Origin of the sequence: Streptomyces sp. NPDC005899 (assembly GCF_040629645.1) — a bacterium.
Lineage (GTDB): Bacteria > Actinomycetota > Actinomycetes > Streptomycetales > Streptomycetaceae > Streptomyces.
The window spans coordinates 1-51,606 of sequence record NZ_JBEXWB010000013.1 but is presented as its reverse complement, the minus strand read 5'-3'; the positions used below and the strand labels follow the sequence as shown (position 1 = coordinate 51,606).

Genomic DNA, 51,606 nt, shown 5'->3' with positions numbered 1-51,606 from the left:
GCCACGGGACAGCCCGGGCGGGAGGCTGGCCACGGTCGCCGACCCGGAGGGTGCGGTGTTCACCGTCCAGCGGTCTGCTGTGAGCTGAGCGCAGATGCGCGCCCTGCTGCACCTGGGCGCCAAGGACGTGGCGGTCCTCCGCGCCGGCCCCGACGGCGCGGAGGCCGAGGTGCGGATACCGGTCGCCCTGCTCGCCGTCGGCGACCGCTTCGTCGTACGGCCGGGCGAGAAGATCGCCACGGACGGCACGGTCCTGGACGGGTCCTCGGCCGTCGACGTCTCCATGCTGACCGGCGAGTCCGTGCCCGTGGACGCTGGCGTGGGCGACCCGGTCACCGGGGCCACCCTCAACGTGTCCGGCCGGCTGGTCGTCGAGGCCACCCACGTCGGCGGCGACACCCAGCTGGCCCGGATGGCGGAGCTCGTCGAGAACGCCCAGAACGGGAAGGCGGCGGCCCAGCGCCTCGCGGACCGGATCTCGGCGGTCTTCGTCCCCGTCGTCCTGCTCATCGCCCTGGCCACCCTGGTCGCGTGGCTGCTCGCCACCGACGACATCACCGCCTCCTTCACCGCCGCGGTGGCCGTCCTGATCATCGCGTGCCCCTGCGCCCTGGGGCTCGCCACTCCCACCGCCCTCATGGTGGGCACCGGGCGCGGGGCCCAGCTGGGCATCCTCATCAAGGGGCCGGAGGTGCTGGAGACGACCCGCGCGGCCGACACGATCCTCCTCGACAAGACCGGGACCGTCACCACCGGCCACATGACCCTCGGACGTGTCCACACCGCGGCCGGAACGGCCGAGGACGACGTCCTGCGCCTCGCGGGGGCCTTGGAACACGCGTCCGAGCACCCCGTCGCCCGGGCGGTCGCCACCGGAGCCGCCGCCCGCACCCCGGCGGGCCTCCCCTCCGCCACGTCCTTCACCAACGTCCCCGGACTCGGGGTCCGCGGACGCGTGGAGGGGCACGAGGTGCTCGCGGGCCGCCCCAAGCTCCTCGCGGACTCGGACATCACCCTTCCGCCCGCCCTGGCCGAGGCCGTGGCGGACGCCGCTCGGCACGGCCGTACGGCCATCGCCGTCGCCTGGGACGGCGAGGCCCGGGGGGTGCTGGAGGTCGCCGACGCGGTGAAGGAGACCAGCGCCGCCGCCGTCGCGGAGCTCCGCGCGCTGGGCCTCCGGCCCATCCTGCTGACCGGTGACAACCGGGCGGTGGCCGACGCGGTGGCCGAGGCCGTGGGGATCGACGAGGTCTACGCGGAGGTCATGCCCGTGGACAAGGTGGACGTCGTCCGGCGCCTGCAGTCCGAGGGGCGCTCCGTCGCCATGGTCGGCGACGGCGTCAACGACGCGGCGGCCCTGGCGGTCGCGGACCTGGGCCTTTCCATGGGCACGGGTACGGACGCGGCGATCGAGGCCGGGGACCTCACACTGGTTCGTGGAGATCTCAAGGTGGCGGCTGACGCCATCCGGCTGTCGAGGCGTACTCTGTCGACCATCAGGGGCAACCTCTTCTGGGCCTTCGGCTACAACGTGGCCGCCCTGCCTCTCGCCGCGTCCGGGCTGCTCAGCCCCATGATCGCGGGAGCGGCGATGGCGTTCTCGTCGGTGTTCGTCGTGGCGAACAGCCTGCGGTTGCGCTCCTTCACCTGATGTACACAAAGAGACTTAGATCACACCGGTTCGAGGGTAACCTTCTGAAGGGTCGGTGAGTCTAAGAGTGCGATGCCGAGGATGTCTTGGGGGACGTCCGACGGAGTGTCTTGGGGGACGCTCCGGGCAAGCGTTGGCCGGGGCACGTGCACCGGGAAGCTTTGAGCGGCCCTCCCGCGCGTACGTACCCCGGCAAGCCCGCACGGCAGGACCCGAGTGAACAGCACCACCGCAAGGACAACGGGAGCCCCGGCTCCCGGCAGACGCCCGGCCGGATCCCGTGGGGGGAATCCGCTCCGGGATATGGGAAGCGCCCTGTCCGTCGACCCGTGGGGGGATCGACGGCGGGGCGCTTCTCGCGTTCCCGGCATCCCCCGGACCGCCCGCCGGACGTTCTCCCCGCTGGGGGCCGCCCGGCCGGGGGCGGGGCCCCGGCCCCACCCGCGTCCCCGTCCCCTCCCCCGAAACGCCGAATCGCCCCGGACGCCGCACCCTGAGGGACAGGGGCGGCACGCGGGGCGAAGGCGGTCGGCCGTGCGGGCCGGGTACTACGGCCGCTCGGGGACCGGGTGTCAGCGGCTCTCGGCCGGGACGAAGTCGCGCAGGACCTCGCCGGTGTAGATCTGGCGCGGGCGCCCGATGCGGGATCCCGGCTCCTTGATCATCTCGTGCCACTGGGCGATCCAGCCCGGCAGCCGGCCGAGGGCGAACAGCACGGTGAACATCTCGGTCGGGAAGCCCATGGCGCGGTAGATCAGACCGGTGTAGAAGTCCACGTTGGGGTAGAGGTTGCGCGAGACGAAGTAGTCGTCGGACAGCGCGTGCTCCTCCAGCTTGAGCGCGATGTCGAGCAGCTCGTCCGACTTGCCGAGCGAGGCCAGCACGTCGTGGGCGGCAGCCTTGATGATCTTGGCGCGCGGGTCGAAGGACTTGTACACCCGGTGGCCGAAGCCCATCAGGCGGACGCCGTCCTCCTTGTTCTTCACCTTCTGGATGAAGGAGTCGACGTCGCCGCCGTTGGCCTGGATGCCCTCGAGCATCTCCAGCACCGACTGGTTGGCACCGCCGTGCAGCGGGCCCCACAGCGCCGAGATACCGGCGGAGATGGAGGCGAACATGTTGGCCTGCGAGGAGCCGACCAGGCGCACGGTGGAGGTGGAGCAGTTCTGCTCGTGGTCCGCGTGCAGGATGAGCAGCTTCTCCAGCGCCGCGACGACGACCGGGTCCGGCACGTACTCCTGGGCGGGGACCGAGAAGGTCATGCGCAGGAAGTTCTCGACGTAGCCGAGGTCGTTGCGCGGGTAGACGAACGGGTGACCGATCGACTTCTTGTACGCGTACGCGGCGATCGTCGGGAGCTTGGCCAGCAGACGGATCGTCGAGAGGTGGCGCTGCTCCTCGTCGAACGGGTTGTGGCTGTCCTGGTAGAAGGTGGACAGCGCGCTGACGACCGAGGAGAGCATGGCCATCGGGTGGGCGTCGCGCGGGAAGCCGTCGAAGAAGCGCTTGACGTCCTCGTGCAGCAGCGTGTGCTGGGTGATCTCGTTCTTGAAGGCCGACAGCTCGTCGACCTTGGGGAGGTCGCCGTTGATCAGCGTGTAGGCGACCTCGAGGAACGTCGAGCTCTCGGCGAGCTGCTCGATGGGGTAACCGCGGTAGCGCAGGATGCCCTGCTCGCCGTCGAGGTAGGTGATGGCGGATTTGTACGCGGCTGTGTTGCCGTATCCGCTGTCCAGCGTGACCAGGCCCGTATTGGCCCGGAGCTTCCCGATGTCGAAGCCCTTGTCGCCGACGGTGCTGTCGATCACCGGGTAGGTGTACTCGTCATCGCCGTACCGCAGTACTACAGCGTTGTTGGTGTGCTCGCTCACGTCATCCCTCACCGACGTAGTGCCTCTTCTTCGAGGTGCCCTGACTGTCTCCACCCTCCCCCATTTGGCTCAGGAGAGTGCACTCGGGGTCGTCCATTGGACCTACTGGCGGCACTCAGTGCCGCCAACTTACTCATCCTGCCCCCTGCGATCCGGTTCCGGAAGGGCTCAGTGATGTTTCCCACCGTTTTGATCGATCATTTTTCCGGGAAGTCTTCCACCGGCCCTCCCCGCAGCCGGAAATCCAGCGCCGTACAGCGCCTGCCTGCGGAAACCGTGCGGACCGCCTGCCCGATGGCCCTGCGCGAGCCGACCAGCACGACGAGCTTCTTCGCCCTGGTCACGGCCGTGTAGAGCAGGTTTCGCTGGAGCATCATCCAGGCGCTGGTGGTCACGGGGATGACGACCGCCGGGTACTCGCTGCCCTGGGAGCGGTGGATCGTCATGGCATAGGCGTGGGCCAGCTCGTCCAGCTCGTCGAAGTCGTAGCCGATCTCCTCGTCCTCGTCCGTACGGACCGTCAGGCGCTGTTCGTCCGCGTCGAGGGCGGTGACGACGCCGACCGTGCCGTTGAAGACGCCGTTCTCTCCCTTGTCGTAGTTGTTGCGGACCTGGGTGACCTTGTCGCCGACCCGGAAGACCCGGCCGCCGAAGCGCTTCTCCGGCAGATCGGGGCGGCCGGGCGTGACGGCCTGCTGGAGCAGGCCGTTGAGGTGTCCGGCGCCCGCCGGGCCCCGGTGCATCGGCGCGAGGACTTGCACGTCACGGCGGGCGTCGAGGCCGAATCTGGCGGGGATGCGGCGGGCCGCGACGTCCACGGCGAGTACTCCGGCGTCCTCCGTCTCGTCCTCCACGAAGAGGAAGAAGTCGTCCAGCCCCTGGGTGAGCGGCACCAGACCGGAGTTGATCCGGTGGGCGTTGGTGACGACCCCGGACCGCTGGGCCTGGCGGAAGATCGTCGTCAGCCGGACCGCCGGCAAGGGGCCGCCGTCGGCGAGCAGGTCCCGCAGCACCTCGCCGGCACCCACCGAGGGGAGCTGGTCGACGTCACCGACCAGGAGGAGGTGGGCACCGGGTGCCACCGCCTTGACGAGCTTGTTGGCGAGCAGCAGGTCGAGCATCGACGCCTCGTCCACGACCACGAGGTCGGCGTCCAGCGGCCGGTCCCGGTCGTAGGCCGCGTCACCACCGGGTTTCAGCTCCAGCAGCCGGTGCACGGTGGACGCCTCGGCACCGGTGAGCTCCGAGAGCCGCTTCGCGGCCCGCCCGGTCGGGGCGGCCAGGACCACCTTCGCGCCCTTGGCCCGCGCCAGCTCGACGACGGACCGCACGGTGAAAGACTTGCCGCAGCCCGGACCACCCGTGAGGACGGCCACCTTGCGACTGAGCGCGAGCCGGACGGCGGCCTCCTGCCCGGGCGCCAGCTTCGCCCCCGTGCGCCCCGCGAGCCAGCCCAGGGCCTTGTCCCAGTCGACGTCCTGGAAGGCCGGCATCCGGTCCTGCGGCGTACGCAGCAGGCGCTGCACCTGGGCGGCCAGGGAGATCTCGGCCCGGTGGAAGGGCACCAGGTACACGGCGGTGACGGGCTGCCCGTCCTCCGGGCCCGGCACCTTCTCCCGCACGACGCCCTCCGGGTCCTCCGCGAGCTCGGCCAGGCACTCGATGACGAGCCCCGTGTCCACCTGGAGCAGCTTCACCCCGTCCGCGATCAGCCGTTCCTCGGGCAGGAAGCAGTGGCCCTGGTCGGTGGACTGCGACAGGGCGTACTGCAGTCCGGCCTTGACCCGCTCGGGGCTGTCGTGCGGAATGCCCACGGCCTGGGCGATGCGGTCGGCGGTCAGGAACCCGATGCCCCAGACGTCGGCGGCCAGCCGGTAGGGCTGGTTCCGCACGACGGAGATCGAGGCGTCCCCGTACTTCTTGTAGATGCGCACGGCGATGGAGGTGGAGACCCCGACGCTCTGAAGGAAGACCATCACCTCCTTGATGGCCTTCTGCTCCTCCCAGGCCGCGGCGATCATCTTCGTGCGCTTCGGGCCGAGCCCGGGGACCTCGACGAGCCGCCCGGGGTGCTGCTCGATGATGTCCAGGGTGCCGACGCCGAAGTGCGTGGTGATGCGGTCGGCCATGACCGGGCCGATGCCCTTGATCAGGCCGGAGCCCAGATAGCGGCGGATGCCCTGGATGGTGGCGGGCAGGACCGTCGTGTAGTTGTCGACCTGGAACTGCTTGCCGAACTGCGGGTGCGAGGCCCAACGCCCCTCCATCCGCAGGGACTCACCGGGCTGCGCGCCCAGGAGCGACCCGACGACGGTGAGCAGGTCGCCGCTCCCCCTCCCGGTGTCGACGCGGGCGACGGTGTACCCGTTCTCCTCGTTGGCGTAGGTGATCCGCTCCAGGACGCCTTCGAGCACGGCGGTGTTGGACATGTGCCGACGGTATCCGCTGCGACCGACAGCCCGCCGGGACCCCGCCCGCACCGGTACCCGGGAGGGCCGGGACGGAGCCGGGACCGGAACGGGAACAGCGGGATCCATGGTGTCTCCAGACCGAGTCACCCGACCCGAGAGGCCAGCACCGTGATCTCCACTCTTGCTCCGCCCCACGCAGCGGACGCGTACGCCGGCCTGCGGACCGGCCTCGACCAGCTGAAGGCGGAAGGCCTCTACCGTGACTTCGTCGCCTGCTCCTACCTCGCGGAGGACCGGGGGCACGCGCTGCACCAGGGACGCCGCATCCAGGTGTGGTGCACCAACGACTACCTGGGCATGAGCCAGCACCCCGACGTGATGCAGGCCCAGATCGCCTCCGTCCTGCGGCACGGCACCGGCAACGGGGGCTCCCGGAACATCGCGGGCACCAGCGAGGCGCACGTGGAGCTGGAGGCACTGCTCGCCCTCTGGCACGGCAAGGAGCGGGCGCTGGTCTTCACCAGCGGTTACGTCGCCAACGTGGAGACCCTGACCACCCTCCTGCGGGCCGAACCGGAGACCATGGTCTTCTCGGACGCGCTCAACCACCGCTCCCTCATAGAGGGCGTGCGGACCTCGGGCAACGCCAAGTACATCTTCCCCCACAACGACCTGACGGACCTGGAACTCGCGCTCGCCGCCCAGCCCCTGGACCGCCCGAAGCTCATCGTCTTCGAGTCGGTGTACTCGATGGACGGCGACATCGCGCCCATCCGCGAGATCTGCGACCTGGCCGAGCGCTACAACGCGCAGACCTACCTGGACGAGACCCACGCGATCGGCGTCTCCGGGCCGACCGGAGCCGGTATCTGCGAGGCGATCGGCGAGACCCGGGCGACCTTCGTCCAGGGGGTGTTCGGCAAGGCCGTGGGCAGCACCGGCGGTTACGTCGCCGGTCCCGACGTGCCGCTGGACTACGTGCGGTCCCACGCCCCGGGGTTCATCTTCACCACGACCATCCCGCGGGCCTCCCTGGACGCCGTCCTGGCGAGCCTCTCCGTGATCCGGGGCCCCGAGGGCGTCGCCATGCGGGCCGAACTGGCCGCCAACGCCGACCTGATGCGCCGCCGGCTCACGGAGGCGGGCATCACCCACGTCCCCGCGCCCACCCACCTGGTCCCGGTCCTGGTACCGGGCGGCGAGCGGGTCAAGCGCATCTCCCGCCGGCTGCTGGAGGAGTTCTCCGTCTACGTGCAGCCCATCAACTTCCCGTCGGTGCCGAAGGGCGGCGAGCGCTTCCGCGTGACCGTGGCGCCCTTCCGCACCGAGGAGCAGATCGACCGGTTCGTCGAGGCGCTCGCGCAGTGCCTGGCGGACGACCCCAGCTGAAGCGGTTCCCCTTTTTCCACGCAAGGAGACAAGACGACATGACCATGACCGAGACCGAGAGCGCTGTCCGGATCAACGACCTCACGCCCTTCATCGGGGCGGAGATGACCGGGGCGACGTACGAGGACCTCCTGGACCCGGTGCTCTGGGACAAGGTGACCACGCTGCTGCACGAGCGGGAGCTCGTCGTCATCCGCTCCCTGGACATCACCCCGCAGCAGCAGATCGAGCTGGCGAGCCGCATCGGCCGGCCCAAGCCCTTCCTGATGGCCAAGTACCGCCACCCGGAGCACGAGGAGATCATGATCTCCTCGAACGCGAAGAAGAACAACATGGCGATCGGTGTCGCCCGGGTCGGCAACTTCTGGCACCAGGACTCCTCCTACCAGCAGGAGGCGCCGCCCTACACGATGCTGCACGGGGTCGACGTCCCGGGCACCAGCGGCCACACCCTCTACGCCAACGCGGCCGACGTCTACGACCGCCTGCCCCAGGAGTGGAAGGAGAAGGTCGAGGGCCGCATCGCGGTGCACACCGTCTCCAAGCGCCAGCGGATCTCGTCCGAGCACGCGGGCCTGTCCATCGCCGAGTTCAAGGCACTGGTGGAGGAGCAGCACCCGCCCGTCCAGCACCCGCTGGTCAAGACGGACCCCACCACCGGCCGCCGCTACGTGTACGGCGCCCCGGAGTACATGGAGCGGGTGATCGGCTTCGACGCGAACGAGAACGAGGAGTTCTTCGCCCTGCTCGACCAGCTGATCCAGGACCCCGCCCACGTGTACGAGCACCGGTGGACCCCGCGTGACCTGGTGGTCTGGAAGTGCGAGCTCACCTACCACGCGGCCACCGCGGTCGCGCCCGGTGTGGACCGCACCGTGCACCGCGTGAGCATCGAGGCGAGGGAACCGTGGGCGGCATAGTCGATTTCGACGTCTGCTTCCCGTCCGCGACGGCGGACATCCGGGACATGCACCTGGTCTCGGGCGTGCCCGTCGCGGATCTCGCGGCCATCACCCACACCGAGTCGTTCCCGGTCCTCGCGGAAGGGGAGGCGTCCTCGGCCCTGGCCGCGCGGGCGGCCTCCCGGCTGCTGGACCGGCTCGGTACCGACCGGTCGGCCATCCGGGAGGTGATCTACGCGGGCTCCGGCGAGTGGGACGTGCCGTTCTGGTCGCCGGCCGCCAAGGTGGCCGATGAACTCGACATCAGGAACGCGCACTGCTACGAGATCGGCAACTTCTGCAACGCGGGCCTGACGGCGATCCGGCTGGCGGCCGACTCGTCCCGGCCGGGCGCGTACACGCTGGTCCTCCTCGGGGACCGGCTGAGCAGGATGGTGGACTACGGTGACCCGGATTCCAAGGCGCTCTTCAATTTCGGTGATGCGGGCGCGGCGGTACTGCTGGCGGATGACGGCTGTTCTTTCAGGGTCCTCCACTCGGCGATGCGCACCGATCCCCGCTGGTCCGACTACTACCACGGCGAGTGGCGCGACGGCCGTGTCGTCATCCGCCGGGGCGAGCACCGGCGGGGTCTCGCGACCGCCTACGTGGAGAACTTCACCCGCCTTGTCGGCGAGACCCTGACGGTGACGGGGCGCGAGATCGACGAGATCGCCTGGTTCCTGATCAACCAGGGCGACAAGGGGATGCACGAACGTCTGCTGAAGACCCTCGGCATCCCCGCGGAACGCAGCGTTTTCAACTACGGAAGGCTCGGCCACATGGGCGGAGCCGACACCTTGATCGCCCTGGACGACCTCATGGGGGAGAAGAAGCTCCGTGAGGGGGATCTGATCCTGCTGGCCACCAGTGCCATGGGATTCAGCTGGGGCGTCACAGCCTTGGAGTACTCCGGATGAAGATCCTCGTTGTCCACCAGGTCCCCTACCGCAAGATCTCCTACCACCTCGGCATCGACCACGACGCGCACGACGTGACGTACGTCGGCCGTCCCGCGTCGCTGCGGCAGATCCCCGGCGATCTGCGCTGCTCGCGCCTCCCGCTGGGTGAGGACGACGACCTGGTCGAGGGCGTGACGGCCCGCGTGCAACCGTCGGACGGCTACGAGAAGGTGCTGTCGCTCTCGGAGTTCGGGATCCTCGAGGCGGTGCACATCCGCCGCCACCTGGGGCTGCCCGGCCCCTCGGCGGCCCGCGTCGAGCTGGTGCGGGACAAGGTCCGGATGAAGGAGGCCCTCGCGGGGTCGGGGATCCGCCACCCCCGCTTCGTGGGCGTGCCGCCCGCCTGCGGGCCGCTGCCGTGGAGCGGGAAGACCGTGCTCAAGCCGCGTGCCGGCGCCTCCAGCGAGGGCGTCATGGTGCTGGAGACGGCCCGTGAGGCGCTCAGCGCCTACCGCAAGCTGCCCGCCCCGGGGGACTACCAGCTCGAGGAGCACATCGAGGGCGACATCCTGCACATCGACGGCCTGATGCGGGACGGCGATTTCCTGGAGCTGGCGACCAGCCGGTACGTCAACAAGCCGGTGGAGTTCGCGGGCGGGCTGCCGCTCGGCTCGCACCAGATCCCGCTGACCGAGGCGCACCGCGACCTCGCGCGGGAGGTCGCGGTCGCCCTCGGCATCGAGGACGGTTGCGTCCACCTGGAGGCCTTCCACACGGCCTCCGACGAACTGGTCTTCCTGGAGGTCGCCAACCGGGTCGGCGGGGCCGGCGTGGTCACCGCGCACGAGCGGCGCTACGGCGTCCACCTGCCGTCCCACGAGATCGCCGTACGGCTGGGGCTGGAGCGTCCGCCGTCGGCGCCGCCCAGCGGCCGCTACCACGGCTGGCTGGCCTTCCCCGGCCACCACCTCCCCGCCGGCACGGCCGAGGTCGTGCTCCCCGCGGGCCTCGCCGACCACCCGTGTGTGGACCGGCTGTACGTCCTGCCCTCCGACCGGCCGCTGCCCGGCCACATCACCTACCAGGAATGGGAGTGCCCTGTGTTCATCGAGGCCTCGCACACCGACGCCGAGGAGCTGGGGCGGTTCCTGCGCGCCTGCGCCGACGGCATCGCCGTCTCCTCCCGTTCCGGTGTCCCCGCCGAGTTGGGGAGCGCGGCATGACACGCCACTACCCGACCGACCTGCTGCTGGCCGTGGGCCGTGTCCAGCGCGACCTGGCCTCCGACACGGGGTCCGCGGTCGCCCGCCTCCTGAAGGAGAACGACCTCCTCGACCTGGGCTGCCTGTTCGACATGGAGGCGCTGGCGCAGGCGCTCGACGAGTCACTCGGCGGTCTGAGCCAGTTCCCCTACCGCCCGCTGACCGACACCGGGGACGTCTGGGAGCAGACGCCGGTGGGCCACGTCCTCCTCGACGACACCAGGGCCGGCAACACCCTCCGCGGTCTGCTGCTGGCCTGGGCCATGGGCAACCCGGTCACCGTCCGCACCTCCCGCCCCGGTCTGTGGCGCGCGGTGTTCGACGTGCTGCGCGAGCCCGGTTTCCCGCTGCCCGCCGCGGACACCGCCGAGCCCGGGGAGCCGGCCGAGGGCGTCCTGGTCACCGTTCCGGACCTCGTGGTGCTCGCCGGCGACTCGGCGACCGCCTCGGGCGAGCTGTTCGCGGGCTCCGGTCGCCCGGGGGTGCCCTCCGTCCGTATCCGGCCCAGGCCCGGCGCGGACGGCCCGCAGGCCCCCGTCGCGGACCTCGACTGCCGCTCGCCGTGGTTCCGCGAGCTGTTCACCTCCGTCTACCTGGCCGGCACCTCGCTGGACGCCGCGCGCCACGGCGACCCCGACAGGGCCGCGCGCATGGACGCCCGCATCCGCTACCTCGTCGGAATGGCCCGCCGCACGGCTCACTACGCCGACCTGCCGCGGGTCGACGGGATGGCCGACCTGGCCCGGCTGCCCGTCCTGGAGAAGGAGGCGCTGGAAGCCGGTTCGCTGCCCCGCGCCCGGGCCATGTCCAGCGGTGACGTCCCGAGCGGCGAGGTGCTGCGCAGCGGGGCCTCCGGCGGGGAGCCGCGGTACATCGTGTACTCGCGGACCGACTGGGAGAACATGGTCCGCGAGGCCATCCCCCTGCTGCGGGCACTGGGCATCCACAACGGTGACCGGGTCCTCAACGCGCTGGTCGGGGGCAGCCTCTACGGCGGACTGATGACGACGTCGAGCGAGCTGACCCGGATGCGGGTGGAGGCATTCTCGGCCGGCCAGCAGGTCACCGCGGACATGATGCTGATGCTGACCCGCGACTTCTCGGTGAACGTCCTGCTGGGCCAGCCCGCCGTGGTCCTGCCGCTGCTCCGCGAGGCGAGGCGGAGGGACCCCGGGCTGCGCCTGGAGAAGGTCGTCTACGGCGGCACCCCCATGACCGAGTCCGACAAGCAGTGGCTGCGCGACGAACTCGGCACGCGCTCCATCACGAGCATCCTGGCCGCCAACGACGGCGCGCAGATCGGTTACCAGTGCGACCGGCTCGGCGGCACGCTGCACCACGTCAACGACGACTACAACCTCGTCGAGGTCGTCGGTGAGGACGACCTGCCCCTGCCGGACGGGGAGACCGGGCACCTGCTGATCACCTCGATGCAGAAGTTCGAGGGACCGCTGATCCGCTACCGCATCGGTGACATGGGCCGGGTGGACGTCCGTGACTGCCCCTGCGGGGTGTCCGGACGCGTGCTGGAGTACCTCGGGCGCAGCGACGGCCTGCTGAAGTTCAAGTCGGCGACCGTGCTCTACGGAGACATCTTCGCGGTGCTGGAACCCTTCCGGGTGTCCCAGCTCCAGGCGGAACTGATGACGCGGGAGGGCACCGAGACGCTCGTGCTGCGCACCGAGTCGCGCGACGACCTGGACCCCGAGGTCCTGCGGGCCGCGCTCACCGAGGCCATCGCCCCCCTGGGTGACACCACCCTCTACGGCGGGGGACTGCGGATGTTCGAACTCGTCGTCGAGTGCCACCCCGAGGGGGCGCTGGAGCGGAACGCGGTCAGCGGCAAGATCCGGACCGTCATCGACCGCCGGCTGGGGTGACGGCTCCACCGGCACGGCCCACCCCCCACCGCCCCTCTCCGCCCTTCCCACCCGCACATTCCTGGAGTCCCCTGATGTCACAGACGGCACGCTTCGTCCAGCAGGTGAGCCGGCCCGACGGCCGGCCGACCGGCGCCGAGTTCCGGTTCACCCAGGAGCCGGTGCCGGTCCCGGAGCCGGGCACCGCGCTGGTCGAGAACGTCCTGCTCTCCGTCGACCCGTACATGCGCGAGAACATGGACGGGGACTGGGAGCTGTCCACCCCGCTGGAGGGCCGCTCCATCGGCCGCGTGACCGACTCCAGGACGGGCGGACTGGCCGAGGGGGACCTGGTGTTCCACCGCCAGGGGTGGCGCACCCACGCCGTGGTGCGGCCCGAGGACGTACGCGTCCTGCCGCAGGTGCCCGGCGTACCGCCCGAGACGTACCTGGGCATCTTCGGCGGCACGGGGCTCACCGCCTACGTCGCCCTCGCCCGGATCGCCCGGCTCGTCCCCGGTGAGACGGTGTACGTCTCCGCGGCGGCCGGGGGCGTGGGCAGCGCGGCGGGGCAGCTGGCACGCCTCATGGGTGCCGGGCGGGTCGTCGGCAGCGCGGGTTCCCCGGCCAAGGTCCGCCTGCTGACGGAGGAGCTGGGCTTCGACGCCGCGTTCGACCACCGGGCCGGGCGGCTCCCCGAGCAGTTGGCGAAGGCGGCGCCCGACGGGATCGACGTGTACGTCGACAACGTGGGCGGCGGGCACCTGGAGGCCGCGATCGGCGCGATGCGCGAGTACGGGCGGATCGCCTGGTGCGGCGCCATCGCCCAGTACGACTCGGCCGAGCCCCCGGCCGCGCCCCGCAACCTGTTCGACCTGGTCGAGAAGAGCGTCAGGCTGGAGGGCTTCCTCGTCCGCAACCACCGTGACGCGCAGGAGGAGCTGGAGCGGTTCCTGCTTCCGGCTCTCGCCGCCGGCACGGTCACCGACCGGCACACGGTCACCGAGGGCTTCGACGGGATCGTCGACGCCTTCCTGGGGATGCTCGACGGTGGCAACACCGGCAAGGCGATGGTCCGGGTGACGTCATGATCCTGCGGGACACCACGGCGCGCACCATGCTCGGCTCGATGCTCGTCTCCAGCATCGGCATGGGCCTGTACACGCTGGCACTCGGCCAGACACTGTTCCAGCAGACCGGCGACGCCCAGGCGTTCGCCATGATCTTCGCCCTCCAGGGTCTGGGGGCGGTGGCGGTGCTCCCCTTCTCGGGGCCGCTCGTCGACGCCTTCGACTCCAGGATCGTCTACGTCCTGTGCAGTCTCCTGCGCGCGCTGACGGTGGGTGTCATCGTGGTGGCGCTCTCCACCGGCGACGGTGGGGTGGTGGGCGTGGTGGGGACGGCCGCCGTGTTCCTGGCGGTCTTCGACAACGTGCAGCGCACCGCCTTCTTCAAGTTCACCGCGCACCACATCGCGGGGGACCGCGCCGTGGCCTTCAACAGCCTCATCGGCATCGCGATCCAGGCCGGCAGCCTGATCGGCATGGCGGCGCTCGGCCTGGTCCTCATGATCGGCACGGCCACCCAGGCGCTCCTGGTCGACGTGGTGGTCTCCCTGGTGGCGGCCCTGGTGGTCTCGCGGCTGCGGGCACCGCGTCAGGAGTCGGCGGGACGGCTGCGCGAGAGCACCCTGCGCTCGGCGCTGCCCGAGATGCTCCGGGACTGGGCGGGACTCTTCAGCAGGCACCGCCACGAGGTGGTCGTGTTCGCCATGGTGGTGATGTGCGCGGGCGACTTCGTGTACTCCTACGGCCTCTCCACCCTCGTGGTGCCCCTGGTCGACGCCTGGCACGGCGGGCAGTCGTGGGCCGTGTCGGCCCTGGAGGGCACACTGGGCGCCGGGATGATCGCCGCGACCGCCTTCACCCGCTGGACGGTGCGCCTGCCGCTGCTGCCGGTCTGGGTGTCGCTCCAGGCGCTGATCGCGGCGGGGCTGGCCTACACCACCACCCCGGCCCTGCACTACGCGGGGTTCTTCCTGGCCGGCTTCGCCAACCTGAACGCCATCACGCTGCTCCTGACCCTCCTCCAGCAGCACGCCGGTCCCGTGGACAAGGCCAAGATGGCATCGCTGCGGCTGCTGGCGATCGGTGTCGGCACGGCCGCCCTGATGCCCGTGGTCGGCCTCGCCGCACGCCAGTCGCTCACCGCCGCCTTCCTCACCATCGCCGCCCTGCTGGTGCCGTTCGCGGCCTGCGGCCTGTGGGGCGCGCTGCGCTTCCGCCCCCGGACCGCGGACAAGGCCGCGGACGAGGCCCAGCGGCAGCCGGAGCTGACGCCCGCCGCCTGAGCCGCCGCGCCCCGACCGCGCACTCCCCCGCCTTCGCCCGAGCCACCAGGAGACGTCATGCTCTCGTTCCAGCCGTCCTCGCCCCCGGATACGGTGCCCTCCCCGCCGCTGCTCTTCGCCGACCGGACGCACCGGATGGTGCCCTCCGAGACCAGGGCGCTGTTCTCGATGGCCGCCCGGGAGGACGTCGTCTCCCTCGCCGGGGGGATGCCCAGCCCGGAGGCGCTGCCCGCGGAGGCGCTGGGCGCCGTCCTTCAGGAGGTGCTCGCCGCCGAGGGGCCGAGCGTCCTCCAGTACGGCTCCGCGCAGGGCGACCTGGCGCTGCGGGAGCGGATGTGCGAGGTCATGGCGGCCGAGGGTGTCGAGGCGACACCGGACGAGGTGCTGGTCACGGTCGGCTCGCAGCAGGCGCTGGACCTGGTGACCCGTGTCTTCGTGAACCCCGGGGACAGCGTGGTGACCGAGGGCCCCACCTACGTCACCGCGCTCAGCACCTTCGCGGCCCACCAGGCGCGGGTCGTCGAGGTCTCCATGGACCGCGACGGGGTGGTCCCCCAGGCCCTGGCCGACACCTTCGCCCTGCTCGCCGCCGAGGGGCGCCCGGCCAAGTTCTTCTACACGGTGCCGACCTTCCAGAACCCCACCGGCCTGGTGCTGGGCGCGGACCGGCGCACGGAGGTCCTGGAGGTCTGCCGGCGGGCCGGCGTCCTGGTCGTCGAGGACAACCCGTACGGCCTGCTGCACTTCGGCGAGCGTCCGCACCGGGCCCTGTGCGCCGACGCCCCCGACGGGGTGATCTACCTGGGCTCGTTCTCCAAGACCCTGGCGCCCGGACTGCGCGTGGGCTGGGTCCGTGCCCCTCGCACCGTGACCGGGAAGCTGGTCCTCGCCGCGGAGAGCGCGATGCTCTCCCACTCCCGGCTCACCCAGCGGACGGTGAGCCGCTTCCTGGAGACCAGGTCCTGGCAGGGGCACCTCGCCCTGGCGCGGAACCTCTACCGCGACCGCCGGGACGCCATGCTCGGCGAGCTGGCCGCCACCATGCCGGAGGGGGTGTCCTGGACGGTGCCCGCCGGGGGGTTCTTCGTCTGGCTGACCCTGCCGGGGAACCTCGACGCGCGGGCGATGCTGCCCCGGGCGATCGACGGCGGGGTGGCCTACGTGCCGGGCACCGGGTTCCACACCCGGGGCGGCGAGCGGAATCTTCGGCTCTCCTACTCCTACCCCTCCGTGAGCCAGGTCCGCGAGGGCGTGCGGCGGCTGGCCGACGTCATCCACGCCGAGCCGGAGAGCCGCGGCGCGGCCCGCCTGCGGGAAGTGGTGGCGCGATGAGCGGGCGGTGTCCCACCGACGGACTGCTGGACGACGCGCGAGAGGTCCAGGGCGACCTGGTCCGGCTGCGGCGGACCCTGCACGCCAGGCCCGAGGTGGGTCTGGACCTGCCGCACACCCAGGAGGCGGTGCTCCGGGCACTGGACGGGCTGGGGCTGGAGATCACCACGGGGCGGCGGCTGAGCTCCGTGACCGCCGTGCTGCGCGGTGCCCGGCCCGGCCCGACGGTGCTCCTGCGGGGCGACATGGACGCGTTACCGGTGACCGAACGCACCGGACTGGACTTCGCGGCGGGCAACGGCGCCATGCACGCCTGCGGGCACGACCTGCACACCGCCATGCTGGCCGGCGCCGCCCGGCTGCTCTCCCACCACCGGGGCCGTCTCGCCGGTGACGTCGTCCTGATGTTCCAGCCCGGCGAGGAGGGCCACGACGGGGCGCACCACATGTTGGAGGAAGGGATCCTGGACGCGTCGGGGACCCGGCCGGTGGCGGCCTACGCCCTGCACGTCACCGCGTCCGGGCGGCCGTCGGGCCGGTTCAGCGCCCGGGGCGGCCCGACCATGGCCGCCGTCGACAACCTGACCGTCACCGTCCGCGGGGCCGGCGGGCACGGGGCCATGCCGCACTCGGCGAAGGACCCGGTGCCAGCCGCGTGCGAGATGGTCGTGGCGATGCAGACCAGGGTCACCCGCGCGTTCGACGTCTTCGATCCGGTCGTGGTGACGACCGGCTCCTTCCACGCGGGGACCCAGAACAACATCATCCCGGACACCGCGGTCTTCGAGACGACCGTCCGCACCTTCTCCCCCGAGGCCCGGGAGCGGGCCGGGCGGGTCCTGGCGGAGGTGTGCCACGGCGTGGCCGCCGCGCACGGGATCGAGGCGGAGGTGCGGTGGCAGCCCCTGTACCCGGTCACCGTCAACGACCCGGCCGCGGTGGACACCGTCGCCCGTACCGTCTCCGAGCTCTTCGGTGAGGACGGTTACGAGACCCTGCGCCGGCCGATGACGGGGTCGGAGGACTTCTCCCGCATCGTGGACGAGATACCCGGCGCGATGGTCTTCCTCGGTGCCACGGCTCCCGGCGCCGACCCGGCGACGGCGCCCGACAACCACTCCCCGCTCGCCGACTTCGACGAGTCCGTGCTCGGCCCGGGAGCCGCCCTGTACGCGGCGCTGGCCGCCGGACACCTGCACGACACCACCACCGGCGGCCCGGGCCCGTCCGGCGGAGCCGGCCCACGAACGAGGCGGTCATGATGCGTCATCCCCGCAGAGTCCTGCTGCTGACCCCCGACGCCGGCCTGGTCCGTGCCGTATCGGACACCGGGCTGGAGGCCTGGGCGCTCCACCGCTCCGGCGGCACCCCGTCCGGGGCCGACCACGGTGTGCCGCCGGAGCGGACGCTGACCGACGAGGACCCGGCCCGGACCCTGAGGGAGCTGGCCGCCGACGTCGGCGCCGAGCACGGCATCGACTTCGTCCTGTGCGGCGGCGACGCCGAGCCGGCCGTGCTCGACTTCGTCCGGGGCCTCGTCCCCCCGCGGGCGGACACGGGCACCTGGCTCCCGGACAGGGCCGAACTGCGGCAGCTCCTCGACGACTCCCCGGCGCCGCCCACCGCGACGGGCGACGACGGCCCGGCACCGGTGTGCCACGTCGACACGGTGTCCGTGGACGGCATGCACCTCCTGCTGGACATCTCCTGGCCCGACTCGGTCGCGCCCTTCGGGGCGCCGGAGCGGGGCGGCGTCCGCGAGATGGTGCGCAGTGTGCTGGACCTGATCGGCCACGAATCGGGAGGTATGCGGACGAGCATGGCGCTGACGGCGGACGGTCCCCGCCCCGTGGAGATGACCAGGACACCGTTCCTGGTCGCTTCCCTGACGGCGGGAACGACGCGGTAACCGCTCAGGAACGGCTCCGGGCACCTTGGGATCCATCGAGAGCGGGCCGGAAGCCCGAACCGCTCATCCCGTACCGCAGACCTCCCAGGAGCGCGAACATGAGCGAGACCTCGAACACGAACCCGGTCCGGACCGCACGCGGCGTCGCCGGTGTGATCGCGGCCCTGATGATGACCGGGCTCGCGCTCACCGTGGTCACCGCCAACGACGTGCCCGGCAGCGGAGCGACCGGCGCCACGGTGGTGCTCGCCAACAACGCCGGCCCCGCCACCCCGCCCGTCTCCCCCTGAACGCGCCCGCCCGCTCAGGCCGACACGGCCCGCGGGTTCCGGACACCCATGAGCGCGTACAGACGGCCGGCCTCGGCCAGACGCTCCTCGGCCGCCTCCGCGTCGCCGAGCAGCTCCAGGGACCGGGCGAGACCGGTGAGAGCGGACGCCTCCTCCGAGCGGAAGCCCATGTCCACCGCGGCACGGTGGGCGTGTCGGTGCAGCTCCAGGGCCGACGCGTGATCACCCAGCGCGCCCCGCAGGTGGCCGATGATGTTCTCCACCTCCGCCAGCCGCACCGGAGTGGCACCGGTGCGTGACAGTTCCAGCGCCCGCACCGCGAAGCCCTCGGCGTCGGCGGTCCTGCCCCGGGCGTGTGCCACGTGGGCGGACAGCGCCAGCACCAGACCGACATCCCCCGGAGCCGTGCGCATCTCGCTCAGCCGTCGCGCCTCCTCCAGGCTCGCGTCGGCCTCCTCCAGCTCGCCGAGGCCCACCTGGGCGAAGGCGAGGTCCGTCAGCGCCATGACCAGGTTCCCGTGGTAGCCGAGCTCGCGGCTGATCTCCAGGGACCGGCGGGCGGTCTGCGCGGCCTCGGCGTACCGGCCCCACTTCTCGTACAGCGTGCTCAGCGTGGACAGCCCCTCGGCCTCCGCGCGGGTGGCACCCAGCTTCTCGGACCTGGCCACGGCCTCGCTCAGCAGCGTGAGGGCCTCCTCGTAGCGGCCGAGCATCGACGCCAGCAGTCCGATGGTCGACTCGCTGTGGGCCTGGATGCGCCGGTCACCGAGGGACAGGGCGACCTCCCTGGCCTCCTGCGCGGCTTCCAGCCCGCTCTCGAACCGGCCCACCTTCCAGCAGGCCACCCCGACGTTCGACAGGGTGACGCAGAGGAGATGCGCGTCGCCCAGCCCGCGGGCGGCGGTCAGCGCGGTCCGGCAGACGTCCCACATCTCGTCGAACTGGCCGCGCGCGTTCAGATGGAAGCTGAGGTTGCGGGTGAGGCAGACGGTGTGCCGGTGCAGCCCGTTCAGCTCCGCCAGGGAGACGGCCGCCAGCAGCCCGCTGTGCTCACGGTCGAACCAGGCGCGCGCCGCCTCGGCGTCCGCGAGGGGCGGCAGGCTCCCCTCGTACGGCGGGATGCCGGTGTCGCGCTGCTCCCGGCCCGGGAAGAGGGTCCGGCAGGCGACGTCCGTCGCCGTGAGGTAGTAGCCGAGCAGCCGTTCCACCGCCGCCGAGTCCTGGTCGGCCGTCCCGGGCCCGAACAGGCTCCGGGCGAAGCTGCGGACCAGGTCGTGCAGGGTGTAGACGCCGACCCCCGGCTGCTGCACCAGCCGCATGTCCAGCAGGATCTCCAGGGTCGACTCGGCGTCGTGGACGTCGGTGCCGAGCACGGCGGCCGCCGAATACACGTCGATCCCGGTGCTCGGGTGGAGTCCCAGGGTGCGGAACGCGGCCCGCTGCCGCACGTTGAGCGCCATGTAGGACAGGTGCAGCGTCGCCGCGACACTGCGCTGCGGGGAGCGCAGCTCGTCGAGCCTGCGGGTCTCGTCCCGGAGGCGTTCGGCGAGGTAGCGCAGCGTCCACGAGGAGCGGTTGCGCAGCCGGGCGGTGGCGATCCGCAGGGCCAGGGGCAGGTGTCCGCAGAGCTCGGCCAGCTCGGCCGCCGACTCGGGTTCGGCCTCGACCCGGTCCGCCCCGAGCGTCGCCGCGACCAGGGCGGCACTGTCCTGAGGCGTCATCAGGCCGACGGAGACCCAGTTGACCCCGTCGAGGTCGAGCAGCCGGGAGCGGCTGGTGATCAGGATGAGGCAGCCCGGGGAGGCGGTGAGCACCGGGATGACCTGTTCGGCGTGGGCCGCGTTGTCCAGGAGCAGCAGCAGTCTGCGGCCGGCGACGGTGGCCCGCCACAGGTGTGCCCTGGCCTGGGGGTCACCGGGGATGCGGTCGTCGCTGACGCCGAAGGAGCGCAGCAGGTGGTCGAGCGCCGCGCCGGGCGGCACCGGGGGCTGTTCGCCCGGTGTGAAGCCCCGCAGGTCCACGTAGAGCTGGCCGTCGGGGAACCGGTCGGCGAGCTGGTGGGCCGCCCACACCGCGAGCGAGGTCTTCCCCGAGCCGCCCATGCCGTCGACGGCCACGACGACGGTGGAGCGGTCGCCGGCGTCGGACGCGCGGGCGTAGCCCAGCAGCTCGGTCAGTTCCCGCTGGCGGCCGGTGAAGTCGGGCAGGGGCTCGGGCAGGGTGCAGACCGCGAGCGGCTGGGCCGGGGGTCTCTCCTGGGCGGGCGGTGGCGGCTGCGCCAGGAGCAGTCCGGGCTCGTCCCGCAGGATGTCCTCGTAGAGCTTGGCCAGCGGGGGGCCCGGGTCCACGCCCAGCTCGTCGGCGAGGATCTCGCGGACCCGGGCGTACTCGTTCAGCGCCTCGGCCTTCCGCCCCGTGCGGTACAGGGCAAGCATGAGGTGACCGTGGAAGGTCTCGCGGAGCGGGTGCGCGGCGACGAGGGTCCTGAGGTCGGCGACGAGCTCGCCGCTCTGGCCGAGTGCCAGCCGCAGGTCGAAGAGGTCCTCCGTGGCCACCAGCCGGCGCTCCTCCAGCACGGTGGCGGCCGACTCGATGACCGCTCCGCCCTGGCCGGAGAGGACCGCCCCGTGCCACAGCGCGAGCGCGGCCTCCAGTTCGGCGGCCGCCTCGGGCCGCCGGTCCTCGCGCAGGGCCTCCTCGGCGGCCCTGACGCGGTCGTTGAACTCCAGCAGGTCGAGCTGCGCGGCGGTCACGGTGATGCGGTAGCCGCTGCCCTCGGTGGAGATGACCCCGTCACCGGGGATGCGGCGCCGCAGGTCGGAGACCGCCTTGCGCACCTGGTGCGAGGCGGTCGCCGGCGGGTCGTTCTCCCAGGCCGCCTCGACGAGGCGGGGCATGGGCACCACCCGGCCGGGCTCCAGGAGCAGGACGGACAGCACCCGCTCCTGGACCGCCCCGCCCAACGAGAGCCTCGTCCCGCCGGCCGACGCCTCCAGCGGCCCGAGGATCCCGAAGCGCAGGTCCTCAGCCCCGGGTATCGCCTCTGGTGATTTCGTTCCTTCTGTATGCATGTCTCGCCCCCGTGTCCGCCGGACAGGCCCCTTGTGGGGGCACCGCCCGGTCGATGATATTGGCTCGCCCGTCCGGACAGGTAGGAATCAGGGCGCCCCCGGATGCGCGGGCGTGCCCCGCGGCGTGGGCCCGCGCGGGCCGTGCCGTGGCGCCGGGACGGGACCGGCCTCGCCGCTCGTGACGGCGGCGCCCCTCGACCGGGGGCGGAAGGGCGTTCCGGGCCGGACATCGCCGGCACCGGACGCCGGGTGGTCCTACCCGCGGCCGCGGACGGCCGAGACCACCTCGTCGATCAGCAGGGTGTTCTCCTCGTCCGCGCTGTCCCCGAGGGCGAACCGGCTCCGGACGTAGGCGTAGCTCAGGCTCATACAGGGGCTCGCGAACGCCATCGCACCGGCCGCGCCCCCGTGGCCGAAGGCGTCCGCGCCCAGCGCCGGGTGACGCTCGCCGAGGGGCTGGAACCCCAGGGCGAAGCTGCTCTCGCCGCCGCCCACCAGGTCGGTCCCCTCCGAGTGGATCCGGGTGAACGTCTCGATGGTGTCCGGGGCGAGCAGCGCGGCTGCGCCGTCCAGGGCGCCGATGGTCGCGGCGTAGGCGGCCGCCACCCCCCGGGCGGAGGCCACGCCGCCCGCCGAACCCTGACCGAGGGCCCTGGTGAGCCGGAAGTTCGGGAAGGGCGAGAGGTCCGGGAGGTGAACCGTGCTGAAGGCGATCTCGCCGAGCCTTCGCGACTCCTGCGCGGGCTCCTCGGCACCCGGCTCGGGCACCGCGGGGGTCACCGGCAGGTAGCGGGGCTCCAGTTCCTCGGGGAGTCCCAGGAAGAAGTCGGCGCCGCTGGGCCGCCGGACACGCGTCTCCCACCAGTCCTGCAGGCTCCGCCCGGTGACCCTGCGGACGACCTCGCCCAGGAGGGCGGCGATGACGAGCCCGTGGTAGCCGAAGGCCGTTCCGGGTGTCCAGTACGGGGCCTGCGCGGCGAGGCGTCCGGCCATGAGCCGGTCGTCGGCCAGCTCCTCGATCGTGAACACCTCGTCGACACCGACCACACCCGCCTGGTGGGCGAGCACCTGCCGCAGCGTGATCCGCTCCTTGCCGGCCTGGCCGAACTCCGGCCAGTACGCGGAGACCGCCCGGTCCAGGTCGAGCACGCCGTCCTGGACGAGCAGGGCCACGACGATGTACGCGGCCCCCTTGCTCACCGAGAACACGCCGGTCAGGGTGTCCCCGTCGACCCCGGGGCCTGCCCAGAGGTCCACGAGGCGCACCCCGTCGCGGTGGACCGCCAGTTGCAGCCCGGTCGGCCGGGGCTGCTCCCGCACCACGTGCGCGAATGCCTCGCGCACACCCTCGAAGCCGGCGTGCACCTGCCCGTGCACCTGCGCCCGCCCGTGCGGTAGCGCCTCGTAGGTCCCCTGATGCCTCGTCAACATGCCTCCCTGTCGTTCCCATGCGGATGCGGTCGCTCAGTTCTGCCCGGATGGTCGCGGAGGCATGCCGACGTGCCTACGCGTGCGCATCGTCGGTCCCGCTGGGCGGGGACGCTAGCAGGTAACCGGCCTGGAAGCGGCTCTGGGCCCCCAACTCCTCCATCACGTCGGCGATGTGCCGGCGGCAGGTGCGCACCGACATCCCCAGGCGCGATGCGATGGAGGCGTCCGTCATGCCCTCGACGAGGAGGCGGACGATGGCCTGCCGGACGTCGCCGGCGACCCCGGCCCGCGCGGCGGGGGCGCCCGTGCAGGGGTCGGCCGAGAGCCACAGCCGCTCGTAGGTCTCCACGATGAAGGCGACCGTGTGCGGCTCGCGCACCACCACCGCTCCCAGGGGGTTGGCGGCCAGGGAGATGACGGCCGTCTCCGCGTCGAAGACGAGCAGGCGGCTGAAGTGGTCGTCCAGGGTCCGCACCTGCGCCCCCAGTTCCAGCATGTGATCGATGTGGGCCGCCGTGCAGGAGCTGAAGCGGGCGGTGTGCTGGTAGAGGACGCGCATCCGCACACCCCGGTCCAGGACCTCACGGTCCCGGGGCTCCGCCTCCCTGAGGCTTCCCTCGTCGCGGCCTCCTCCCGGTTGGGCCGTGAGTATCTCGGTGCGGGACCGCGCGGCCAGGTCGGTGATGACCTCGCGGACCTGGCCGAGGTCCTCCAGCACCTCGAACCTGCTCTCCCGCTCCCGGGAGTACTGGCTCGACTGGAAGACCGGCAGGAAGGCCATGATCGACTCCCGCTTCCGCTCCGCGAGAGCGCGGCGGGTGCGGATGTCGCGGTCGAGGGGGCCGACCACCCCGGCCACGGCCTCCTCCGGGGCCACCGCCCGGAGTTCGTCCCCGGGGCCTCCCCGCAGCAGTCCCAGGCCGATGAGTTCCCGCACGGCCTCATTCACCTGAGTGGTGGGCCAACCCGTACGCGCACTGATGGAATTGGCCGAAAGTGTATGTTCGGCGGCGCATTGCAGCGCATATTCATACACCGCCCGTAGTGTCTCTTCCGGTGTTCCGCTTATGTCCGCATTGGCGATTTTCCCCATCATTCCCCCCAGTCCGTGCCATGGCAGCATGCTGCCATGCAGCTTGCTGCTCCATTCTGCCCACACATGCCTCTGCGAGCTCTGGCATGGTGATTCATCCCGCCGTTCCGTCGCACAAGGGGGTGCGCACGACGGGCGGGTGAACAGGAATCAATCAGCACACGTCCGAAGAAGGCATTTCGATGCGCGCTTTATGTGAGGTGTCCGTCATGGGCGGCGTCACGGCCGGCAGCCACGGCGGGGAGTACGCGTTCACGGGCCGCGTCCCGGACACCGGCTGGGGCTGACACGCCTTCGGCCGGCGTCCGCGCCGGCCCCTCCGGATCCCTCCCAGACCATCCGCCGAGAACGAGCAACGGGACGACCCATGATTCTGACCGGTTCCGAGATCGAGCGAGAACGGACGAACGGCCGCATCACCATAGAGCCGTTCACTCCGGAGCAGGTCAACCCGAACAGCTACAACTTCCGTCTCGGCAGGACCCTGCGGACCTACCGGGACACACCGCTGGACGCCCGGCGCACGAACGAATTCGAAGAGATCACGATCCCGGACGACGGGTTCGTCCTGGAACCCGGCCGCCTCTACCTCGCGCACACCGTCGAGGTGCTGGGCAGCGAGCACTACGCGCCGACGTTCGCGGCCCGCTCCTCGGTCGCCCGGCTCGGGCTCTTCATCAACCTGTCCGCCAGCCTGGGCGACATCGGCTACACGGGTCAGTGGACGCTGCAGCTCTACACCATGAACCGGGTCCGGGTGTATCCCGGCATCAACATCGGCCAGATGATGTGGTGGCGCCCGCAGGGTGAGATCGTCCTGTACGACGGCAAGTACCAGGGTTCCGTCGGGCCCCGTTCCAGCGACATCCACGTCGACTTCGACAAGCAGTTCGCCCGCCAGCGCTTCCCCGGGCTGGGCGCCAGCGCCGACGGGGCCGAGGTGGGGCCGAAGTTCGCCCAGCTGTCCGCGTCCAGTCACGACTTCCGGGTGCCGGCCGCCTTCTGCGTACCCGCCGGTGAGTTCACCGACGCGCTGACCGCCGAGCAGAACACCGCGCTCGCCGACGCCTTCGGCGACCTGAAGGCCACCGTCGGCGCCTTCTTCACCGACTCCGTCGCGAAGATCCAGAAGATCGGGGCCGAGATCCGGCTCCCCGAGGCCGCCCGCGCCCTGCTGACCGTCCGGCTGAACGAGATGTTCCCCGCCCTGGAGGGCACGGAGACCGAACTGGCCGTGCGGTCCTCCGGCCTGGACGAGGACACCGAGGGCTCCAGTCTCGCCGGCATCCACCAGTCCGTCCTCGGCGTCACCGGGGTCGAGGCCGTCGTCGACGCCGTCGAGCAGTGCTGGCGCTCGTACTACGAGGCACCGGCCGTCGCCGCGCGCGTCCGGGCCGGTCTCTTCTCGCCCACCCCCCGCCTCGCCGTGATCGTGCAGAGGCTGGTGCGCCCGGCCTACGCGGGTGTCGCGTTCACCGGCCTCGACGGCGACCGGGACCTCGTGTCCGTCGAGTACGTCGAGGGCCTCGCCGACGAGCTCGTGGCCGGGGTGGCCGTACCCCGGCGCACCGACTCGGCCGAGCTGACGGCAGGAGGGCCGGAGCGCGAACCGGCCGAGCACGACGTCCTCGTCGAGGTCGTCGGCCTGGCCCGGCGCCTGCGCGAGAAGCGCGGCCACGACGTGGACGTCGAGTGGGCGGCCGACGCGGACGGCGTCCACCTCGTCCAGGTGCGCCCGCTGACCGCCTCCCGCGACGTCTCCCGGACTTCCGCCGAACCGGTCGTCGAGGCGCACCCGCTGTACACCGCCGACCTCCCCGCCGGCTTCGGCCTCGGCGCGGTGGCCGCCGTCTACAGCGGATACACCGCCAAGCGCGGGCCCGCCCACCGGCTGGCGCACGCGCACGGGGTGTCCACCGGCGCGGGCTGGGTCCTGCGCTTCAACGGGCTCGGCCTGCACGGCGCCGAAGGCGTGGCCGCCCTGCGCGAGACGCTGTCGGGCGGTACCGACGAGTGCGTACTGGACTTCGGTGACACCCTGCGCCAGATCGTGGTCCCCAAGGAGGACGTGGCCCGCCAGCTGGCCGTCACCACCGGGGCGACCGGGGACGGCACCGGGCTGCACACGGTCGTCGTACGCGACTTCATACGCGGCGAACTGGGGGTGATCTCCCGCCGGGCGGGCGCCGGCGGCCTCGTCGTCGAGTACACCGACGAGGGACTCATGGCGCTGAACCGCGGCACCGCGGGCGGCGAGGCCATCATCGTCCCGGACGTCTCGGCGGGCTTCGACGACGGCGCCGACGTCACCTGCCCGGCCGGCGGGGAGGTCCTGCTCCCGCACCTCGGCGAACTCGCCCGCTTCACGGGGGCGATGCACGCCGAGCACGGACCGGTGACCCTCGAATGGGTCCTGGACCGGGGCACGCTGTACTTCGTCGACTACTCCGTGCTCGGCGGCGACGACACCGTGTCCGTCACGCACGGGGAGGTCTGCATCTCCCCCGGCACCGCCAGGGGCCCGCTCCTGCGCCTGGACGACGACGCGCTGCTGCGCCGCCTCTCCATCGGCCCGGCCGTGAGCATCGACAAGTCCCAGGACGTCACCGAGCACGAAGGGCTGGCACGCGTCCTGGCCCTGGTCAGGTCGTACGACGAGAAGCCCGTGATCAGTGCCGCACGGCCCTACGCGGTGCTCTCGGTCCTGCTCGACCACGTGGCCGGATTCGTCTTCGACCAGGGCTCCGCGCTGGGGCACCTGGCCATCCTGCTGCGCGAGGCCGGGATACCGGCGGTGACCGCCGCGGGCGTCTCAGGGACCGAGGCAGTGATCAGTGACGGCACGGTCGCCACGACCGGCCACGAGGGAGAACGACCGTGAGCGACACCACCCCGTCCGCCGCCCCCGAGGACACCACCGCCGGACGGCGGGCCTGGCTCGTCCTGGGCGGGCTGCACCTCCTCAACGGCACGGCCCCCCTGTCCGCCACCGACCCCGTGGTCCTCGTGGAGCTCGGCGCCCCCGTGGAACAGGACTTCCCCAGCAACACCGTCGTCCTGCGCTGGGACCGGCTCGGCGCACTGGAACTGGCGGTGCGCACGGTCGACGGCACCCGCCGGCACAGCGCGAAGGCCCGCGGGGAGGAGCTCTTCCCCGGCATGCTGGTGGGCGGCGCCCTGCGCGAGGCGGTCACCGCCGTCACCGGCCTGCCCGCCGGCCCCCTCGTCCCGCTCTTCTACGTCACCGCGGACGGCGACCGGGCCCATGTGCACAGCCAGATCCGCTTCCTCGCGGAGGACGCCTGCTTCATCCGGATCACACCCGAGCCCGTGGCCACGGCGGACGTCGAGACCCTCGGGTGGCTGGCGGACGCGGTCCGGCTGCACGGGGAGAGCTTCCTCTTCCTCAACAACCACCAGCGCTACTACCGCAAGTGCTTCCAGGGCCAGGAACTCGAGTACAAGTACACGCTCGCCCCGCCGGTGGACGTCTGGACGCTGACGGTCGAGCTGTACCAGGACCTGCTGAACGGCCGGCTGCCCGGCTACATCATGGAGTACCGGGACGAGTACCAGGCATGGGACTACCTCAACCACCTCTTCGAGGTCACCGGCCCCACCGACGCCGAACTCGGCTACGCCTCCTTCATCCCCACCACCGACGGCAAGCACCTGCTCAAGCGGAAGTGGTACGCGCAGGACACCTTCGACCGCCGGGAGAGCCACACCTACGGGCTGGACCTGGCGGACGACGGGGGCTTCGAACGCCACATCACCGAGGAGCTGAAGGTCGAGGCCGTCCGCCTGCCCTCCTTCCGGCGGGTCCGCTACGACGTGAACTTCGAGTCGGTGCGCACCGGGCACGTCTACGGCATCTTCTTCGACCACTGCAGCCTGGTCGAGGCCCGCGAGGTGACGCTCAACCAGTGCGAGCTGGAGTACCTGCGCAGCCGGGTCGCCGTCGAGCCCGACCCGGACGAGGTGCTGGCCGAGATGGACGAGATCGCCGTCCGGCTGGAGTCCTTCCTCCGGGCGCGCGGCCTCGACGCCGAGCGCGGCTTCTACTCCAAGCGCACCTTCCTCAAGGACGCCGTCGCCGCCCGGCCCGAGCTGGCCCGGAAGGTCGGCCGATGACGGACGCCGCCGTGCGGGCGGTCCTGCTCGACCTGGAGGGCACCCTGTACGCCCGGGGCCGTGCGATCGAGGGCGCGGCCGAGGCGGTGGCCGAGCTGCGCGAGCTGGGCGTGGGGCTGCGTTTCCTGACCAACACCGACTCGAAGCCGGCGGAGCGCATCCAGGCGGAGCTGGCCGGTTACGGGCTGGACGTGGCGGCGGACGAACTCTTCACACCGGTGGTGGCGGCCGCGCAGCTGCTGTCGGCCGCCGGTGCCCGCACCTATCCCCTGGTCTCGCGGGAACTGCGCGAGGTGCTGCCGACCCTGGTGGACGAGCCCCCCTACACCCACGTACTGATCGGCGACTGCCGGGACACCCTGGACTACGCCGCCCTCGACGGCGCCTTCCGGGCCGTACGGGGCGGGGCCCGCCTGCTCGCCCTCCAGACGGGGCGCTACTTCAAGCGGGCCGACGGGGACCACCTGGACACCGGCGCGGTGGTCGCGGCCGTCGCCTACGCCTCCGGAGCCGAGGCCAGGGTGCTGGGGAAGCCGGCCACCGACTTCTTCGAACTCGCCGCCGCCTCGCTCGGCCTGCCGGTGTCCGCGTGCGTGGTGGTCGGGGACGACGCCACGACCGACATCGCGGGCGGCCTCGCCGCCGGGTGCCGGACCGTCCAGGTGCGCACGGGCAAGTACGAGGACCAGCGGGCCGAAGGGCTGACCGGGCGGGCCACCCACGAGGTGGACTCCGTGGCGGCGATCGGGCCGCTCGTACGGGACCGGGGCCTGGTATGACCGTCTACTGGGTGGTCTGGGACGCCGGAGCGCACTGGGTGGTGGACCGTCTGGAGCGGGAGGGCGCCCTGCCCGCGGTGACCCGGATGCGCGAGCGCGGCGTCTTCGGCGCCGCGCGGCCCGCACGCCCCAACTGCCAGACGCCGCCGTCCCTGGCGACGCTGTTCACCGGCACCTGGCCGGCGGAGCACCAGGTCACCGGTTACACCGTGCCGGGGGCGGGCGACGGTGTCGCCAGCCACGTCAGCGGCTTCGCCCCGGTCTTCCCGGCCACGCCGCCGGTGTGGGAGGCGATGTCCGAGAACGACCTGACCAGCGCGCTGGTCCACGTCCCCTGGGTCTTCGGGGCCCACGACCGCGTCGGACCGCACGTCGACGGCGCGGTGGAGGCGTACAGCGGCCGGCTGGCGCCGTACGCGCTGCACACGCTGGAGTCCCGTCCCGGCGCACAGCGGTGGGAGATCGGCACGTTCCGCGTGGAGGCCGCCGTGGAGCACGACGCGGGCGGCACGGCGCGGGTGCGGATCACCGGCGGCGAGCGGCTGCGGCTCGTCGCGGACGAGGGGTGGCAGCCCCTGGTCCTGGACCGGTACCACGGCACCTGGGTGCGCTGCCTGCGGGTGGCGGGCCGGCTGGTGCTGGTGCACACCGGGGTGTGGAAGGCGCGTACCGCCGGACGCAACCCCAAGCTGCTGCACCGCTTCGGGCAGTGCCCGCCCTTCGCGGGCGAGGGGGTGGGCCGGCTCTACCGAGGGGCGGCGTTCGGCCCCCGGCTGGCCGAGGGCGGGGACGGTTCGGCCGAGGAGGTCTTCCTGTCCTCCGTTGAGTGCGTCGCCCGGTCCTTCGGCGCGGCGGCCGAGGCGGCCCTGGAGACGCACGACGCCGACCTGGTCGTCATCTACCTGCCGATGACCGACGACGTGGGCCACGAGTTACTCGGCTGGTGCGACGAGCGGAGCGCGGCGCACCGCCCGGACATCTCCGCCCGGGTGTGGTCGTACGTCCGGCGCTGCTACGCCTGGTCGGACACGATCCTCGGGCAGGTCCTCGACCGGGCCGGGCCCGAGGACACCGTGGTGCTCGGAGCCGACCACGGGATGGTCGGCAGCACCCATCTGGTGCACCTCAACGACCGGCTGGTCGACGCGGGCCTGGCGGCCCGTGACGTCGACGGGGACCTCGACACGGAGGGCTCCCAGGTCTTCTACCACCCGGCGAACAACGGTTCCCTCTGGGTCGCCGAGGGCACGGCCGACGATCCCGCGAAGGTCAGCCTGGTGATGTCACGCGCGCGGGAGGCGCTGTCCTCGATCACCGACCCCGAGACGGGCCGCCGGGTGGTGGCCGGCTTCCTCGACAGCGACGGCGAACCGCTCAGTGGCGCGCGGGCCGACGCCGAGGTGGCCTACGTCGCCCTCGCGGACGACTACCAGCCCAGTGCCCAGCTGCTGGGCGAGGGCCCCACGGTGCGGCGGCTGGCCAAGACCGGGGCGCACGTGGTCAACACCGGTGACAGCAGGCTGCACGCGGTCCACGCGGCGGTCGGCCCCGGCATCCCGCCGGGCTCCGCAGCGGGGCCCGTCGACAACACCCTGGTGGCCGCCCTGGTCCTCGGCCAGCTCGGCCTGGGCGCCGGCGCCGAGGCTCTGTACCGCACCGGCCTCCCCGAACCGACCGACGAAAGATGATGGTCATGCCGTCCCGCTTTCCCCATCCCCTCTCCGCCGACGAGCTGGCGGCCCGCCGCCACGGGCAGGTGACGGCCTTCCTGGACGGGCGTCACCTGGACCCCCTGTGGCTGTCGGAGCTGATGCGCGAGCGCGTCGGCGACGGCCTGCTGCTGCTCACGAGCTCCCCGGTCCACGGACTGGCCAACCCGACCAGCGACCTGGACTTCATCCGGATCCAGAAAGCCGCCATCGACGGCCCCCGGATATCCACCAAGATCTTCGAGGAGGGCCACCATCTGGAGGTCGTCTCCTTCAGCGAGAGCGAGCTCGCCTCCAACCTGGCGGAGCTGGAACGCCTCGCCGGCCTCCCGGCCGAGGAGACCGTGGCGGGCTTCCGCGCCTGGGACAAACAGCGCGAGCCGCGCCGCAAGCAGACCGAGCGCATCGTCAACGGCATCGCCATGGACGGCACCGCGCCCTACCTCGACGCGCTGCCTGCCCTGAGCCGCGTCTGGTGCCGCGCCGCGCTCCACACCGCGGTCGAACAGGTCGCGCACACGACGCTGGCCGAGCGGGCGGGCGAGACGCGGGGGCGTGTGGGCTACGCCTACAACGTGCTGCTGCACCTGATGGACGGCCTCCTCTCGCACCACGGGGACGTGTACACCACGCGCAAGTGGTACGTGCTGCGCTGGACGCGGCTCATGGCGGAGGGCGGCTGGCACGACGAGCCGCTCCGGACGGTGGCCCTCGCGCTGGAGCGGCTCCGCGAGGACGTCCACACCTTCCTCGGCCCCGCCCGGGCGGACGAGCCGCTCGCCGCCCCGTTCGCGGAGCTGACCCTGGAGGCGCTCCGGGCGACGGGCACCGCCCGGAGCGTGACGGTCGGCGTCGAGGTCACCGCCCGGGTCAAGGCATTCCTGCCCGGAGCCTCGCTCCTGGTGGGAGCGGGCGGCGGTGTGGTGCTGCCCGGAGTGGGCGGCGAGTCGGACCTGCCGTTCACCCGGGGTCCCGTCGGCCTCGACGAGCTGGCCGCTCTCGACGCGCCCACCGCCGCCTCCCTGCTGCGGGCCCTGCGGGCGGGCGCCGCCCGGCTGCGGATCGGCTACCGGCACGAGGAGGCCGGGCGATGACAGGACAGAACGGGACCACGACGGACAGGAGCCGGCAGGACATGAGTGACGACCGCACCGGGGCACCGCGTACAGCGCGCGGCGTCCGGGAGCTCACCCCCTTCCCGTCCGTGCGGGCCGGGCACGTCATGGCGGGTCCGCAGTCCGTCGAGGTGTGGGTGCAGGCCGCCTGGCTGATGCTCGCCGAAGGGCGGGCGTACGTCGAGGACCTCGAAGGGGGCACCGAGCAGCCGCAGATGCAGCAGGCGGCGAAGCTGCGCTTCCTGGAGCAGCTCCTGGACATCGACCAGCGGCTGTCGGGGCGGGCCGTCGTGGACGACGAGCACTGCCTGGCGCTGGCGCTGGAGTACGGGATGCGTGAGGTGGTCGACGCGACCGGTCCCGAACTGGCCGGGGTCTTCGGGCTGCACGAGGAGTTCGGGGGCGGCACGTGCGCGGTGGACGACATCCACGTGCTGTGGGACCGGCTCCTGGAGGGCTTCCCCGGCGAACTGCCCGACCGCCTCGTCGCCGAGGGGCAGCGGGACATGCTGCGCACCCTGCGCGTCTGGGCCGAACTCGCCCGCGCCGCCGGGCTCGACATCGGATTCCTGGCCCCGCTGATGAAGGCCGCCTGAACCGTCCGCGACGAAGAAGTGAGGTGCACATGCCTGAGGTTCAGGCGGAGACGCTGATCGAGGGGCACACCCCCGAGGAGGTGTGGGACTGGGTCAAGGACAGCGAGCGGTTGGCGTCCCGGGCCCGGCACGTGGTGGCCGTCAGCCCCGTGTCCGATCCGGGCAGGACGTTCCGTGTCAACGAGTGGACCGTGCTGCTCAACGGCAGCGAGGTGACCTGGCGCCAGCGCGAGGCGGCCGGACCCGGTCTGCGGCTGGGCTTCGAGCAGACCGCGGGCGATCTGGAGAAGCTGTCCGGCGAGTGGGCGCTGGCCGCGGCCGGCACCGGCACCCGTGTCTCGCTGTCACTCACCTACGAACTGGGCGTCGACGGCCTCGCACCCCTGCTCGACCCCATCTGGTCCCAGTCCTTCCGAGCCCATGCCGACGAACTGCTGCGGGCGCTCGCGTCCTGCGCCGCACAGAGGAGAGCGACCCGAGCATGACCGTCTACCTGAACTTCCTCCACACGACCGTGCGCTTCGACGTGGCCGGGGACGCGGAGCGCGTCTTCGAGCCCGTCCACCGCTTCTTCCGGCACCTGATGGCCCCGGAACCGGCCGGCGACGTGACCTTCTCGGTCGACGTACGCTCCTACGACCCGGACACCGACGTCGCCCCGGAGGTCTGGGACCTGCCGCAGTCGGTCATCCGGCGCAGCAACGCGGCGGAGTTCAACTTCGACGCGCACCTCGTCGACACCGAGGGCCGCCGGCAGTACGTCAACCGGGCCACGCTCCTCGACGCCCCGGCCGACACCGCGAAGGACACCTCCTTCCTCGTCCGGATCACCGAGCGCTCCACCGTGCAGATCCTCGACTTCGTGCGCGACCTCGTCATCCGCCACGAGGAGAACCTCGGCACCGTGGTCCTGCACGCCTCGGGCCTGCACCGCGACGGCGAGGCCGTGATCATCGCCGGCCCGAAGGGGGCGGGGAAGACCACCACCCTGCTGTCCGCCCTGCGCCGGCCGGGCTGGGAGTACTTCACCGGGGACAAGCTGTTCTGCGCGATCGAGGACGGCGAGATCCTCGTGTACCCCTGGCGTGACTACCCGTACGTGGGGGTCGGCACGATCCGGGCGGACGCCCGTCTGGAGAAGATGGTCCGCGACGACGTCGACGCGCTGATCGACACCTACGAGCCCGGCCACAAGATCCTCATGGACCCCGACGTCTTCGAGGCGTGGCTCGGTGCCGAGTTCACGGGCGAGCCGAAGCGGCTGGCGGCGCTGCTGCTGCCCGAGGTCGTCCCCGGGGAGCCGCTGACCGTGCGGCACCTGACCGACGGCAACGAGCGCTGGGCGCACCTGAACAAGATCGTGGACCGTCAGGTCGACACGACCTTCTTCACCTGGCAGACCTACCTGGTCCCCGACTACGCGGCGTTCTACCGCGGCCTGGCCGACCTGCGCACGGCCCTCGGGTCCGTCGACATGGTGCGGCTGCGGGGCACCCTGGACGTCGACCCGGACGCCGTGCTGGCCCGCACCACCGGTGGGGAGGCCGCGCGATGACGCCGGACGGGGGCCCCTCTCTCCGGATAGCCGTCGTGGGCCTGACCGGCACGGGCAAGTCCACCTGCGCCTCCCTCGTGGAGGAGTACGCCCGGGTCAAGGGGCTGACCCACGCCCGGATCAAGCTCGCCAAGCCCCTGTACGACCTCCAGGAGCAGGTCTACCGGGCGGCCGGGGCGGTGCTGGGCGAGGGGGCGCAGGACCAGGTCCTGATGGAGGCGCTCGCCGGCGCGATGCGGCGTATCCGCCCCGACTCGCTCGCCGCCGACTTCACCGCCCGGCTCGCGGGCACCGACGCCCGGCTCGTCGTCAACGACGACCTGCGCGACCCGCACGTGGACGCCCCCGCCCTGCGCGGGCAGGGCTTCCGCGTCCTGCGCGTCACCTGTGACGAGGACCTGCGCCGCAAGCGCCTGGCGGGGCGGGGCGACCTCTCGCACGCCGACGGCTCGACCCGGGAGATCGATCTGATCACCCCGGACGCCGTCATCGACAACAGCCGGGACCTGGACACCTACAGGTCGGCCGTCCACACCTTGCTGGGGAGTTGGCTGTGATCCTGAGCGGGCCCGAGATCCTGTCCGAGGTGCGCGCCGGACGGATCCACATCGACGACTTCTGCCCGGAGCGGCTGGAGCCGAACAGTTACGGCTTCCGGCTCGCCGACGACATCCTCCGGTACGAGCAGGAGGTGATCGACTGCTTCGAGCCGCCGAAGGCCGAGCGGCTGAAGATGGGGCCCGAGGGCATGGTCCTGGAGCCGGGCCGCTTCTACCTCGGCGGCACCATGGAGGCCATGGGCAGCCCGCACTACGCGGCGACCCTCTACGCCTGCCGGTCGGCCTCGACGCTCGGCATCTGGATCCAGTTCTCCGCGCCGCTCGGCCACAGTGGTGCGATCTTCCCGTGGACGCTGGAGATGAAGGTCGCCCACCCCGTGCGGGTGTATCCGGGGATGGTCGTCGGAAAGCTGGCCTTCTGGTCGATGCAGGGCGAACCGGCGGGCTACGACGGCAAGTACACGGGCTCCACCTCGGCCGTGGCCTCCCGTTTCAGTCTGGACGCCCATGTCCCAGACTGAGCTCTTCCGGGTCCTGGCGGGTCTCGCGCTGCTGCTGCTGGCGGCGCACGCCATGGGCAGGCTCTTCGCCCGGTTCCGGCAGCCGCCCGTGATCGGTGAGATCCTCGGCGGTCTGCTGCTGGGGCCGACGGTGCTGGGGCAGGTGCTGCCCCGGACGGAGAGCTGGCTCTTCCCCTCGGACGGGCCGGTGGCGTCGGGGATCGCGCTGGTCTACCAGCTCGGGATGCTCCTGCTGATGTTCACGGCCGGGGCCGAGATGCGCCGGGTCTTCTCCCGGCAGGACGGCCGGTCCGTGGCGGTGATCGCCCTGGCCGGGATGGCCGTGCCCTTCGGCATCGGCCTGCTGGCCGTCCGAGTCGTCGGCACCGGGGACCTGCTCGGCCCGGCCGGCGACGTGACCGCGCTGACCCTGGTCCTGGCCTGCGCGATCGCCGTGACCAGCATCCCGGTGATCTCCCGGATCATGCTCGACCTCGGCATCATCCGCACCCGGTTCGCCCGGGTGGTGCTGTCGGTCGCGGTGGTGGAGGACGTCATCCTGAACGTGATCCTCTCCGTGGCGCTCGGCATGGTCGCGGGAGGCGGGGAAGGCGGCTTCGGCCTGGCGCACGCCCTGGGTGTCGAGTCGGCCAACGCCTCGGCCGCCTACCACCCGGTCGCCTCGGTGGCCTTCTTCGGTCTGATGACCCTGGGCGCCACGGTGGTACGGCGCCGCGCGCGCGGCAGGACCGGCGGGACCGCCCGCCCGCCGGCCACGGTGGCGGTGCGCATGACCGTGCTCCTGGCGGTGTCCGCGAGCTGCGTCTTCCTCGGGGTCGCCCCCATGTTCGGGGCGTTCGTCGTGGGACTGCTCTCCGGGATGACCGGGGCCGGCGCGGGCGACCCGGGCGAAGGTGCCGTGACCGGGACCGCCGGGGAAGGCGTCGGCAGCCCGGGCGAGGATGCCGTGACCGGGACCGGCGCGGGCAGCCCCGGCGGGGTCGCCGCGACCGGACCCGCCGGCGCGGGCGGGCAGGGTGGTTCGCTGGGACAGCTGCGCGGATTCGCCACCGGGTTCTTCATCCCGATCTACTTCGCGACGGTCGGCCTCAAGCTGGACCTGGTGCATTCCTTCGACCTCTGGTTCACCGTCGGCTTCATCCTGCTCGCCTGCCTGGCGAAGGCCACGAGCGCGTACGCGGGAGCACGGCTCTCGGACCGGCCGAAGCCGGAGTCCCTCGACCTCGCGATCGCCCTGAACGCCCGCGGCGGCCCGGGCATCGTGCTGGCCACGGTCTCCTTCGACGCGGGGATCGTCAACGCGTCCCTGTTCACGACCCTCGTGCTGACCGCGATCGTCACCTCGCAGCTGGCCGGCTGGTGGCTCGAACGGGCCGTCTCCCGGGGGGCCTTCGACACGGACAGTGCTTTCGTGCCGCGTGCGCGGCGCGCGCCGGACACGAGTGACACGAAGGGGCCGCCCGTGGACACCAGGGCCGGCTGACCGGACCCGTCCGGGGTCCCGCCGCCACCGCCGCCGTCCGCCCGGTCACCGCCATCCCTCTCCACCCGCCCCACCGGTAAAGGAACCCCTCGCGTGAGCAACTCCCCGAACCGCAGGCCGGTCGTCGCGATAGTCGACGCCTACTCGACCGCCAGCCACCTCGCACCGCTCTTCCACGACGCCGGTTACGACTGCCTGCACGTGCGCAGTGCGGCGGAGCCGCCCGCCGTCTTCGGCAAGACCTTCCGGCCCGGCGACTTCTTCGCCACGGTGGTCCACGACGGCGACACGGCCCGGACCCTGGCGGCCATCGCCCCCCACGCGCCGGTCGCCCTGCTGCCGGGGGCGGAGATCGGTGTCGAACTGGCCGACGTGCTCAGCGAGGCGCTGGGGCTGCGGAGCAACGGCACCGCGCTGAGCGTGGCCCGGCGGGACAAGTTCCACATGATGGAGACCGTCAGGGCGGCCGGCGTACCCGCCGTCGACCAGATCCTCGCCACGGACCTGGAGACCCTGCTGGACTGGTACGGCCCGGTGGACCGCACGGTGGTCCTCAAGCCGGTCCGCAGCACGCTGAACGACGGGGTGTCCTTCTGCGGCACGGCCGCCGAGGTGCGGGCCTCCTTCGAGGCACTCGTCGGCGTGGACAGCGCGCTCGGCCTGCGCAACGACGCCGTGGTCGCCCAGGAGTACCTGGTCGGTGCCGAGTACTACGTCAACTCGGTGAGCATGGACGGCAAGCACTACGTGTGCGACCTGTGGAAGACGCAGCACCTCGGGGTCAACGGTGTGCGCGACCTGCTGGGCGGGTCGGCGCTGATGGTCCGCCGGGGGCCCGAGCAGGACCTGCTGACGGAGTACGCGTTCTCCGTGCTGGACGCGCTCGGCATCCGCAACGGCCCGGCGCACACCGAGCTGAAGCTGACCCCGCAGGGCCCGCGGCTGGTCGAGACCGGCGCCCGGGTGTGCGGGGCCATGCTCCCGCTGCTGACCCGGGCGGCCCTCGGCGAGAGCCAGCTGGAGTGGACGGTGCTCGCGTACACGGACCCGGAGGGCTTCGAGGCCCGCCGGCACGCCGAGTACGAGGTGGCCCGGCACGCGGTCTGCGTGAACATGGTCGCGCCGGCGTCGGGCAAGCTCGTCGAGTTCCCGAAGATGGCGGACCTGCGCGCGCTGGAGAGCTTCCACGACGTCCTGCTGAAGGTCCGGCCCGGCGAGGAGATCGCCCGGACGGTGAACGACATGACGTACCCGATGCTGGTGCACCTCCTGCACGAGGTGGAGGGGGTCGTCACCCACGACTACATGACGGCCCGTTACCTGGACGGCGAGGGTTTCTACGATGTCGTCTAGCCGCCGCCTCGCCCTCGCCGCGGGCCCGCTGCTGGTGCTGGGCTACTGCGTCATCAACTCGACCAAGTCGGTGTTCGAGGGCGCGCTGGTCCAGGACCTCTCGCCGGAGTTCATCGCCTTCAACTCCTTCGTGGTGGCGCAGGCCTTCTACTTCCTCACCCTGCGGGACAAGCGGGAGCTGCGGACCGTGATCAGGCGCTGCCTGCCGGACGTGGTGATGCTCAACGTGTCCACCGCGGTCTGCTGGATCGCGGTGCTGTACGCCTTCACCGTCTTCGAGCCCGCGCTGGCCAACTCGATGATCATCGGTCTGGGCCCGGCCGTCACGATCGCCCTCGGCCGCAAGCTCCGGCCCGGCACGAAGGCGCTGCCGCTCGAACTCGCCGCCGCCGGCGGGATGATCGCCGCCATGGTCTACCTGCTGGTCACGGCGTCCCACGGGGAGTCGGCCATCGGGGAGGTACCGGCCGGGCAGCTGGTCTTCGGGGCCGTGATGTGCGTGCTGACGACCGTCTCGCTGTCGGGCGTGACCTACTACACCAAGCGGCTCGGGGACGCGGGGATGTCGGTACGGCAGATGATGGCCTCGCGGTTCGTCGTCCTCATCGTGGCCACCTTCGTCCTGCTGGTGGCGCGGGGGAGCTTCGGCCCGTACTCCCCGGGCAACATCGGCGCGATCCTCGCGATCAGCCTCGTCGGCGTGATCATCTCCCTGTACCTGCTCCAGCAGGGCATCGTCCGGTCGGAGCCGATCACGGTCTCGATGCTGTTCGGGACCAACCTGGTCATCACCTACGTCGCCCAGTACGTCGACCCGCGGCTGCACCAGTCGCAGGACACCCTCTACGGCATCCTCGTGATCTCCCTGGCCATGTGCCTGGGCACCTGGGCCCGCTGGCGGGCGGGCCGGCGTGACGCCGGGAAGCCGGGACAGGACCTGCCGGCCCGGGCGGAGGCGAAGACGTGACCGTGCTGGCCCACCTCAGCGACCTGCACCTGGACGGCACCGAGGAGACCGCCGAGCGCACCCGCCGGGCCGTCGCCCACCTGACCGGGCTGCCGGGCAGGGTGGACGCCGTGCTCATCACCGGGGACATCGCCGACCGGGGCACCGCCGAGGAGTACCGCGAGGCCGCCCGCCTCCTCGCCCCGCTGTACGAGCGCCACCAGGTGCTGATGTGCCCCGGCAACCACGACTCCCGCGCGGAGTACCGGGAGGTGCTGCTCGGCGGGGCCGGCGCGGCTCCGGTCAACGAGGTCCGGGCCGTCGGGCCGGAGGGGGTCCGGGTGCTGATGTGCGACTCCTCGATCCCCGGCCGGTCCGAGGGCCTGCTGGAGGAGGAGACGCTCCGGTGGCTGGACGACGCGCTCGCCGCGGCCCCCGGCCGCCCGGCCCTCGTCGCCTTCCACCACCCGCCCGTGCCGCTCGGCCTGCCGTACATCGACCGCATCGGGCTGCGCGGACCGGACGCCCTGGCGAAGGTCCTGGCGCGCCACCCGCAGGTGGTGGCGGTGCTCTGCGGTCACGCCCACACGGCCGCCGCGACCACCTTCGCCGGCCTTCCGCTCCTGTGCGCCCCCGGCATCGTCTCGACGGCCCTGATGCCCTGGGAGCAGGGCCCGGACTCCTCCTGGAAGACCCACGGCGCGCCGCCCTCCCTCACGTTCCACCACTTCGAGGACGGCAGGCTCACCAGCCATGTCCGCGTGGTGTGAGGGCGCACGTCACCGAGCGGGTGGGGCCGTACCGGCCCCGGGTCGCGGAAGCGGCCGGGAAACTCCCCGGGGCGCCCGTCCCAGGGCCCTCCACGAGGCCGCCGACGGGCCCCCGTGAGGCGGTCACGCCCCTCGGTGGGGCCCGGGGCCGACCCTTGCGCGAAGGACCCTCGACGGCCCGCCCAGCTCCTCCGTGCACCCGCTCCGGCCTGCGGCGACACCCCGCCCGAGCCTAGGATCGGGGCCTCGGGAAGGGGGCTCCGGATGGACCGGGACGTACGCTCGGTGGACGACGTGCTGAGGCTCATGGACAGGCTGTTCGCACCGGAGGCCGACCGGTGGACCGAGGGCGCCGGGGCGTGGTGGGACGCGTTCTACGCGGACCGGTCCAGGCCCGTGCCGTTCTTCGTGTCGAAGCCCGACGAGAACCTCGTCTCCTGGCTCGACCGGGGTCTGCTCACGCCCGGCCGCGCTCTCGATCTCGGCTGCGGCCCGGGGCGCAACGCCCTGTACCTGGCCTCGCGGGGCTTCCGGGTGGATGCGGTGGACCTGTCCCCGGGGGCCGTCGCGTGGGCCGGGGAGCGGGCCCGTGAGGCGGGGGCGGACATCCGCTTCCACTGCGGTGACGCCTTCGCGGAAGGCATGCCGGGCGGTCCGTACGACCTGATCCACGACTCCGGCTGCTTCCACCACCTGCCGCCGCACCGCCGGATCAGCTACCTGTCCCTCGTCGAGCGCGTCCTCGCCCCCGGAGGGCATCTCTCCCTGACCTGCTTCGCGGCCGGCGGCACGGGCTGCGAACTGTCCGACACCGACCTCTACCGCACGGCGGGGCTGCACGGCGGGCTCGCCTACACGCCGCAGTCGCTGCGCTGGATCTTCGACGGCCTGGACGAGGTCGAGCTCCGCCGGATGCGGGACGAACCCGCCGGCTCCCCGTCCTTCGGGGAGGACTTCCTGTGGGCCGCGCTGTTCAGGAAGCCGGGCGGGCCCGCAGCACCCCTCGGTCGATGACGGCGGTCGCCTCCACCTCGACCAGGTGCTCGGGGACGTCCGGCGCCGCGACGCCCAGCAAGGTGGCCGGCGCCGCCGGGGTGACGCCCAGCGCCGCCGGGGTCGACGTGATGTGCGCGTGAACCCGGCGCGACCTCGCCCACATCGAGGCGTCCCGCCGCGACTTCGACGCCTGACGGGGCGGGAGACCGGGAGCGGGAGGCCAGGACGGGACCAGGGCGGGGCTCCGGGACGGGGGCCCGGCGGGAGAAGGGCGCCGGCGGCCGGCCGGGGCGGACGGCGACGGGGCGGGACCGCGGGCCCCGTCCGGCGTACTCGCACGGCGACGGTGGCCCGGAAGCCGAATGGGGCCCGGCCCACAGGCCGGACCCCCTCGCTTTCCCCCCGTCGGGCTTCCCGTTCCCCCCGGACCCCTCCCCGGAAGTCCCGACGCGAAGTACGACCGGGACGGGTGCGGAAAGGTTGTACGCCTTTACCCGCTCTTTACCCTGGCCCGCCGTCAGGGCTCATCGCAGGCGTGTTCCAGGTACCGGGCGGCGACTTCGGCGACCACCTCGGCCCCGTCCCGGGCCCAGAGGCCCTCGTTGAAGATCTCGACCTCGATCGGCCCGTCGAAGCCGGTCGCCTCCACCTGACGGCGCATCGCACGGAAGTCCACACAGCCGTCGCCCAGTTGGCCGCGGCCGACGAGAACCCCCGCCGGAAGCGGCGTGATCCAGTCGGCGAGCTGGAAGGAGTGGATCCGGCCGCCCGCGCCCGCCCGGGCGATCTGCGCGGGCACCTGGTCGTCCCACCAGACGTGGTAGGCGTCGACGACCACCCCGACCTGCCCGGCGGGGAAGCGTTCGGCGAGGTCCAGCGCCTGGGACAGGGTGGAGACGACGCAGCGGTCCGACGCGAACATCGGGTGCAGCGGCTCGATCGCCAGGCGCACGCCCCGCTCCTGGGCGTACGGGCCGAGCTCCGCCAGCGCCTCGGCGATCCGCTCCCGGGCGCCGTACAGGTCCTTGTCCCCCTCGGGGAGTCCTCCGGACACCAGGACCAGCGTGTCGGTGGACAGGCCCGCCGCCTCGTCCACCGCCGCCCGGTTGTCGTCCAGGGCGCGGGCCCGCGCGGCGGGGTCCGGGGCGGTCAGGAAGCCGCCGCGGCACAGGCTGGTGACGGTGAGGCCGGCGTCCCGCATCAGCCGGCCCGCGCGCTCGACGCCGTACGCCTGCACCGGAGCCCGCCACAGGCCCACCTGGCCGATGCCGGCCTCGGCGCAGCTCTCGGCGAGCTCCGGCAGGGACAGCTGCCGGACCGTCTCCTGGTTGATGGACAGGCGGGACAGCCCGGCGTTCATCGGCTTCCTCCGTGGACGCTCAGCAGGGCGCGCATCCGCGCCTCGGCCAGCCCGGGATCCGGGAACAGGCCGAGCCGGTCGGCCAGTTCGTAGGCCTTCGCCAGGTGCGGCAGGGAACGGGCGGACTGCAGGCCGCCGACCATGGTGAAGTGGTCCTGGTGGCCCGCCAGCCAGGCGAGGAACACCACGCCCGTCTTGTAGAAGCGGGTCGGTGCCTCGAACAGGTGGCGGGACAGCTCGACCGTGGGGTCCAGCAGGGCGCGGAAGCCCTCGGTGTCCCCGGTGTCCAGGACCCGTACCGCGTGGGCCGCGAGCGGGCCCAGCGGGTCGAAGATGCCGAGCAGGGCGTGGCTGAAGCCCCGGTCGTCGCCCGCGATCAGTTCGGGGTAGTTGAAGTCGTCGCCGGTGTAGCAGCGCACCCCGCCGGGCAGCCGGCGCCGGACGTCGATCTCCCGCTCGGCGTCCAGCAGGGAGATCTTGATGCCGTCGACCTTGTCCGGGTGTTCCGCGATGACCTTCAGGAAGGTGTCCGTGGCGGCGTCGAGGTCCGCGCTGCCCCAGTAGCCCTCGAGTGCCGGGTCGAACATGGGGCCGAGCCAGTGCAGGACGACCGGTTCCGCGGCCTGGCGCAGCAGGTGGGCGTACGTCTCCAGGTAGTCCTCGGGGCCGCGGGCCGCGGCGGCGAGGGCGCGGGAGGCCATCAGGATGGCCTGGGCGCCGCTCCCCTCGACGAGGGCGAGCTGCTCCTCGTAGGCGGCGCGCACCTCGGCGAGGGTCGCCGGGCCGGTGAGCTGGTCGGTGCCCACGCCGCAGGCGATCGCGCCGCCCACCGACTTCGCCTCGGCGGCGGAGCGCCGGATCAGTTCGGCGGCTCCCGCCCAGTCGAGGCCCATGCCCCGCTGCGCGGTGTCCATGGCCTCGGCGACGCCGAGGCCGTGGGACCACAGGTGGCGGCGGAAGGCGAGGGTGGCGTCCCAGTCGACGGCCGCGGGGTCGCCGGGGCTGATGTCGGCGTACGGGTCGGCGACGACGTGGGCGGCGGAGAAGACCGTGCGGGAGGCGAGCCGCGCGCCGCCCGGGGCGAGGTCGAGGGGCGTGGCGCGGGGTTCGTATGGGCCCTGCGGGAGGTGGATGGTCACAGGGTCAGCTCCGGCACGTCGAAGCGGCGGCCCTCGGCGGACGACCGGAGGCCGAGCTCGGCGAGCTGGACCCCGCGGGCGCCGGCCATCAGGTCCCAGGTGTAGGGCTCGTCCAGGACGACGTGGCGGAGGAAGAGCTCCCACTGGGCCTTGAAGCCGTTGTCGAAGACGGTGTTGTCGGGGACTTCCTGCCACTGGTCGCGGAAGGACTCGGTGACGGGGAGGTCGGGGTTCCAGACCGGCTTGGGGGTGGCCGAGCGGTGCTGGACCCGGCAGTTGCGCAGTCCCGCGACGGCGGAGCCGTGGGTGCCGTCGACCTGGAACTCGACGAGCTCGTCGCGGTTGACGCGGACGGCCCACGACGAGTTGATCTGGGCGACGGCGCCGCCCGCCAGCTGGAAGGTGCCGTACGCGGCGTCGTCGGCGGTGGCGGCGTAGGGCTTGCCGTTCTCGTCCCAGCGCTGCGGGATGTGGGTCCGTACGTGCGCGGACACGCTGGTGACCTGGCCGAACAGCTCGTGCAGGACGTACTCCCAGTGCGGGAACATGTCGACGACGATTCCGCCGCCGTCCTCCGCGCGGTAGTTCCAGGACGGCCGCTGGGCCTCCTGCCAGTCGCCCTCGAAGACCCAGTAGCCGAACTCGCCGCGCACGGAGAAGATCTCGCCGAAGAAGCCGCCGTCGATGAGGCGCTTCAGCTTCAGGAGGCCCGGCAGGAAGATCTTGTCCTGGACGACGCCGTGCTTGATCCCGGCGTCGCGGGCCAGGCGGGCCAGTTCGAGGGCGCCCTCGACGTCGGTGGCGGTGGGCTTCTCGGTGTAGACGTGCTTGCCCGCGGCGATCGCCTTCTTGATGGCGTCCACCCGGGCCGAGGTGACCTGGGCGTCGAAGTAGACGTCGACCGACTCGTCGGCGAGCACGGCGTCCAGGTCGGTCGACCACTCGGTCAGACCGTGCCGGGCGGCGAGCTCCTCCAGGGCGTGGGCGCGGCGGCCGACGAGGACGGGCTCGGGCCACAGCACCTCGCCGTCACCGAGGTCGAGGCCGCCCTGCTCGCGGATCGCGAGGATCGAGCGCACCAGGTGCTGCCGGTATCCCATGCGTCCCGTGACGCCGTTCATGGCGATGCGCACTGTCCTGCGTGTCACGAAGTTCCTCCATACAGCCGTAGCAAGCGCTTTCTATGCGGTATGACGCTAGCCTGCCGACTGCGGCCCGGACAAGAGGGGCGCCCCACAACTCCTCGGAGGAGAGCGATGACAGTCACCCTGGCGGACGTGGCGGCTCGCGCCCGGGTGTCCCCGGCCACCGTGTCCCGCGTGCTGAACGGCAACTACCCGGTGGCCACGTCCACCAGGGAACGGGTCCTGCGCGCGGTGGACGACCTCGACTACGTGCTGAACGGCCCGGCCAGCTCGCTCGCCGCCGCCACCTCCGACCTCGTCGGCATCCTGGTCAACGACATCGCCGACCCCTTCTTCGGGATCATGGCCGGGGCCGCGCAGAGCGAGATCGGCGGGCCCGGTGACGGCTCCGGCCGCGCGGGCGGGGAGAAGCTCGCCGTCGTCTGCAACACCGGGGGATCCCCCGAGCGCGAACTGACCTACCTCACCCTCCTCCAGCGCCAGCGCGCCGCGGCCGTCGTCCTCACCGGCGGCGCCCTGGAGGACGGGCCCCACCAGGCCGCCATGGCCGTGAAACTGGCGAAGCTCGCGGACGCGGGGACGAGGATCGTCTTCTGCGGGCGCCCCCCACTCCCGGAGTCGGACGCGGTCGTGGCCGCACTGGCCTTCGACAACCGCGGCGGCGCCCGGCGGCTCACCCGACACCTGCTGGAGCTCGGCCACCGGCGCATCGGCTACGTCGCCGGCCCGCTGGAACGCACCACGACCCGTCACCGCCTGGAGGGCCACCGCGAGGCCCTGGAAGCCGTCGGCCTGCGCGGCGACGAGGAGCGCCTCACCGTGCACGGCCCCTACGACCGGCGCTCCGGATACGAGGCCACCCGCGAACTCCTCTCCCGCGGGGCGGAGATGACCGCGGTCGTCGCCGCGAACGACACGGTGGCCCTGGGCGCCTGCGCGGCCGTGCGGGACCACGGATTCCGCATCCCCGAGGACATCTCGGTGGCCGGCTTCGACGACCTGCCGTTCTCGGTGGACGCCGTGCCCGCCCTGACGACGGTACGGCTGCCGCTGGCGGAGGCGGGCGCGCGGGCCGGCCGGCTGGCGATGGGCAAGGAGGCGCCCCCGCCGGGCGGGGTCGCGACCATCGACGCGGAACTCGTCGAGCGCGGATCGACGGCTCCCCCGGCCCGCTGACCGGCGTCCCCGTACGTCCGCCGCGGGACGGGCGGAAAGATGGGGGCGACTCCCCCATGTGCCGTGCCCCCGCCGCACCCCAGGATGGCCGCGGGAGGACCGCTCGGGTCCCCCCGCGGCCGGGGAGGTGAACGCGGTGGTGGAGAGGGAGACGCTCGGCGGTACGGGCGGGGCCGCCGCAGCGGCCGGCGCACGGGCTCGGCGCACGGGGGTCGCGGAGCCCGGGCGTCGTCCCGACCCGCCGGAACACGGCGACCCGTGGTGGGCTCCCGGCACCGTCGGACCGCACACCGGCGCGGAGCCCGGCTGGGCGGGGTTCGTCCGGGAGGCCGTGGCGGACGCCCCGCGTCGGGCGCGGGTCGCGGACCGGGCCTATCCGGGCCTGACCGGCTTCGAGGTCGTCGTCGCACCGTTCGCCGCCCGGGCCGCCGGCCGGCTCGTGGACGCCGTGACCGGGGACGCCGACCGGCCGGGGGCGGCCGTCTGCCCGGCCACCGTGCTGGACGGCTTCCGGGAGGCCGTGACCCGGCACCTCGCCGTGCTGGCCGCCAGGACCCTCGTGTCGGAACTGCACGGGGCGCGGACGGGCGGCAGGCTGAGCGGCGACGGACCGCGTGCGCGCTTCCGGGACTTCCTGCGGCTCACGGCGAGCCGGGCCGGGCTCGCCTCCCTGGTCACCGGGTACCCGGTCCTCGCCAGGATCCTCGCCCAGGCGGCCATGGACGCGGCCGACGCCTTCGCCGAGATGCTCGGCAGGCTGGCGGCGGACCAGGAACTCCTCGCCGCCTCACCGGTGTCCGGCGGCCCAGGGCCCGGTGGGCCCGCCGGCCGCGGACCGCACGCGCTGACCGGGGTGACGGCGGGTACGGGCGACAGCCACCGCGGGGGCCGCTCGGTGATGCTCCTGCGGTTCGCCGACGGATCCCGGCTGGTCTACAAACCGCGCCCGCTCGCCGCCCACCGGCACTTCGAGACCCTGGTCGAGTGGTTCAACTCCCACGCCGGGACGCCGGACCTGCGCGCCCCGCGGGTCCTCGACCGGGGCGCGTACGGCTGGGCCGAGTTCGTCGAGGACGCGCCCTGCCGCTCGACGGCCGAGACCTCCCTCTTCTACCGGCGGCTGGGCGCGCTCCTTGCCCTGCTGCACGTCCTGGACGGCACGGACCTGCACCACGAGAACCTCGTCGCCTGCGGGCCGCACCCCGTCCTGGTGGACGTGGAGACGCTGTTCCACCCTCCCCTGACTCCGGCGCGGCCCGCCGACCCGGCCACCCGCGCCCTGCACGCCTCGGTCCACCGCGTCGGACTGCTGCCGCAGTTGCTGGTCGGCGACACCACCGTGCTCGACATGTCCGCCGTCGGCGGCGGCCGGGCGGCCCCGTCACCGCTGGAGACCGCCTCCTGGGCGGCTGCGGGCACCGACACCATGCACCTGGTGCGCGGCCGGGGGCGGTTCACCGCCTCGGCCAACCGCCCCACCCCCGACGGGGAGGACGCCGGTCCCTTCCGGTTCACCGACGCGCTGTGCGAGGGCTTCCGGGCCGCGTACACGGCCGTCAGCGGCTCGCGGAACGAACTGCTGGGCCCCAAGGGCCTGCTGCGCCTCTTCGCGGACGACGAGGTCCGCTTCGTGTCCAGGCCGACCCATACGTACGCCACCCTGCTGCACGAGTCCACCCACCCCGACCTGATGCGGGACGCCGCCGAACGGCAGCAGGTGTTCGCGCTGCTGCGCACCGACGTCCTGGGCACCCCCGCGCTGAGCGGGCTGGAGGACGAGGAGATCGAGGAGCTGTGGCGGGGCGACGTACCGGTGTTCACCGGCCGCCCGGACGCCACGGACGTGTGGAGCGGCAACGGGCGCAGGATGCCGGGTCCCCCGGGGCCCACGGGGCTCGCGCGGGTGGAGGCCAAGATCCGCGCCCTGGACACCGTGGACCGGCAGGACCAGGAGCGGATCATCCGCACCGCGATGGTGAGCACCTCCACCGAGCCCCCGCACCGTGCCGCCGGGGGCGGCAGGCCGCGCACGGAGGCCACCGCCCCGGAACCGGAGCGCCTGCTCGCCGCCGCGCGCTCGGTGGGCGACCAGCTCGTCTCGCTCGCCTACCACGGCGGGGGCCGGACGAACTGGATCGGCCTGGAGCTGCTCGGCGAACGCTACTGGCGTCTCACCCCGCTCGCCGCCGACCTCGCGGGCGGCTACACCGGGCCGGCCCTGTTCCTCGCCCAGCTGGCGGCACTGACCGGCGCGGCCCGGTACGCCGACGCGGCCCGCGCCGCGCTGGCCCCCGTACCGGGCCTGCTGGACGCCCTGCACCGGCGCGGGGACGACCTCGGGCCGGTCGGCTCCGGCGCCTTCTCCGGCCTCGGTGGCATCGCGTACGCCCTGACCGAGATCGGCACGCTGCTGGACGACCCAGGGGTCCTGGAGTGGGCCGGCCCCGCGGTCCGGCTGAGCTGTGCGGCGAGTGCGGCCGAGGAGGGCCTCGGGGTGCGCGGTGGGACGGCCGGCGGCCTGGTGTCGCTGCTCGCCGTGCACCGGACCACCGGCCGCACGGAGGCATGGCGGGGCGCCGGGCGCTGCGCCGAACGGCTCGCGGCCGCTCCACCGCCCGCCCACCCGGGCTTCGCCGAGGGGGCGGCCGGCATCGGCTGGGCGCTGCTCCGGTACGCGGGGGCGGGCGGCGATCCGCGCTACCGCGGCGCCGGGCTGGACGTCCTGCGGGGTGCCACGCGAGGCACCGGCGGGGGCCGGTCCTGGTGCGAGGGCGCGGTGGGGGTCGCCCTCGCGGTCGCGGACAGTCCCGCCGCCCTGGCGGATCCGGAACTCCGCCACTGGCTGGCGGAACAGGCCGGCGAGGTGGCCCGGGCGGCGCCACCCGGCGACGACAGCCTCTGCCACGGCGAGCTGGGTGTGCTGGAACTGCTCAGCCACGGCGCCCTGCCCCACCTCCGCCCCCACTGGCTGCACCGGACCGGCACCCTGCTGGCCGCCGCCGACCGGGCCCGGGCGCGCTGCGGGACGCCGGGACACATACCTCACCCCGGGCTGCTCACCGGCCTCTCGGGCATCGGACACGGACTGCTGCGCGCGGGGTTCCCCGACCGCATCGGCCCGGCTCTGCTCATGCGCCACTCCGCGGGGGCCGACCGGTCCCCCGCGTCCATGACGTTGCCGACCAACGACCAGCAGAAGAGGCGAAGATGACGCAGATCAGCGAATCGGCCGGATATGCGGACGTCACGACGGCGCACCAGGGAGCCGTCGAGCACCCCGCCGGCCGCATCTCGCTCGGCACCACCGGCGCGCTGGGCCTGCGCAGCAGGCTCCTCGGTGCCGCGGACGGGGACCCGACCGGCCCCGACCTCCCCTGGACCACCTTCACGGTCCCGATGTAGCCCATTCCCACCGGGGCGCACCGTCATGTGCGGGAATGCGCCTACTGCCGCACTCTGTACGGGTCCAGTAGCCTGCGGCCATGCGTGCGAATTCGCCGGTCACCGTAGGGCGTGACGAGGAGATCGGCCTGCTGAGCAGCGCCCTGGACGCCGCACGCCGGCGTTCGGGGAGCGCGCTGTTCCTCGTCGGCGAGGCGGGCATCGGCAAGTCCCGGCTGGTGGGTGAGTGCGCCTACCTCGCCTACGCGCCGGGCATGCCGGTGCTGCGCGGACGGGCCGGCTCCACCGGCCTGGTCGTGCCGTACCGCCCGCTGGTGGAGGCCCTGTCGTCCCACTTCCGGGCCGCGGGCACCCCGACGGATCCGGAACTGGTGCCCTACCACCCCGCGTTGGCCCGGCTGGTGCCGGAGTGGCGGACCGGTGAGTCGGCCGGTTACTCGGAGACCGTGGTCGAACTGGCCGAGGCGCTCCTGCGGTTGCTGTCGGTCCTCGGCCGGGACACCGGCTGCGTGATGCTGCTGGAGGACCTGCACGACTGCGACACGGAGACCGTCGCGGTCGTCGAGTACGTCATCGACAACCTCGCGGACCTGCCGGTGCTGCTGCTGGGCACCCTGCGCCCCCACCCGGGGACGGCCCTGGACCTCGTACGGTCCGCCGAGCAGCGCCACACGGCGACGGTGGTGGAGCTGGGGGGCCTCGACGACGCGCAGGTGCGGGCCCTGACGGGTGCCTGCCTGGAGACGCCGCCCGAGGACATACCCGCGGCGGTGCGGGAGCGGCTGGTCGAACGCGCGGCGGGCAACCCGTACCTCGTCGAGGTGCTGCTCGACGACCTGCTCGACACGGGCAGGCTGCGGCGCACCGAGGGCGGCTGGGAGGCGGCGGAGCAACCGGACGGATCCCTGCCGTCGCGCATCCTGCGGAGCTGGTCCCACCGGCTCGACCGGATGGACGAGCCGGTGCGGGACCTCCTGCTGACGGCCGCGACCCTGGGCAGCCAGTTCTCCGTGGCGGTCCTCCAGACCGTCACCGGGCTGGAGGACCGGGCCCTGTTCACCCATCTGCGATCCGCCGTCGAGACGGGGGTCATCGCCCCCGACGGGGCCGCCCCCGACCGCTACGGCTTCCGGCACACCCTCACCGCGGAGGCGCTGGTCTCCTCCCTGGCGCCCGCCGAGCGGGCCGCACTCGCCCGGCGCGCCGCCGCGGCCGTCGAGCACTCCGGGGAGCCGCTCGACGAGGACCGGCGTCAGCTCGTGGCGTCGCTGGAGCTGGCCGCGGGCAACCGGGCGGGGGCCGCCCGCCAGTTCGCGGAGGCGGGGCGGCGGATGCTCGCCGCGGGTTCGCACGGCTCGGCCGTGGTCCTGCTGGAACGTTCCCGCTCCCTCGCGTCCCCGAGCGACCTGCCCGGGGTCACCGAGTCCCTGGCGGTGGCCCTGGCCGAAGGCGGCGACCTGGACGGCGCCCTCGCCATGGCGGACGCGCTGCCCCCGGTACCCGCACGCTCCGAGGCGGCGGCCCGGCGGGGGGACGCCCACATCAAGATCGCCTGGGTGGCCGTCATGGCGGAGCGGGCCGCCGACACGGCACGCCAGATCGGGGCGGCCCGGGAGCTGTTCGGCCCGTCGCCGTCCCCGGCGCGCCGGGCGTCCCTCGCGGTCGTCGACGGTCATCTCTCCCTGCTCCCCGGTGAGGACCGGCGGGAGCCGGAAGCGGTGGAGCGGGCCGCCCGCGAGGCCGCGGAGACAGCCGAGGCGGAGGGACTGCCGGTCGTGGCCTGCCAGGCCTGGCAGTTACTGGCGCTGCTCTCGCGGGAGAAGGGGTTCGACGCGGCCGACGCCTGCCTGGAGCGGATGCTCGCCCTGTCCACGGAGCACTCCCTGCCGCTGTGGCGGGTCGAGGCCCTGGTGCGGCTGGGAGTGAACTGCTTCATGCGGACCGGCGACGCGACCCGGTTGCACTCGGCCCGGGCGGCGGCCGCGGACCTGGGCTCGCTGCTGCTGGCCCAGACGGTCGACGGTCTGCTCGCGATGAACGCGGTGATGTGCGCCCGGTGGGAGGAGGCGGAGGAGATCACCGGGCGGTCGGTCCAGGCCAGCGCCAGGATCGGCAACCACGGTGCCCACCGGTACCTGCTGCTGGCCGGGGCCGCGGCGGCGGCGCACCGGGGCCGCCGGCGGGAGACGGACCGGGCCCTCGCCGCCTTCCGCAGGGCCGGTGGGGAGCGGTCCGCCCTGGTGCCCCTGCGGCTGGGCTTCTGCGGGGCCATCGGCGCGCTGCTGGAGGAGGACCGCCCCCGGGCGGTGGCCGAGCTCGACGCCGTGCTGGCCTGGGAGCGCGACCACCCGAGCTACTACTACCTGAGCGGCCGCTACGGGCTGCGGCCGCTGCTGCGGGTGCTGTCCGGCGAGGCGGCGCGCGGCGAGTACGAGGAGGTGGCGGGCGCGCCCGGCGCCGCCCTGGCCTGGAACCGGCAGTTCCTCGAACTGGCGGAGGCCGTGCTGCTGGGCCGGGAGGGCGACCGTGCCGGTGCGGCACGGCGGATGGCCGCCTTCCACGACCGGTCGGCGGCCTTCCCGGTGGCCCGCCACCTCGGTCTGCGGCTGGTCGCGGACGCGGCGCTCACCGACGGGTGGGGCGAACCGGTCCTCTGGCTGCGCACGGCGGAGGAGTACTTCTACGACTCCGGGGTGCAGGCCGCGGCGGCGGCGTGCCGGGCGGCTCTGCGGCAGGCCGGGGTCAGCGTGACCCAGCACCGCGGCGGCCGGGACCGGATCCCCGCGCCCCTGCGGACCAACGGGGTGACCCCGCGCGAGTACGAGGTGTTCGTGCTGCTGGCGGACCGGCCGGGCAACCAGCAGATAGCCAAGCGGCTGTCCATCTCCCCGCGCACGGTCGAGAAGCACCTCGCCAGCCTGCTCAGCAAGACGGGCCGCGCCAACCGCACGGCGCTGTGCGAGTTCGCCGCGGAGTGCCTCGTCGACCGGCCCTGAGCGGGTCACGCCACCGGCGGCGCGGATGACGACGGACCGGTTCATGCGCATCGGACCCGTGCCGATCTCGCCGCGCAGGCCGGCCGTGCCGAACTGGAGCGTGCCCGCG

Annotated in this window: 39 protein-coding genes and 1 pseudogene; 32 read left to right on the top strand and 8 right to left on the bottom strand. The window is 72.8% G+C overall.

Annotation, left to right across the window (positions count from 1 at the left end; translation table 11 throughout):
- Positions 1-82 precede the first annotated feature (82 nt).
- Positions 83-1,651 (top strand): annotated as a pseudogene (locus tag ABZ371_RS03480) (heavy metal translocating P-type ATPase); the annotation flags it as partial.
- Between the two features lie 572 nt (positions 1,652-2,223).
- Here ABZ371_RS03480 and ABZ371_RS03475 read toward each other — a convergent pair.
- Positions 2,224-3,522 carry a citrate synthase gene (locus tag ABZ371_RS03475; RefSeq protein WP_358672911.1) on the bottom strand — a complete coding sequence of 433 codons (1,299 nt, stop codon included), beginning with the start codon at positions 3,520-3,522 and terminating at the stop codon, positions 2,224-2,226.
- Positions 3,523-3,719: 197 nt separating this feature from the next.
- Positions 3,720-5,951, bottom strand: a complete 2,232-nt coding sequence (locus ABZ371_RS03470; RefSeq protein WP_358672910.1) for an ATP-dependent RecD-like DNA helicase — start codon at positions 5,949-5,951, stop codon at positions 3,720-3,722.
- A 150-nt stretch (positions 5,952-6,101) separates the two neighbouring features.
- Here ABZ371_RS03470 and hemA point away from each other — a divergent pair, with 150 nt between their 5' ends.
- The 11 genes from hemA (at position 6,102) to ABZ371_RS03415 (ending at position 18,167) form a co-directional block, all read left to right on the top strand.
- Positions 6,102-7,322 carry a 5-aminolevulinate synthase gene (gene hemA / locus ABZ371_RS03465; protein ID WP_358672909.1) on the top strand — a complete coding sequence of 407 codons (1,221 nt, stop codon included), beginning with the start codon at positions 6,102-6,104 and terminating at the stop codon, positions 7,320-7,322.
- A 38-nt stretch (positions 7,323-7,360) separates the two neighbouring features.
- The gene (locus ABZ371_RS03460) at positions 7,361-8,242 is read left to right on the top strand and encodes a TauD/TfdA family dioxygenase (protein WP_358672908.1); all 882 of its coding nucleotides are present in this window, start codon (positions 7,361-7,363) and stop codon (positions 8,240-8,242) included.
- Positions 8,230-9,183 carry a 3-oxoacyl-[acyl-carrier-protein] synthase III C-terminal domain-containing protein gene (locus tag ABZ371_RS03455; protein ID WP_358672907.1) on the top strand — a complete coding sequence of 318 codons (954 nt, stop codon included), beginning with the start codon at positions 8,230-8,232 and terminating at the stop codon, positions 9,181-9,183. The genes ABZ371_RS03460 and ABZ371_RS03455 overlap by 13 nt, the downstream gene beginning before the upstream one ends.
- Entirely contained in the window at positions 9,180-10,388 is a 1,209-nt protein-coding gene (locus ABZ371_RS03450) for a hypothetical protein (RefSeq protein ID WP_358672906.1), read from the top strand. The genes ABZ371_RS03455 and ABZ371_RS03450 overlap by 4 nt, the downstream gene beginning before the upstream one ends.
- Positions 10,385-12,307, top strand: coding sequence for a phenylacetate--CoA ligase family protein (locus ABZ371_RS03445; protein WP_358672905.1), 1,923 nt, complete (start codon positions 10,385-10,387; stop codon positions 12,305-12,307). Before ABZ371_RS03450 ends, ABZ371_RS03445 begins: the two co-directional genes overlap by 4 nt.
- A 74-nt stretch (positions 12,308-12,381) precedes the next feature.
- Positions 12,382-13,377: an NADP-dependent oxidoreductase gene (locus ABZ371_RS03440; RefSeq protein WP_358672904.1), complete on the top strand. Its 996-nt coding sequence runs from the start codon at positions 12,382-12,384 to the stop codon at positions 13,375-13,377.
- Positions 13,374-14,636 carry an MFS transporter gene (locus tag ABZ371_RS03435; RefSeq protein ID WP_358672903.1) on the top strand — a complete coding sequence of 421 codons (1,263 nt, stop codon included), beginning with the start codon at positions 13,374-13,376 and terminating at the stop codon, positions 14,634-14,636. The genes ABZ371_RS03440 and ABZ371_RS03435 overlap by 4 nt, the downstream gene beginning before the upstream one ends.
- Positions 14,637-14,693: 57 nt before the next feature.
- Positions 14,694-15,968, top strand: coding sequence for a PLP-dependent aminotransferase family protein (locus ABZ371_RS03430; protein ID WP_358672902.1), 1,275 nt, complete (start codon positions 14,694-14,696; stop codon positions 15,966-15,968).
- Positions 15,965-17,230 carry a M20 family metallopeptidase gene (locus ABZ371_RS03425; protein WP_358672901.1) on the top strand — a complete coding sequence of 422 codons (1,266 nt, stop codon included), beginning with the start codon at positions 15,965-15,967 and terminating at the stop codon, positions 17,228-17,230. Before ABZ371_RS03430 ends, ABZ371_RS03425 begins: the two co-directional genes overlap by 4 nt.
- Positions 17,227-17,877: a hypothetical protein gene (locus ABZ371_RS03420; RefSeq protein ID WP_358672900.1), complete on the top strand. Its 651-nt coding sequence runs from the start codon at positions 17,227-17,229 to the stop codon at positions 17,875-17,877. The genes ABZ371_RS03425 and ABZ371_RS03420 overlap by 4 nt, the downstream gene beginning before the upstream one ends.
- Before the next feature lie 98 nt (positions 17,878-17,975).
- Positions 17,976-18,167: a hypothetical protein gene (locus ABZ371_RS03415; RefSeq protein WP_358672899.1), complete on the top strand. Its 192-nt coding sequence runs from the start codon at positions 17,976-17,978 to the stop codon at positions 18,165-18,167.
- 14 nt (positions 18,168-18,181) lie between these two features.
- Here ABZ371_RS03415 and ABZ371_RS03410 read toward each other — a convergent pair whose 3' ends face one another.
- The 3 genes from ABZ371_RS03410 to ABZ371_RS03400 all read right to left on the bottom strand — a co-directional run bounded on the left by ABZ371_RS03410 (position 18,182) and on the right by ABZ371_RS03400 (position 23,606).
- On the bottom strand, positions 18,182-21,238 hold the full coding sequence (locus ABZ371_RS03410) for a BTAD domain-containing putative transcriptional regulator (RefSeq protein ID WP_358672898.1): 3,057 nt from the start codon (positions 21,236-21,238) through the stop codon (positions 18,182-18,184).
- A 255-nt stretch (positions 21,239-21,493) separates the two neighbouring features.
- Positions 21,494-22,669 carry a serine hydrolase domain-containing protein gene (locus ABZ371_RS03405; RefSeq protein ID WP_358672897.1) on the bottom strand — a complete coding sequence of 392 codons (1,176 nt, stop codon included), beginning with the start codon at positions 22,667-22,669 and terminating at the stop codon, positions 21,494-21,496.
- A gap of 73 nt (positions 22,670-22,742) precedes the next feature.
- Positions 22,743-23,606, bottom strand: coding sequence for a helix-turn-helix transcriptional regulator (locus ABZ371_RS03400; RefSeq protein WP_358672896.1), 864 nt, complete (start codon positions 23,604-23,606; stop codon positions 22,743-22,745).
- Positions 23,607-24,129: 523 nt separating this feature from the next.
- On the opposite strand from ABZ371_RS03400, the gene ABZ371_RS03395 reads away from it, so the two are divergent.
- The 16 genes from ABZ371_RS03395 (at position 24,130) to ABZ371_RS03320 (ending at position 40,419) form a co-directional block, all read left to right on the top strand.
- Positions 24,130-26,643 (top strand): PEP/pyruvate-binding domain-containing protein, encoded by a 2,514-nt coding sequence (locus ABZ371_RS03395; RefSeq protein WP_358672895.1) that lies wholly within the window; start codon positions 24,130-24,132, stop codon positions 26,641-26,643.
- Positions 26,640-27,896, top strand: coding sequence for a hypothetical protein (locus ABZ371_RS03390; protein ID WP_358672894.1), 1,257 nt, complete (start codon positions 26,640-26,642; stop codon positions 27,894-27,896). Before ABZ371_RS03395 ends, ABZ371_RS03390 begins: the two co-directional genes overlap by 4 nt.
- Positions 27,893-28,675 (top strand): HAD hydrolase-like protein, encoded by a 783-nt coding sequence (locus ABZ371_RS03385; RefSeq protein ID WP_358672893.1) that lies wholly within the window; start codon positions 27,893-27,895, stop codon positions 28,673-28,675. The genes ABZ371_RS03390 and ABZ371_RS03385 overlap by 4 nt, the downstream gene beginning before the upstream one ends.
- On the top strand, positions 28,672-30,363 hold the full coding sequence (locus ABZ371_RS03380; RefSeq protein ID WP_358672892.1) for an alkaline phosphatase family protein: 1,692 nt from the start codon (positions 28,672-28,674) through the stop codon (positions 30,361-30,363). Before ABZ371_RS03385 ends, ABZ371_RS03380 begins: the two co-directional genes overlap by 4 nt.
- A 5-nt stretch (positions 30,364-30,368) precedes the next feature.
- Positions 30,369-31,478 (top strand): DUF6001 family protein, encoded by a 1,110-nt coding sequence (locus ABZ371_RS03375; protein ID WP_358672891.1) that lies wholly within the window; start codon positions 30,369-30,371, stop codon positions 31,476-31,478.
- The gene (locus ABZ371_RS03370) at positions 31,475-32,095 is read left to right on the top strand and encodes a DUF6031 family protein (protein WP_358672890.1); all 621 of its coding nucleotides are present in this window, start codon (positions 31,475-31,477) and stop codon (positions 32,093-32,095) included. The genes ABZ371_RS03375 and ABZ371_RS03370 overlap by 4 nt, the downstream gene beginning before the upstream one ends.
- A gap of 29 nt (positions 32,096-32,124) precedes the next feature.
- Positions 32,125-32,580 carry an SRPBCC family protein gene (locus ABZ371_RS03365; RefSeq protein WP_358672889.1) on the top strand — a complete coding sequence of 152 codons (456 nt, stop codon included), beginning with the start codon at positions 32,125-32,127 and terminating at the stop codon, positions 32,578-32,580.
- Positions 32,577-33,650 (top strand): hypothetical protein, encoded by a 1,074-nt coding sequence (locus ABZ371_RS03360; protein WP_358672888.1) that lies wholly within the window; start codon positions 32,577-32,579, stop codon positions 33,648-33,650. The genes ABZ371_RS03365 and ABZ371_RS03360 overlap by 4 nt, the downstream gene beginning before the upstream one ends.
- Positions 33,647-34,207, top strand: coding sequence for a hypothetical protein (locus ABZ371_RS03355; RefSeq protein ID WP_358672887.1), 561 nt, complete (start codon positions 33,647-33,649; stop codon positions 34,205-34,207). The genes ABZ371_RS03360 and ABZ371_RS03355 overlap by 4 nt, the downstream gene beginning before the upstream one ends.
- Positions 34,204-34,731, top strand: a complete 528-nt coding sequence (locus ABZ371_RS03350) for a deoxycytidine triphosphate deaminase (protein WP_358672886.1) — start codon at positions 34,204-34,206, stop codon at positions 34,729-34,731. The genes ABZ371_RS03355 and ABZ371_RS03350 overlap by 4 nt, the downstream gene beginning before the upstream one ends.
- Positions 34,718-36,214 (top strand): cation:proton antiporter, encoded by a 1,497-nt coding sequence (locus ABZ371_RS03345; protein WP_358672885.1) that lies wholly within the window; start codon positions 34,718-34,720, stop codon positions 36,212-36,214. Before ABZ371_RS03350 ends, ABZ371_RS03345 begins: the two co-directional genes overlap by 14 nt.
- 93 nt (positions 36,215-36,307) lie before the next feature.
- Positions 36,308-37,567 carry an ATP-grasp domain-containing protein gene (locus ABZ371_RS03340; RefSeq protein ID WP_358672884.1) on the top strand — a complete coding sequence of 420 codons (1,260 nt, stop codon included), beginning with the start codon at positions 36,308-36,310 and terminating at the stop codon, positions 37,565-37,567.
- The gene (locus ABZ371_RS03335) at positions 37,557-38,534 is read left to right on the top strand and encodes an EamA/RhaT family transporter (protein ID WP_358672883.1); all 978 of its coding nucleotides are present in this window, start codon (positions 37,557-37,559) and stop codon (positions 38,532-38,534) included. The genes ABZ371_RS03340 and ABZ371_RS03335 overlap by 11 nt, the downstream gene beginning before the upstream one ends.
- Positions 38,531-39,283 carry a phosphodiesterase gene (locus ABZ371_RS03330; RefSeq protein ID WP_358672882.1) on the top strand — a complete coding sequence of 251 codons (753 nt, stop codon included), beginning with the start codon at positions 38,531-38,533 and terminating at the stop codon, positions 39,281-39,283. The genes ABZ371_RS03335 and ABZ371_RS03330 overlap by 4 nt, the downstream gene beginning before the upstream one ends.
- Positions 39,284-39,547: 264 nt before the next feature.
- Positions 39,548-40,297: a class I SAM-dependent methyltransferase gene (locus ABZ371_RS03325; RefSeq protein WP_358672881.1), complete on the top strand. Its 750-nt coding sequence runs from the start codon at positions 39,548-39,550 to the stop codon at positions 40,295-40,297.
- Positions 40,294-40,419 (top strand): hypothetical protein, encoded by a 126-nt coding sequence (locus ABZ371_RS03320; protein WP_358672912.1) that lies wholly within the window; start codon positions 40,294-40,296, stop codon positions 40,417-40,419. The genes ABZ371_RS03325 and ABZ371_RS03320 overlap by 4 nt, the downstream gene beginning before the upstream one ends.
- A 377-nt stretch (positions 40,420-40,796) precedes the next feature.
- On the opposite strand, the gene ABZ371_RS03315 is transcribed toward ABZ371_RS03320, so the two are convergent.
- The 3 genes from ABZ371_RS03315 to ABZ371_RS03305 are packed head-to-tail and all read right to left on the bottom strand — an operon-like array spanning position 40,797 to position 43,926.
- A complete protein-coding gene (locus tag ABZ371_RS03315) occupies positions 40,797-41,639 on the bottom strand; it encodes a sugar phosphate isomerase/epimerase family protein (RefSeq protein ID WP_358672880.1) in 843 nt (280 codons plus the stop codon).
- Positions 41,636-42,778: a dihydrodipicolinate synthase family protein gene (locus ABZ371_RS03310; RefSeq protein ID WP_358672879.1), complete on the bottom strand. Its 1,143-nt coding sequence runs from the start codon at positions 42,776-42,778 to the stop codon at positions 41,636-41,638. Before ABZ371_RS03310 ends, ABZ371_RS03315 begins: the two co-directional genes overlap by 4 nt.
- Complete coding sequence (locus ABZ371_RS03305; RefSeq protein WP_358672878.1) at positions 42,775-43,926, bottom strand: Gfo/Idh/MocA family oxidoreductase; 1,152 nt, start codon at positions 43,924-43,926, stop codon at positions 42,775-42,777. The genes ABZ371_RS03310 and ABZ371_RS03305 overlap by 4 nt, the downstream gene beginning before the upstream one ends.
- A 108-nt stretch (positions 43,927-44,034) precedes the next feature.
- Here ABZ371_RS03305 and ABZ371_RS03300 point away from each other — a divergent pair, with 108 nt between their 5' ends.
- From ABZ371_RS03300 to ABZ371_RS03285, 4 genes are all read left to right on the top strand, one after another.
- Positions 44,035-45,099, top strand: coding sequence for a LacI family DNA-binding transcriptional regulator (locus ABZ371_RS03300; protein ID WP_358672877.1), 1,065 nt, complete (start codon positions 44,035-44,037; stop codon positions 45,097-45,099).
- Between the two features lie 136 nt (positions 45,100-45,235).
- Complete coding sequence (locus tag ABZ371_RS03295) at positions 45,236-48,310, top strand: type 2 lanthipeptide synthetase LanM family protein (protein WP_358672876.1); 3,075 nt, start codon at positions 45,236-45,238, stop codon at positions 48,308-48,310.
- Positions 48,307-48,501: a hypothetical protein gene (locus ABZ371_RS03290; RefSeq protein WP_358672875.1), complete on the top strand. Its 195-nt coding sequence runs from the start codon at positions 48,307-48,309 to the stop codon at positions 48,499-48,501. Before ABZ371_RS03295 ends, ABZ371_RS03290 begins: the two co-directional genes overlap by 4 nt.
- Positions 48,502-48,581: 80 nt before the next feature.
- A complete protein-coding gene (locus tag ABZ371_RS03285) occupies positions 48,582-51,497 on the top strand; it encodes an AAA family ATPase (protein ID WP_358672874.1) in 2,916 nt (971 codons plus the stop codon).
- The last annotated feature ends 109 nt before the right edge of the window (positions 51,498-51,606 follow it).

Bases quoted from the DNA above. Each gene is read 5' to 3' on its own strand.
- ABZ371_RS03440 (WP_358672904.1), top strand. From the start codon at position 12,382: ATGTCACAGACGGCACGCTTCGTCCAGCAGGTGAGCCGGCCCGACGGC.
- ABZ371_RS03300 (WP_358672877.1), top strand. From the start codon at position 44,035: ATGACAGTCACCCTGGCGGACGTGGCGGCTCGCGCCCGGGTGTCCCCG.
- ABZ371_RS03380 (WP_358672892.1), top strand. From the start codon at position 28,672: ATGACCGTCTACTGGGTGGTCTGGGACGCCGGAGCGCACTGGGTGGTG.
- ABZ371_RS03365 (WP_358672889.1), top strand. From the start codon at position 32,125: ATGCCTGAGGTTCAGGCGGAGACGCTGATCGAGGGGCACACCCCCGAG.
- ABZ371_RS03290 (WP_358672875.1), top strand. From the start codon at position 48,307: ATGACGCAGATCAGCGAATCGGCCGGATATGCGGACGTCACGACGGCG.
- ABZ371_RS03370 (WP_358672890.1), top strand. From the start codon at position 31,475: ATGACAGGACAGAACGGGACCACGACGGACAGGAGCCGGCAGGACATG.
- ABZ371_RS03375 (WP_358672891.1), top strand. From the start codon at position 30,369: ATGCCGTCCCGCTTTCCCCATCCCCTCTCCGCCGACGAGCTGGCGGCC.
- ABZ371_RS03460 (WP_358672908.1), top strand. From the start codon at position 7,361: ATGACCATGACCGAGACCGAGAGCGCTGTCCGGATCAACGACCTCACG.
- ABZ371_RS03320 (WP_358672912.1), top strand. From the start codon at position 40,294: ATGACGGCGGTCGCCTCCACCTCGACCAGGTGCTCGGGGACGTCCGGC.
- ABZ371_RS03335 (WP_358672883.1), top strand. From the start codon at position 37,557: ATGTCGTCTAGCCGCCGCCTCGCCCTCGCCGCGGGCCCGCTGCTGGTG.
- ABZ371_RS03315 (WP_358672880.1), bottom strand. From the start codon at position 41,639: ATGAACGCCGGGCTGTCCCGCCTGTCCATCAACCAGGAGACGGTCCGG.
- ABZ371_RS03345 (WP_358672885.1), top strand. From the start codon at position 34,718: ATGTCCCAGACTGAGCTCTTCCGGGTCCTGGCGGGTCTCGCGCTGCTG.
- ABZ371_RS03410 (WP_358672898.1), bottom strand. From the start codon at position 21,238: ATGCATACAGAAGGAACGAAATCACCAGAGGCGATACCCGGGGCTGAG.
- ABZ371_RS03385 (WP_358672893.1), top strand. From the start codon at position 27,893: ATGACGGACGCCGCCGTGCGGGCGGTCCTGCTCGACCTGGAGGGCACC.
- ABZ371_RS03470 (WP_358672910.1), bottom strand. From the start codon at position 5,951: ATGTCCAACACCGCCGTGCTCGAAGGCGTCCTGGAGCGGATCACCTAC.
- ABZ371_RS03405 (WP_358672897.1), bottom strand. From the start codon at position 22,669: ATGTTGACGAGGCATCAGGGGACCTACGAGGCGCTACCGCACGGGCGG.
- ABZ371_RS03425 (WP_358672901.1), top strand. From the start codon at position 15,965: ATGAGCGGGCGGTGTCCCACCGACGGACTGCTGGACGACGCGCGAGAG.
- ABZ371_RS03395 (WP_358672895.1), top strand. From the start codon at position 24,130: ATGATTCTGACCGGTTCCGAGATCGAGCGAGAACGGACGAACGGCCGC.
- ABZ371_RS03445 (WP_358672905.1), top strand. From the start codon at position 10,385: ATGACACGCCACTACCCGACCGACCTGCTGCTGGCCGTGGGCCGTGTC.
- ABZ371_RS03355 (WP_358672887.1), top strand. From the start codon at position 33,647: ATGACGCCGGACGGGGGCCCCTCTCTCCGGATAGCCGTCGTGGGCCTG.
- ABZ371_RS03360 (WP_358672888.1), top strand. From the start codon at position 32,577: ATGACCGTCTACCTGAACTTCCTCCACACGACCGTGCGCTTCGACGTG.
- ABZ371_RS03450 (WP_358672906.1), top strand. From the start codon at position 9,180: ATGAAGATCCTCGTTGTCCACCAGGTCCCCTACCGCAAGATCTCCTAC.
- ABZ371_RS03415 (WP_358672899.1), top strand. From the start codon at position 17,976: ATGAGCGAGACCTCGAACACGAACCCGGTCCGGACCGCACGCGGCGTC.
- ABZ371_RS03420 (WP_358672900.1), top strand. From the start codon at position 17,227: ATGATGCGTCATCCCCGCAGAGTCCTGCTGCTGACCCCCGACGCCGGC.
- ABZ371_RS03430 (WP_358672902.1), top strand. From the start codon at position 14,694: ATGCTCTCGTTCCAGCCGTCCTCGCCCCCGGATACGGTGCCCTCCCCG.
- ABZ371_RS03285 (WP_358672874.1), top strand. From the start codon at position 48,582: ATGCGTGCGAATTCGCCGGTCACCGTAGGGCGTGACGAGGAGATCGGC.
- ABZ371_RS03325 (WP_358672881.1), top strand. From the start codon at position 39,548: ATGGACCGGGACGTACGCTCGGTGGACGACGTGCTGAGGCTCATGGAC.
- ABZ371_RS03435 (WP_358672903.1), top strand. From the start codon at position 13,374: ATGATCCTGCGGGACACCACGGCGCGCACCATGCTCGGCTCGATGCTC.